Raw genomic sequence first — 56,342 nt, forward strand, 5'->3', positions numbered from 1 at the left:
GGGGGTGATGTCCGCCGGCCGCCCCGGCCGGCCGTCGGGCCAGTCGAGCGTGTCGTCCTGCGGATGCAGGACGAGCTCGTCGGCCAGGTCCTCGACGGCCGCCTCCTCGACCGCGGTGAGCAGGTGCTCCTTGCCGACGACGGCGACGGTGGTCTCGGTGTAGAGCGGGATCGCGTGCAGCCCGGTCCGGTCGATCGGCAGCCGGACGAGACCGGCGTCCACCGCGCCGGTCCGGACCAGCTCCACCGCCTCGCCGGTGGTCGCGGGGACCAGCTCCAGGGGGTCGTGGGGACGGCGCTCGCCCCAGATCCGCGCCCACTTCCCCGGCGTGACCCCGGGGACGTAGCTGAGCCGGAAGGAGGGCGCGTCGCTCGGCTCGGTCACGGGCCCAGGCTATCGGCCGGTCCCGCCCCGATACCCTGGGCACATGGCGCGGCAGAGGTCGATCCAGACGATGAAGCCGGCGACGGCGGCGAAGAAGCTCGGCGTGTACCTCGACGCGACGCCCGAGGAGTTCCGCGACGGCATGGTGTCGCGCGACGAGCTCGACGCGCTGCAGGCCGACCCGCCTGAGTGGCTGCGTGAGCTGCGGCGCGACGGCCCGCACCCCCGCCCGGTCGTCGCGGACCGGCTCGGGGTGTCGATCTCGGGTCTGGCCCGCGCCGGGATCACCGAGCCGCTGACCACGGCACAGATCACGGCGTTGAAGGAGGAGCAGCCGGAGTGGTTGCACCGGGAACGCGGCATCCGGGCCGAGGCCCAGCGTGAGCAGGCCCGGTTGAAGGCCGAGCGCTCGGGGCCGTCCGCGCGGTAGCCACGGTCCGGCACCACACGAGAACCCCACGTCAGGCCCGGTTGCGACCGGGCCTGTGCCATGTCTGCGCTCGACGCCTGGAGGAGCGTCGCACGTCCGCAGCGCACCCGTCTCGGTGCGCCGCGCCGGAATCCGGCTGTGCAATTGACATCCCATCTGGGATGTATGTAACTTTGGCCGTGCCCGGTGCCGAGGTGCCGGGTGATGAGGCCGACGGGCTGTGCCGGAGCGCCGTCACGCGGACGGACCCGCACGCCGGTCGAGGAGTTCCCCTGCTCGCACGCGAGAAGAGCGCTACGGGACCGGACCTGCGTCGTGCTGCCGTCGTGCACCACGCACCCGGTCCAGAATCGAGGCCCGTTCATGGCGATGGAGTTGACCGAGACCCCGGAACGTCTCGCGTTCGTGGAGGCGATCCGGGACTTCGCCCGGCGGGAGTGCGGCACCCGTGAGCAGCGTGCGGCGCTGACGGCGGGCGGGACCGAGTCCCACAGCCGGCTGATGAACGACAAGATCGCCTCGCTCGGCTGGAGCGGTGTGGCGCTGCCCGAGGAGTACGGCGGCGCGGGCGGCGGGGTCACCGACGCCTGCCTGCTGCTGGAGGAGCTCACCTACGGGCGCGTGCCGGTGTTCGGGCTCGGCATCTCCATGATCGTCGCCAAGACCGTCGAGCGGTTCGGGACCGAGGAGCAGCGCCACCGGATCATCGGTGGCTTCTGTCGCGGCGAGGTCTCCTCGGTCGCCATGTCGGAACCGGACTCCGGCTCCGACGTCGCGTCGCTGACCTGCCGCGCGCGGCGTACCGACGACGGCTACGTCATCGACGGGCAGAAGACCTGGATCTCGTGTGCGCACTATGCGGAGCGGATCCAGCTGGTCTGCCGTACCGACACCTCGGGACCGAAGCACAGCGGCCTCACCATGCTCGAGGTCCCGACCGACGCCGACGGGCTCACCATCCGTCCGATCGAGACACTCGGCGGGCGCGAGGTCAACGACGTCTACTTCACCGGCACCCGGGTGCGGGCGGCGAACGTGATCGGCACCGAGGGGCAGGCCTGGACGCAGCTCACCGCGGGCCTGAACTTCGAACGGCTGGTGTGCGCGGCGATCTTCCTCGGTCATGCGCGACGCGCGTTCGAGGACGCACTGGAGTACGTGAACGGGCGCGAGCAGTTCGGCCGCCCGATCGGGAGCTTCCAGGTGATCGCGCACCGCATCGCCGATCTGGCGACCGAGCTCGAGTGCTGTCGCGCGCTCGTCTACGACGTCGCGCGCCGGGTCGACGCGGACCCCGAGCGGCAGCTGCCCCGCGAGGCGTCGATGGCCAAGCTCAAGGTCACCGAGACCGCGAAACGGATCGCGATCGAGGGCATGCAGATGATGGGCGGCGCCGGCTACACCACGGAGTACGAGATGGAACGCCACCTGCGCACCACCATCATCTCCACGGTCTTCGCGGGTACCAGCGAGATCCAGCGCGAGATCATCGCGAAGGCGTACCGGCGGTGAACGGCATCGGGCGGCTCGGCAGCGCACCGACGGCGAGGTCCTGACCGAGCAGCGTGGTCCGAGGTCGACCTCGAACCACAGAACAACGAGAGGTGAATCAATGAAGATCCGCAGAGTTGTCATGGGTAACGATGCTCGAGGAAAGACCACGGTCCTCGACGACAGCAGTGTCGAACCGACCACGGTGACCCTGCTGCCGGGTGCGGAGATCCACCGGGTGTGGGAGCTGGATTCGGTGTCGGTCCCGGTCTCCAGCCCGTCCGCCGGGGATCCGACGACGACGTTCTTCCCGGAGCACGGCGGGGTGCGGTTCGGGTTCCTGACCGTTCCGCCGGGCATCACCTACATCCCGGACCCGGACGCCGACCTGGAGGCGGCGGCCGCCGAGATGGAGCAGAAGCTCCCCGGCGCAGCGGCGACGTTCTCGTTCCCGGACCAGCCCGGTGCGCACGTGACACAGACGGTCGACTACATCGTCGTGCTCTCCGGGGAGGCGCTGATGCGGGTCGACGACACCGAGGTGCGGCTCGTGCAAGGCGACTGCCTCATCCAGAACGGGACCCCGCACGCCTGGTTCAACGACGGCTCGGAACCCCTGGTGATGGCCTTCGCCCTGTGCGGAGCCGCGACCGCCTGACGACCCTCGCCGATCTCGTTCACTCTCGTCCGTTCCGGGGAAGGGCAGGACCACATGAAGGCACGACTCGCTGCGCTCCCGGTCGGCGCCCGCCGCCGGGACCCGGGACGGGCGGGGGAACGCGGCGCCACGGACGTCGCCGGGGCGCACACGTGACCGGCGCGGGGCCGCTGTGCGGTGTCAAGGTCGTGGAGCTCGGTGCGATCGGACCGGCACCGTTCGCCGCCATGCTCTTCGCCGACCTCGGTGCCCAGGTGATCCGCCTCGAACGACGGGACGGGACCGGCGTCGGTGTCGGCGCCTGGAACCACCTGCACCGGGGCCGGCCGTCCGTGGCCTGTGATCTCGGGACGGCCGCGGGCCGTGAGCTCGTGGCGCGGCTGGCCGAGACCGCCGACATCCTCGTGGAGGGGTTCCGCCCCGGGGTGATGGAACGGTTCGGACTCGGTCCCGACGAGCTCCTGGCGCGGAACCCGGCGCTGGTCTACACCCGCGTCACCGGGTACGGCCAGGACGGCCCGCTGGCACAGGTTCCCGGCCACGACATCAACTACATCTCGGTCGCCGGCGCTCTCGGCGCCCTCCGCCGCCCCGGCGAACGGCCGCTGTTCCCGCTGAGCCTGCTCGGCGACTTCGGCGGCGGCGGGATGCTCGCGGCGTTCGGGGCGCTGGCCGGTCTCGTGCAGGCGCGGGGGTCCGGGGCCGGGCAGGTCGTGGACGCGGCCATGGTCGACGGCACCGCCCTGCTGACCACCGCGTTCCACGCCCTGCGCAACGCCGGTGACTGGGCGGGCGAGCCCGGCACGAACACCATCGACGGTGGCGCGCACTTCTACGAGGTGTATGCCACGTCGGACGGCGGACACGTCGCCGTCGGCGCGCTGGAGCCGCAGTTCTACGCCGAGCTGCTGCGGTTACTGGAGCTCGACCCGGACGAGGTCCCGCAGTGGGACCGTGCGCGCTGGCCGGAACTGAAGGACCGCCTCGCCGGCATCTTCGGTACCCGGACCGCGGCGGAGTGGGCGGCGCTCTTCGAGCACGAGCAGGCCTGCGTCACCGCCGTGTACGGGCTGGGGACGGCACCCGGGCATCCGCACAACCGCGAGCGCGCCACGTTCCTCGACATCGCCGGGGCCCTGCAGCCTGCCCCGGCACCCCGGTTCAGCCGAACCCCGCCGGGGCACCCGGCTCCCGCGCCCGAGCCGGGCTCCGATGACGGCACCGCCCTGACCGACTGGGGTCTGAGCGTCACCGAGGCGGCCATGTTCGACACCACCACACCCGTTGATCGTTGAGAGGACCCACCATGCGCATGCCGAAGCTGTCCTGCGCGTTCTACACCGGGCCGGACACCCCCGACCACATCGCGCTCGCCGAACGTCTCGGCTACCACCGGGCCTGGGTCTACGACTCGCCGGCGCTGTGCCTGGACGCGTGGAGCGCCCTGGCACGGGCGGCCGATCGCACCGAGCGCATCGGGCTGGCCACCGGCGTGGCCGTGCCAGCGCTGCGCCACCTGGTCGTCACCGCGTCGGCGATCGCGACCATCGAATCGATCGCGCCCGGCCGGTTCACCCTCGGTGTCGGTACCGGTTTCACCGGCCTGCGCGCCCTCGGCCACAAGCCCATGAAGTGGGCGGAGATTCCCGCCTACGTCGACGCGCTCAAGGCACTCCTGCGCGGTGAGGCCGTCAGCTGGGAGGGCAGGACGATGCGGCTGATGCACGCGACCGGCTACCTGCCGGAACTGCCGATCGACTTCGAGGTGTTCATGGCGGCCGAGGGGCCGAAGGGCCTCGGTGTCGCACGTGAGCACGCCGACGGCGTGCTCACCGTCAACGTCGATCCGGGCACGGGCTGGGCCCAGTCGGCCCGCTGGGCCCTGGGCACGGTGCTCGACGACGGTGAGTCGCCGACCTCGGACCGGGTGTGGGCCGCGGCCGGGCACGCGGCGGTCGTGATCTACCACCTCTACTACGAGGCGGGCTACGACCTGAGCACGCTGCCGAACGGCGCCGCGTGGGGTGAGCTGATCAGCTCGCTGTCGGAGGAGGAACGGCACCTGTCACTGCACAAGGGGCATCTCATGGAGGTGTCCGAGCACGACGACGCGATGATCCCGCGGGAGACCGCCGAGGCGATGACGTTCACCGGGAGCGTCGAGACCCTGCGTGCCCGGTTGGAGGAACTGGCGGCCACCGGGGTCACCGAGGTGGTCTACCAGCCCGCGGGCCCGGACATCCCTCGCGAGCTGGAGGCCTTCTCCCGGCTCGCTCCGGCCGGTTCCCGGGTGGGCTGATGGCGGATTCGGAGGACAACGCGGCACCGATGATCCGGTACGAGCAGCCCGAACCCGGGATCGTCCGGATCGTGCTCGCCCGCCAGGACAAGCGCAACGCACAGAACCGCGAACTGTTGCACGCGTTGGACGACGCCTACACGCGTGCGGTGCGGGACGAGCGGACCCGGGTCATCATCCTCGCGGCCGACGGCCCGGACTTCTCCGCAGGCCACGACCTCGGGGCAGACTGGTGCATGCAGGACGTGCCGACCCGCACGCTCACCGGTGGGTTCGACGCACCCGGTGCGGAAGGATGGTTCGCCACCGAGGAGGAGCTGTTCACCGGTCTCTGCCTGCGCTGGCGCGACCTTCCGCGCCCGACCGTCGCCGAGGTGCGCGGACGCGTCATCGGTGGTGGCCTGATGCTGGTGTGGCCGTGCGATCTCGTGGTCGCCGCCGACAACGCGCTCTTCGTCGACCCGGTCACCGCCTTCGACATGAACGGTGCCGAGTACTTCACACATCTCTGGGAGCTGGGTGCCAGGCGGGCCAAGGAGATGCTCTACACCGGCGAGGCGATCACCGCGGCGGAGGCGGCCGCGCTGGGCATGGTCAACCGCGTGGTCGCCGACGACGAGCTCGAGGCGGAGACGCTCGAGCTGGCCCGCCGCATCGCGCGGCGGCCGCCGTTCGGGCTCCGGCTGGCCAAGCGGTCGGTCAACCTCGGCCTCGATCTGCAAGGACAACGCGCGGCCGTCGAGTCCGCCTTCGGCCTGCACCAACTCGGTCACAACCACAACCGACGACTGCACGGGGACCTGGTCGATCCGGCCGGGGCCGCGGTGATCAGAGCGGAGAACCGGGCCCACCGGCCGGCGGACCGGGAACGCTCGGGGACCGGAGGAGTCACGACATGAACCCGACGAACCTGCTGATCAAGGGCGCGCAGATCTACGGTGACCGCACCGCGTTCGCCTGTGACGGACGGCGCCAGACCTTCGCCGAGCTGTGCGAACGCGCTGCCCGGCTCGCGAACGCGCTGCGGGCCGGCGGGATCCGCCAGGGCGAGCGGGTGGCCGTTCTCAGCGACAACGCGTTCGAGGCCCTGGAACAGGTCGCCGGTCTCGCCGCCGGCGGTTACGTCCGGTGCGCGCTGTACGCGCACGAGCCGGCGGAGAAGAACCTCTACCTGCTGCAGCTCACGGGCGCCTCGGCGCTGATCGTCCAGGACACGCACTACGCCGCGATCGCGTCGGTGCTCGCGCAGGCATCCGACGTCCGCCTGGTGATCGTCGTCGGCGACACGCCGGACGGCAGGCAGGACTACGAGGAGACCCTCGCCGCGGCCTCCGCGGAACTGCCCGACGTGGGGGTGCAGCCCGACGACCCGCACCTGATCCGGTTCTCCTCGGGCACCACGGGCAAACCGAAGGGCATCCTGCACAGCGTCCGGGGCTGGACGGACATGGGGAACGAGTTCGCGCTCGTCTTCGGCGGTTTCCATGCCGACGACCGCTATCTCGCCGCGACACCGTTCAGTCACGCAGCGGGCCTGCTGGCGTGGCCGTTGGTGGCGGCGGGTGCCGCCAGCGTCGTGATGCCGTCGTTCGATCCGGAACGCTGGCTCGACCTCGTGGAACGGGAGCGGATCTCGTTCGCGATCCTTCCGCCCACGGTGATCCAGATGATCATCAACGTGCCCGCGGTCGAGGACCGCGACCTCTCCAGCCTGACCAAGGTCGTCTACGGCAGCGCGCCCATCTCGGAGGCCACATTGGTCGCTGCCCTGCAGCTGTGGGGCAACATCATGTACCAGACCTACGGGCAGAGCGAGGCCATGCCCATCTCGTGCCTCACCCCGCGGTACCACCACACCGAGGGCACCGACGAGCAGCGCTCGTGGTTGCGTTCGGCGGGCCGGCCGACGCCGAACTCGATGGTCCGGATCGTCGGTGACGACGGCGAGGACCTTCCGCTGGGCGAGGTCGGCGAGATCGTGGCGCAGTGTCCGGGGGTGATGCACAGTATCTGGGGTGACCCGGGCGCGACCGACGAGCGACTGCTGCCGGGCGGCTGGCTGCGTACCCGGGACATGGGCTACCTGTCCGGCGACGGCTTCCTCTTCCTCGCCGACCGCAAGGAAGACATGATCATCTCGGGTGGGTTCAACATCTGGCCGATGGAACTCGAGAACGCGCTGGCCGCGCATCCGGGCGTCCAGGAGGTCTCGGTCGTCGGCGTTCCGCATCCCAAGTGGGGCGAGACCCCGCACGCGGCCGTCGTGCTGCGTCCGGGGGCGGAGGCGACCGAGGAGGAGCTGATCCGGTGGACCCGCGACACGGTGGGGCCGATCAAGAAGATCACCGGGGTGTCGTTCGCCGAGGAGCTGCCGAAGAACCCGATCGGCAAGGTGCTCCGCCGCGTGGTGCGTGAGCAGTACGTCGGCGATTCCCCACGGATCACCGGAGCGTAGGGGCCGCGACGCCCCGACCGGAAACAGTGCACGACGAAGGAGTCGAGACGACATGGCCGATGCGAGTGTGACGGCGCAGGCACAGGACGGCGCCGAGTACCGCGCCGAGGACGCGTGTGCGGCCGAGCTGTTGTGCGACCGGCACCCCGGCTCGGCGATCGCCTTCCGGGTGGTCGAGCCCGATCTCACGGTGCGGGAGCTGACGTTCGGCGAGCTGGCGGCGTCGTCGCGGCGGGTCGCGGCGGTGCTGGCGGGCAGGGGTGTCGGCCGGGGTGACGCCGTGGGCGTGCTGATGGGCAAGTCGGCGGAGCTGCCCGCCGTCCTGCTGGGCATCTGGCGGCTGGGCGCCGTGCACGTGCCGCTGTTCACCGCCTTCGCCCCGCCCGCGGTGGAGCTGCGCCTGGACGGCAGCGGCGCGCGGGTGGTCGTGGCCGACGCCGACCAGGTCGCCAAGCTGCAGCCCGGGTCCGGGGCGGCCGCCGACCGGCAGGTGATCCAGGTCGGTGGGGAACGGCCGTCGCAGCCGGGACACGACCGGCTCGCGGACCTCCTGGCCACGGTGCCGGACGACCCGGCGGTCGAGCCCGCCCGGGTCGGCGCCGACGGTCGTCTGATCCTGCTGTTCACCAGCGGCACCACCGGCACGCCGAAGGCGGTACCGGTGCCGGTCCGGGCGCTCGCGTCGATGGAGCGCTACCTGCTCGACGCGCTCGACCTGCGCGCGGACGACGTGTACTGGAACGCCGCCGACCCGGGCTGGGCGTACGGGCTGTACTACGCGCTCGTCGGGCCGCTGGCGCTCGGGTACACCAGCCTGCTGCTGCACGCCGGGTTCTCCCCGGCCCTGACCTGGGAGGTGCTGCAGCGGTTCGCCGTCACGAACTACGCCGCCGCGCCCACGATCTACCGCGCCCTGCGCGGGGAACCGCCCCGGTCCGGTGCGGCCCTCCGGCTCCGGTGCGCGTCCTCGGCGGGCGAGCCGCTGACCCCGGAGGTGGTGAGCTGGTCCGGCGACGCCCTCGGGGTCCAGGTGCGCGACCACTACGGGCAGACCGAGCTGGGCATGGTGGCGGGCAACGCGTGGCGCTCCGAGCTGCGGGCCCCGGTGGAGCCCGGGTCGATGGGGCACGCGTTGCCGGGCTGGTCGTGTGCGGTGCTGGCCGACGACGCCGACGAGGTCGCGCCCGCCGGGACCGTCGGCAGGCTGGCGATCGACACCCACCACAGCCCGCTGATGTGGTTCCCGGGTTATGCGGACGCGCCGGAACGGACCGCGGAACGGTTCACCGCCGACGGGCGCTGGTACCTCACCGGCGACACCGCCAACCAGCAGGACGACGGGCGGCTGTTCTTCTCCTCCCGCGACGACGACGTCATCATCATGGCCGGGTACCGGATCGGGCCGTTCGACGTGGAGAGCGTGCTGACCAGCCACGAGGCCGTCGTGGAGGCGGCCGTGATCGGTGTCCCTGACGAGCTGCGCGGGGAGGTCCTGGAGGCCTTCGTGGTGCTCCGCCAGGACGCCGAACCGGCGGCCGGGCTGGAGCGGGAGCTCCAGCAGCTGGTCAAGGACCAGTTCGCCGCGCACGCCTACCCCCGCCGCGTGCACGTCGTGGCCGCACTGCCCAAGACGCCGAGTGGGAAGATCCAGAGGTTCAGGCTCCGCGAGGCCGGGGTGGACGCCGCGTCGCGGTGACACCGGGCCGGCCGGACGCACGGATCTCTCAGCGGGCCTCGAGCGTGTAGGCGACCCGGCTCGCCGCGCTCGGCCGCCCCGCCCAGCGGTCCAGCACGAAGCGGGTGGGTCCGAAGAGGACCTCGGGCAGCGCGTCGGGGTCGAACCAGGCCAGCTCGGTGAACTCGTGGGTGGCCAGCACCTGGGGCTCCCCGGTCACGTCGTGGGCCAGCGCGCCCGCGGTCCAGACCGTGCCGCCGCCCTCGACCGGTGTCAGCCCCAGCCCGAAGACGGTCGCCGCCGCGGCCTGCAGGCCGGTCTCCTCGGCCAGTTCCCGCACCGCGGCCTGCTCGAAGGACTCCCCGTCCTCGAGGGTGCCGCCGGGTACCGACCAGCTCACCGACTCGCCCGCCTTCTCGCGGCGGCCCAGCAGCACCTGCGCTCCGCGACGGACGATCACCCCGACACCCGGGTTCCGCGGCATTCCCGACCTCCCTGCGTCCTGCTGTCGTGATCCACCGCAGAGGGTGGCAGGGGCGGGCCCGGGCACGGAGTTCCGGTCCACCCGTCGGGGTGACGAACGCCGTCCGTGTTCACCGGACACGCCGAGAACGACGGTGTCACCCGTTCGACTACGGTGACGCAACCCGCGTTGCGACCGGTCTGACGCTGAGTAGGGTCCATTCCCGAAATGGGTACTCACAGACCTCCGCGCAGCCGGTTCCGTAGCCTGCTCGCCGCCGCGAAATGCAGGACGACGCTGGTCGTCGTCCTGACGGTTCTCGTCGTCGGTGGTCTGCATTCCCCGCAGGACGTGCGCCTGGTGCACAGCGGTTCCGACCACGAACTGGACCAGGAACCGCGTGCCACCATCTCGATCGACGGCGTCGACTATCCGAATCCGTTGCAGGCCGGGAACGGGAAATCCGTCGACAACGCGACGACATGGGAGAATTCCCGGCGTCCCGAACTGCTGGAGGCCTTTCGCCGGCACGTCTACGGCGAGAGCCTGCCGCTGCCGGTCGAGCAGCGCTTCGACGTCACCGCCGACGAGTCGTCCGGCGTCACGCGCAAGACCGTCACGATCGGGATCACCGGCCCGCACGGGACCGGCAGCTTCGACCTGAAGCTCTTCGTGCCGAACTCCGGCGCCCCGCCGCGCGGCACGTTCCTGATGATCGACCATCGTGGTTCGGTGGGGGAGGACCCGCAGCAGTCCTCGGACTACGCACCGGTGTCGACGATCACCGATGCCGGTTACGCCTTCGCCGCCATCGACGCCGAGGACATCGCTCCCGACGACAGCGGGACCTACCGCAGCAAGATGATCAACCTGTTCCACGACCCCGGCGCGGAGCTGCCCGAGGACGCCGGCCGGACCATCAGCGCCTGGGCGTGGGGAGCCAGCCGGGCGATGGACTATCTCGAGACCGACCCCGACATCGACCCCAGCCGGGTCGCGGTGATCGGACACTCGAGGAGTGGAAAGGCGTCGTTGTGGGCCGGGGCCCAGGACACGCGTTTCGCGGCGGCCGTGTCGAACAATTCCGGGTCGACCGGTGCCAAGCTCGCGCGCCGTGGTGACGGTGGTGTCGGGGCCGAGACCGTCGCCGATATCAACAGTTCTTTCCCGCACTGGTTCCCGCCGACGTACAAGGAGTACGACAACCGCGAGGAAGCGCTTCCGGTCGACCAGCACGAACTGCTCGCGCTGATGGCGCCGCGCCGGGTCGTGGTGGGGAGTGCGGCGAACGACACGAATGCCGATCCGGAGGGCGAGTTCCTCTCCTATGTGGCGGCCGCGCGGGTCTACGAATTGTACGGACTCGGCGACACCGGCCTGCCGTCGCCGAACTGGAAACCGCCCACCGACACGGATTTCCGCGGTCCGGCGATGAGCTATCACCTGCTGTCCGGTGGGCACGGCCTCTCGGCCCAGGGCTGGGACCTCTACCTGAACGGTGACCTGTTCGCGCGGTGAGGTGCGGTCAGGTGCGGTGAGGTCAGGCGGCCGCCGCGCCGAGGCGGCGGGCCTCGCCGGAGGACAGCGTCCGTGTCGTGCCGCAGTGCGGGCAGCGCGCCTCGAGCCGGCTCCGCAGTGGCAGGACCGGGACGAAGAACAGCGTGAACCGGGTCCGGCGGTGTACCAGCGACTGCGGGCCGGGGTGCCCGCAGGCGGTGCAGCCGAGTGCGACCAGGCCCAGCGGCCGCTCCTTGCGGGACAGGCCGAAGATGACCAGCACCGGGTGCCTCCTCGAAGTCGTCCACCGTCCAGCGTACGGACGTGCGGGCCCGTTCCCCGGCCGCGCGACCTCAGCCCCCCGTCGGGGCCGCCCCGTTCAGGGCCCGCAGCAGCACCGACGTGAGCTCCGCCGCGCCCACGGCGCGCGGGTTGGCGTACGGCGCGGTGGTCACCGCCTCGACCACGGTCGGGACGTCGCCCTCGGTCAGGCCCAGCTCGCCCAGCGAGGTGGGCGCGCCGAGCCGGCCGGTCAGCTCCCACAGCGTGGTGGCCGGCGTGCCGGAGCCGAGGACCCGCGACAGCGCCGCGGCCATGGCGGGCGCGGCGCCGGCGTTGACGGCGACGACGTGCGGCAGCACCACGGTGTGCACGGCCGCGTGCGGCAGGTCGAACGTCCCACCGAGCACGTGGCAGAGCTTGTGGTGCAGCGACATCGTCGTCGCACCGAGGACCGCGCCGCACAGCCAGGCGCCGTAGAGCGCCCGGGCGCGGGCCTCGTCGGCCCGGTCGCCGGCATCGCCGGCCAGGCCGGGCAGAGCCGCGACGATCGCCCGCGCGCCCTCCTCGGCCATGAGCGAGACGATCGGTGACGCGTCCGGGGCGTAGAGCGCCTCCACGGCGTGCGCGAGCGCGTTGACGCCGCTGGTCACCGCGACCTCCGGCGGCAGCGACCGGGTCAGGTCGGGGTCGTAGACGACGCTGCGGGGCAGCACCGCCGGGTCCCGGCCGGTGGTCTTCACGCCGTTCTCGGTCAGGCCCCACACCGGGGTCATCTCCGAGCCCGCGAACGTCGTCGGCACGGCGACGACCGGGATCGCGTGCCGCAGCGCGATCGCCTTGCCCAACCCGATCGTCGAGCCGCCGCCGACGGCGACGCACCCGTCGGCGGCGTGCGCCCGCGCCGCGGCGGCGGCGACGTCGGCGGTCTCCCGCGGCACGTGCATCCGGGCGTGGGCGTGCACCCCCACAGCGCGGGGGCCGAGCGTTGCCGCCACCCGCTCGGCCAGCGCCCGCTGCCCCGGGGTGGAGAGCACGAGCACCCGCTGCAGGCCCAGGTGCTCGAGCTCGGGGCCGAGCTCGGCGGAGCGCCCGGCGCCGAACACCACGCGCATCGGCTGGGCCTCGTAGGAGAACGCGGTCCAGGACCCGGGTGCCCCGGGTGACGTCACCTCAGGCTCCGGGGGTGGCGGCGTCGAGGACCACGTCGTAGCGGGCCAGCCGGAACGGCCCCTCGACGCCGTAGCGCGCGGCCACCTCCGGGGCCTCGACCCGTTCGAAGTCGACGACGAGGCTCTTCTTCACCGCGAACACCGCGTCCGAGTCGATGTAGCTGCTGCCCGCGACGAACAGATGGGTGGTCAGCTCCCGGTGCCCCTCGGCCCGGGCGATCACGTGCACGTGCGCGGGCCGGTAGGCGTGCCGGCCGAGCGCACCGAGCAGGCCACCCACCGGGCCGTCGGTGGGGACCGGGTAGTGGCTGGGGACCACCGTGCGGAAGCGGACGCGGCCGTCGTCGTCGCTGCGGAACAGCCCGCGACCGTTACCCGGCGGCTGCACGTCGGGCTGCTGGACGTCGTAGAACCCGTCGGCGGTGCACTGCCAGATGTCGACCTCGGCTCCCGGTAGCGGGGTGCCGGCGGCGTCGAGCACGCGCAGGTCCATCACGCAGTCCCCGCCGCCGTCGGACATCAGGTCGATGGTGTCGCCGATCTCGCGGCGCGGACTCTCGGTCATGTGGAACGGGCCCAGCACGGTGCTCTCGGTGCCGGTCTCCTGACCGTTGATCGTCTCCACCAGCATCGACACCCCGAGGACGTCGGAGAGCAGCACGAACTCCTGGCGGGTGTCGTCGCACTTCTGGCCGACCGCGGTCAGGAACCCGATCGCGGTGTTCCACTCCTCGACCGTCGGCCGGACCTCGCGCACGTAGGCGTGCAGGTGCTCGACCAGCCCGCCGACGAGCTCGGCGACCCGGGGGTCGGTCCCGGGCGCGATGCTGTCCTTCACGGCCGTGACGGCGGTGTCCTCGGTGAAGTCCATGTCGATCTCCCTTCGCGGTGACGGCGGGGCCCGGCCGGCGGTGTCGCGCACCGCACCGTGCCCCGCACGCGCGGGCGCCACGGTAGGGAGCCCCGACGCCGGCCACCATCCGCTTCGCGCGGCCGGCACTCCGGATCGCGCACCGGCACTAGACTGCGGCGCGTGCGGACAGCAGCTCGCCCCGAGCTCGCCGGGCACGTCCTGACCCGCGACGCCGACCTCGGACGGTTCCGGACCCACCTCAACGCGCTGTTCTACCCGGCCACCGTCCGGTCGCTGTCGCGGGACGCGACCGGACGCGGTGAGCTGCGCGGCGCCCGGACCGAGAACGTCACGGTCGGGATCATGCGGTTCGGGCAGGACACCTCGGTCGACCCCGGGCGGCACGCCGGCCACTACCACGTCAACGTCGTGCTGCACGGCACCGTGGTCGCCGCGGCGGGCGACCGGCAGTGCGTCGGTACCGCGGGCACGGCCGCGGTGTTCAGCCCGGGCCTGACGCACCGGCTGGTGCACTGCGCACGCGGCGCCGAGCAGATCGGGGTGAAGATCGGGCGCGACCTGGTCGACGACGAGCTGGAGGCGCTGCTGGGGCGGCCTGCCGAGCACCCGCTGCAGTTCGAGGTCGCGTTCCCGCTCACCGACCCGGCCGGCCGGAGCTGGCACAACACCCTGCGGCTGCTGATCGGCGAGCTCGACGACGACGGCCTGATCGGCACGCCGGTGATGCGGCGCCGCTACGAGCAGCTGCTCGCCGGCGGGCTCCTGCTCGGCCAGCGGCACAACCACACCGCGGCGCTGCGCGGCGACCAGGGCGGGGAACCCGCGCCGCGACCGGCCGCGGTGCGCGCCGTGATCGACCTGGTCCAGGCCCGGCCCGAGGAGCCCTACACGCTGGGCGACCTGGCCCGGGCCGGTGGTGTGAGCGCCCGCCGCCTGCAGGAGGGCTTCCGCCGGCACGTCGGTGTCCCGCCGATGGCCTACCTCGCCGGCGTCCGGCTCGACCGCGTCCGCCGCGACCTGCGCGCCGGGATCGCCCCGGTGACCGCGGTGGCCCACCACTGGGGGTTCACCCACCTCGGCCGGTTCTCGACGGCGTATCGGGAACGCTTCGGGGAGCGCCCGTCGCAGACCGCCGCCGGCGCTTGCACGCGGCGCTGACGAGGGGCCGCACGACCCCGGATCTGTGGCAGGATCGTCGCGTGACCAGCAGCGACGACCAGCGCCTGCGTGATCTCGCGCGGCTGCGCCGGGTGCGCGACCGGATCGACCGCGAGTACGCCCGGCCCCTCGACGTCACCGCGCTCGCCCGCGGCGAGCACATGTCCGCAGGCCACCTGTCCCGCGAGTTCCGCCGGGCCTACGGCGAGTCGCCCTACAGCTACCTCATGACCCGCCGGATCGAGCGCGCGATGGCGCTGCTGCGCCGCGGCGACCTGTCGGTGACCGAGGTGTGCTTCGCCGTCGGGTGCTCGTCGCTGGGCACGTTCAGCACTCGCTTCGCGGAGCTGGTCGGCATGCCGCCGAGCGTGTTCCGGCGCGAGTGCGCGCGCGGCACGGAGGGGATCCCGGCGTGCGTCGCCAAGCACGCCACCAGACCGGTCAGGAATCGAGAAGCCCGGGAACCGGCCACCTCCCTAGCGTGAACGCCATGACCACCGCAGACAACGGCACCGCACCCATCACCATCCACTCGAGCTTCCTGCCCCACTCCGACGCCGAGGCGTCGCTGGCGTTCTACCGGGACGCACTCGGCTTCGAGGTCCGCCTCGACGTGGGCTACGAGGACATGCGCTGGATCACCGTCGGGCCGCCCGGCCAGCCGTCTGTCTCGATCGTCCTCGCACCGCCCGCGGCGGACCCCGGCGTCACCGACGAGGAGCGCCGCGTGGTCACCGAGATGATGGCCAAGGGCACCCACTCGGCGATCCTGCTGGCCAGCACCGATCTCGACACCGCGTTCGACAAGGTCCAGGCCAGCGGGGCCGAGGTCGTGCAGGAACCGATGGACCAGCCCTACGGCGTGCGGGACTGCGCCTTCCGTGACCCCTCGGGCAACATGGTCCGGATCCAGGAGCGGGCGTGACGGTCGCCGCCGGCGCCGCCGTGGGGCGCGTAACGACCCACCCGGCCGCCGCCGACAGGACACCGGACACACCGGACGATCTCGGGGGAGACAGATGAGCACGGCCGCCCGGCACGCCGCCGACAGCCACGACCTGATCCGCGTGCACGGCGCGCGGGAGAACAACCTGCGCGACGTCGACGTCGAGCTGCCGAAGCGGCGGCTGACGGTGTTCACCGGCGTCTCCGGCTCGGGGAAGAGCTCGCTGGTGTTCGCGACGATCGCCGCCGAGTCCCAGCGGATGATCAACGAGACCTACAGCACGTTCGTCCAGGGCTTCATGCCGACCCTGGCCCGTCCGGACGTCGACGTCCTCGACGGGCTGACCACCGCGATCATCGTCGACCAGGAGCGGATGGGTGGCGACGTCCGCTCGACGGTCGGCACCGCGACCGACGTCGGCGCGCTGCTGCGGATCCTGTTCAGCCGGCTCGGCGAGCCGCACGTCGGGTCGGCGAAGGCGTTCTCGTTCAACGTCGCCTCGATCAGCGGATCCGGCGCCGTCACCGTCGAGAAGGGCGGCCGGAAGATCAAGGAGCGCCGCGATTTCGAGATCATCGGCGGCGCGTGCCCGCGCTGCGAGGGCAGGGGCACCGTCTCCGACTTCGACCTCACCGCCCTGTTCGACGACACGAAGTCGATCGCCGAGGGTGCGCTCACGATCCCGAACTACTCGGTCGACGGCTGGTACGGGCGGATCTTCTCCAACTCCGGCTTCTTCCCCGGCGACACGCCGATCCGGAACTTCACCAAGCCGCAGATGGACGCGCTGCTGTACAAGGAGCCGACCCGGATCAAGGTCGACGGCGTCAACGTCACCTTCGAGGGCCTGATCCCGCGGATCGAGAAGTCCTTCCTGTCCAAGGACCGCGAGGCGATGCAGCCGCACATCCGCGCGTTCGTGGACCGGGCGATCGTGTTCCGGACCTGCCCGGACTGCGACGGCACCCGGCTCTCGGAGCTCGCGCGGTCGTCGAAGATCACGGGCATCAGCATCGCCGACGCCTGCGCGATGCAGATCAACGATCTCGCGGAGTGGGTCCGGGGTCTGGACGCACCGTCGGTGGCCCCCCTGCTGACCTCGCTGCGCGAGACCCTCGACTCGTTCGTCGAGATCGGACTCGGCTACCTCAGCCTGGACCGCCCGTCCGGCACGCTGTCCGGCGGCGAGGCCCAGCGCACCAAGATGATCCGGCACCTCGGGTCCTCGCTGACCGACGTCACCTACGTGTTCGACGAGCCGACGATCGGGCTGCACCCGCACGACATCGCCCGGATGAACGACCTGCTGCTGCGCCTGCGGGACAAGGGCAACACCGTGCTGGTCGTCGAGCACAAGCCGGAGACGATCGTCATCGCCGACCACGTGGTCGACCTCGGGCCCGGCGCGGGTGCCGACGGCGGCCGGGTCGTCTTCGAGGGGACGGTCGAGGGGCTGCGCGCCGGCGGCACGATCACCGGCCGGCACCTCGACGACCGGGCGTCGCTGAAGGAGACCCTGCGCGAGCCGACCGGACGGCTGGAGGTGCGCGGCGCGGACAGCCACAACCTGCGCGACGTCGACGTCGACATCCCGCTCGGCGTGCTGACCGTGGTCACCGGGGTGGCCGGGTCGGGCAAGAGTTCCCTGATCCACGGCTCGGTCGCCGGGCGCGAGGGTGTCGTGGTGATCGACCAGGGCGCGATCAAGGGGTCGCGGCGCAGCAACCCGGCGACCTACACCGGGCTGCTCGAACCGATCCGCAAGGCCTTCGCCAAGGCCAACGGGGTGAAGCCGGCCCTGTTCAGCGCCAACTCCGAGGGCGCCTGCCCGAACTGCAACGGCGCGGGCGTCGTCTACACCGACCTGGCGATGATGGCCGGGGTCGCCACCCCCTGCGAGGTGTGCGAGGGGCGGCGGTTCGACGCGTCGGTGCTGGAGTACCGCCTCGGCAGCGGTGAGGACGCCCGCGACATCAGCGAGGTGCTCGCGATGTCGGTCGCCGAGGCGGAGAAGTTCTTCGGTGCGGGGGAGACCCGGGTCCCGGCCGCACACCGGATCATCGAGCGGCTCGCCGACGTCGGGCTCGGCTACCTCAAGCTCGGCCAGCCGCTCACCACGCTGTCCGGCGGCGAGCGGCAGCGGCTGAAGCTGGCCGTGCACCTGGGGGAGTCCGGGAGCGTGTACGTCCTCGACGAGCCGACCACCGGCCTGCACCTCGCCGACGTCGAACAGCTGCTCGCGCTGCTGGACCGGCTCGTCGACTCCGGCAAGTCGGTGATCGTCATCGAGCACCACCAGGCGGTGATGGCGCACGCGGACCGGATCATCGACCTCGGGCCGGGCGCAGGCCACGACGGCGGCCGGGTCGTGTTCGAGGGGACACCCGCCGAGCTGGTCGCGGACCGGTCCACGCTGACCGGCCGGCACCTGGCCGCGTACGTGGGGTCCTGAGCCCCGCCGCTCAGGTCTCCAGGTCGGCCAGCGTCTGGAGCAGGCCCTCCCAGGCGGTCCGGCTGTCGGCGTCGTCGGCGTGCGGGGCGCGGAACCAGCGCAGGAACTCGCCCAGGTCGGCCAGCCCCCACCGCAGCCGGTACAGCTCCAGCGCGTGCGGTTCCGGCTCTTGCCCGGTCGCGTCGGTGTAGGCGGCCAGGTCCCCGCCGACGACGGCGAGGTCGCGTTCCGGCACGCCGACCCCGACCGTGTCCCAGTCGATCAGCAGGCGCCCGCCGCCGGCGTCGAGCAGGTTGCCCGGGTGCGGCTCGCCGTGGGTGACCACCGGCCGGCGCCCGGCCTCGCCGAGCTGGTGGGCCAGCGCGTCGGCGTCGGCCAGCCGGGAGCGGATCATCGCCGCGTGCGTGACGACGGCCTGGCGGGCCGGCTCGGCGAACGGGCCACCGCTCCACGACGTCTCCTGCCCGGCGAGCGCGTCCTCGATCACCGCCCGGTCCGGGACGTCCGGGGTGTGCACCGGGGTGCCCTCCGGGACCGGCGCCGTGTGCAGCCGGGCCAGCATCCCGAGCACCTCGTCCCGGTCGGCCGGGGACAGCTCGGTGTAGAAGTCACGGTCGGCGACCGTCCCGACGTGGGCGAACACCGTCGAGGCCCACCGGCCGTCCAGGTCGGCGACGAGCTCCCCGCCCGGCGACGGCTCGGGCGCCACCACGAACTCCAGCCCGCCCGCGCGCAGCTCGGCCGTGGTGCGCATCGCCGCCCGGTAGCCGGTCAGCGCGGCCGCGGCCGTCGCGCCGCACTGCGGCTTGTCGGTCAGGTCGGAGACCTTCACGAACCAGCGCCGGCCGTCCGCGCCGGTCGCCTCCCAGTGGTAGTCGCCGAAGCCGACCGCCCGGTAGCGCAGCTCGCGGGCGTCGATCCCGTGGTGGCGGGACAGGGCGGAGCGCACGTCGCCGTCGTCGAATCCGCTCGGTCGCTGCTCCATGCGGGGGATGCTCTCGCGATCGGCGCCGCCCGGCCACAGCAGGGGCGGCCGTCACGCGACGGGCACCGGCGCCGAGATCCCTCCTACGACGACGGACGGAGGACGGTATGGCGACCGACGACGAGACGGTCACCGACGAGATCGTGGTGGTCGGGGCGGGGCCGGTGGGGCTCACCGCGGCCTGCCTGCTGGCCCGCGACGGCATCGCGGTGCGGGTGGTCGAGAAGCTCCAGCGGTGCACCACCGAGTCCCGCGCCGTCGGCGTGCACGCCCGCAGCCTGGAGATGCTCGCCGCCCTGGGAGTGCGGGCGGACCTGGAGGCACGTGGCCGGCGGATCACGGCCCTGGAGGTGGTCGACGGGCGGACCGGCCGCACCCGGGCGCGCGTGGGCCTCGGGCACGTGCGCAGCCGGCACCCCTACGTGCTCGACGTCGCCCAGCCGGACACGGAGGACGTGCTGGCCGGTCGCGCCGCCGCGCTCGGGGTGCGGATCGAGCGCGGCGTCGAGCTGACCGGGCTGACCCAGGACGCGGACGGCGTCACGCTCACCCTGCGCTCGGCCGCCGGCGAGCGGACCCTGCGGACCGGGTGGGTGGTGGGTGCCGACGGCGGCCACAGCACGGTCCGGGACCTCGTCGGTACCCGGCTGGAGGGCGGCTTCCACGGGCGGCACTTCGCGATGGCCGACGTCGACGCCGACACCGACCTCTCCCCGGACACCATCCGGATGTTCACCCACCCCGACGGCATGGGGATCCTGTTCCCGCTGGCCGGGGCCCGCGTACGGATCATGTTCCTGGTCGATCCGCCCGCGCCGGGCGAGGAGCTCACCCTGGCCCGGATCCAGGAGCTGGCCGACGCCCGGACCAGCGCCCGGATCACCGTGCGGGACCCGCGCTGGCTGACCTGGTTCGAGGTCCACCACGCCCAGGTGCCGCGCTACCGCCACGGCCGCGTCCTGCTCGCCGGCGACGCCGCCCACATCCACAGCCCGGCCGGGGCCCAGGGCATGAACACCGGGATGCAGGACGCGGCGAACCTGGCCTGGAAGCTCGCCCTCGTTGCGCGGGGCCGGGCCGGCGACGGGCTCCTCGACAGCTACGACGCCGAACGGCACCCGGTCGGGGCGGAGGTGGTCCGGGCGACGACGCTGCTCACCGCGGTCGGCGCCGGCTCCGGCCCGGAGGTCGTGCTCCGCGACGCCGCGCTGTTCGTCGCCGGGCACGTCCGCCGCGCGGCGGACGGTGCCGCCGAGCGGCTGGCGGAGCAGACCGTCCACTACCGGCACGGCCCGCTGTCGGTGCAGGACGGTGCGGACCACCGGCGGCACGGCGCGGCCCGGGCGGGTGACCACGCGCCGGACCCGGCCGGGCTGTGCCGCCCGGACGGCACCCCGGTCGCCGTCGAGGAACTCCTGGCCCGCCCGGGCCTGCTGCTGCTCGTGCGCGGCGCGGACGCGGTCCGGGCCGCCGAGCTCGCGGAGGTGCTGGGTGAGCTCGGCGTCGTGGTCCGGGTCGTGCCCGATGCCTCCTCGGCGGCCGGCGCCCGCGACGACGAGGTCCTCGTCGACACCGGCGACATGTTCGGGCCGGCGTACGGCACCGGCCCGGAGCGGATTGCGCTGATCCGCCCCGACGGGTATCTCGCGCTGGTGGCCGCCACGACGGACCCGGAGCCGCTGCGCCGCTACCTCGCCGACGTCCTGGCCGTCCGCCGGGCGGCTGCCGGGTGAACCGGAGATCACGACTTCGGTCGCACCGGACGGCGACCTTCGCCGGGTGCGGTACCGGCGCCGGGGGAGCACGCTCGGGTGACGGCGAGCGGGAGGAGCACGAGATGGACGACGGCAGGGGGGACCACGGCAGGGCGGCCACCCTGCCCGAGCTGCTGGCCGTGGTGCTGCTCGACCCGGTCACCGGACGGTTCGTCGTCGACCAGCAGCGCACCGAGCGGGCGCTGGCCGGCGCGGTGCTGCTCGACCTCGCGGGCCGTGGCCGGCTGGAGACCGACGGCTACCGGCATCCCCGGCTGCGCCTGGCCGCCGGGCCGGGTGCCGACGTCGTCGCCGATCGGGCGACCCGGCTGCCGACCGGCTGGTTCCGGGCCAAGCGGGGCGTGACCCGGCTCGTCCCAGGGCTGCGCGCCGCCGTGCTCGACGCGCTGGTGCGCGGCGGACGCGTCGACCGCGAACCCGGCGGGTTCCTGCGCTTCGCCCGCTGGTGGCCGGACACGGTGCTGCGTGACACGCTGCTGGCCGGGGTGGCCGCCGCGCTGCGCGACGGAGCGGCCACCGACGCCCGCATCGCGGGGCTGGTCTCGCTGCTGCACGCGGTACGGGCCGAGCACCGGGTGCTCGACGGGCGCCGCCGCGAGCTGCGCGAGCGCGCCCGGCTCGTCGCCGACGGCGACTGGGCCGGACCGGCGGTCACCGCCGCCGTGCGGGAGGTCCAGGCCGCCGCGGCCGCGGCGGCGTCGTCGGCCGCGATCGCCGGGAGCAGCTCGTGACCGGCCCGGGAGCAACCCGGCGGGGGGACGCGTGAGCTCGTGGGGAGGGCACACGCGGGGGACGGGATCGGGGGGATCCTGACCGCCCTGGCGGGACCGGTGGGCGGGCGCGGCGTTCGAGGGGGGCGCCGTGCCCGCCCGGTCCGGACAGAACATCCTGGACACTCACGGTGGGCCGAATATGGTCGACGCGTGCTCCCACCGGCCGTGCGCTCCGCGATCCTGATGATCGCGGTGGCTGCCGCCGGGCTGACCACGGGCGAGGTCCGGCCGTTCGACGGCGCCGGAGGGTTCGCGCTGTTGCTGCTCGGCCTGGCGGCGATCGCGGGCATCCCGTGGCGCTACCGGTACCCGTGGCCGTTCGCGCTCGGCGCGATCGTCGTCGGCCTGGTCTCCGCCGTCGCGACGTACCTGCCGCTGGTGGGTGTGTTCGTCATCGCGACCCGGCGCCGGACGACCGAGACCGTGCTCGTGCTCGTGCTGTCGGTCGCGGCCGCGGTCGGCAACATCGTCGTCGGCGTCCCCGACGTCGAGGAGATGCTGTTCCTGCTCGGCGGTGCCGTGGCGTTCCTGACCACCTCGGCGGTCGGCGGCCTGCTCGCGGGCAACCGCCGCGCCATGGTCGAGGACCTGCGGGAACGACTGGCCCGTGCCGAGGCCGACCGGGCGGTGCGCGACGAGCAGGCCCGGGCGGCCGAGCGGCGCCGGATCGCGGGGGAGATGCACGACCGGCTCGGGCATCGGCTCTCGCTGCTGTCGGTGCACGCCGGGGCGCTGGCCCTGCGCACCGACCTGTCGGCCCGGACCGTCCGGGAGAGCGCGGAGGTGCTGCGCGACACCACGCACCGCGCGATGGAGGACCTGCGCACGATCGTGCAGGTGCTCAACGAGCCGCCCTGCCCCGAGGAGGACGACCCGCCCGGCGCGGAGGACCTCACCGCGGTCGAGGAGCTGGTGGCCGAGGCACGCGCGGCCGGTGCCGACGTCTCGCTGCGGTCGACCGCGCTGCTCATGGTCTCCCCGCCCGGGCGGCCGCTGGCCGGCGTCGCCTACCGGGTGGTGCGCGAGGGCCTGACCAACGCCGCGCGACACTCGCCGGGCGCGGCGGTGGAGGTGGTCCTCGACGGCCGCCCCGGCCGCGACCTCACCGTCACCGTGCACTCCGGGTGCACCGGTGACCGGCCCGCGCCGGAGGGCGCAGGCACCGGTCTGGTGGGGTTGCGCGAGCGGGTGGAGACGCTGACCGGCGGGACGCTCGCGCACGGACCGCTGCCCGACGGGTACCGCCTGCGGGCGGTGCTGCCGTGGACGAAGGAGAGACACGCGTGAGCCCCACCGACCACCCTGCCGAGATCCGGGTGCTGCTGGTCGACGACGATCCGCTGGTGCGCGCCGGGCTGAAGGTGATGCTCGACGGGCACACGATCGACGCGACCGAGTCCGCCCCGCCGCGCCGGATCCGGATCGTCGCCGACGTCGGCGACGGGGACGAGGTGCCGGACGCGGTCCGGGCCGGGCGCCCGCACGTGGTGCTGATGGACCTGCGGATGCGACGGGTCAACGGCGTCGTGGCCACCCAGCGGCTGACCGCGGAGCCGGACCCGCCGACCGTCGTCGTGCTGACCACGTTCGACGCCGACGAGCACGTCGTACGGGCGCTGCGGGCCGGCGCGAGCGGGTTCCTGCTCAAGGACGCCGCACCGGAGGGGATCGTCGAGGCCGTCCGCGCCGCCGCCGACGGCGACGCCGTGCTGTCCCCGGCGATCACCCGCCGGTTGATCGGCATCGTCAAGGGCGGCTCCGGGCCGGTGGACCGGCGGCGGTCGGCCCGGACCCGGCTCGACCGGCTGGCCGAGCGGGAACGCGACGTCGCCGACGCCGTGGCCCGCGGCGGCTCCAACGCCGACATCGCCGAGGAGCTGCACATGTCGGTGGCGACGGTGAAGTCCTACGTGTCGAAGCTGCTGCGGGAGCTGGGGCTGGACAACCGGGTGCAGATCGCGTTGCTGGTGCGGGACGCGACCGATTAGTCCACCCGCCCCGCGCGGTCGGAAGAGCATGAAGCTCACAGCGACGACGTTCGTCTCGGTCGACGGCGTCTACCAGGGTCCGGGAGCGCCCGACGAGGACACCTCCGGCGGGTTCACCCGGGGCGGCTGGCTCGTGCCGCACTTCGACGAGCAGCTCGGCGCCTGCATGGAGGAGATCTTCGCCCGGGCCGACGCGTTCCTGCTCGGCCGGCGCACCTACGAGATCTTCGCGGGCTCCTGGGGCGCGATGGCCGACCCCGGCGACGACCCGATCGCCGTCGGGTTCGCGACGCTGCCGAAGTACGTGGCGTCGACGACGCTGACCGACCCGCAGTGGGCGGGCACCACGGTGCTCTCCGGCGACGTGGTCACGGCCGTGCGGGAGCTCGCGGCGCGGCCCGGCCGGGAGCTGCAGGTGCACGGCAGCGGCGAGCTGGTGCAGTGGCTGCTGGCGCACGACCTCCTCGACGAGCTGAACCTGGTGATCGGCCCGGTCGTCGTCGGTGCGGGGCGGCGGCTGTTCCCGGCCGCGGGCGCGGACACCGCGCTCGAGCTCACCGCGTCCCGGACCACACCGAGCGGGGTCTCGGTCCTGACCTACCGCACCACCGGGCGTCCGGAGTACGGGACGATCGAGGTGGAGTGACCCGGGCGCCCAGCCGCTCTCAGCGGGGCCGGGAGTTCAGCGGGGCCAGGAGTTCGGGGTGCAGCCCTCGAGCCCGAGCGTCTGCTGCTGCATCACCGGCGCCGGGCGCTGCGGGCCCGGACAGGTCTCGTGGTGGTGGCCGAGCCAGTGCCCCACCTCGTGGTTGACCAGGTAGCGGCGGTAGGCGGTCAGGTCGTGGGCGTACTCCGGGGTGCCGTGGGCCCAGCGTGCCAGGTTGAGCACGACCCGGTCGCCGTTGCGGCAGGACAGCCTGCCGACGGTGTCGAGCGGTTGGCAGAGCTGGTCGGCCAGCTCCGGCGTGGCGAGCAGGACGCGCAGCGGGGCCGCGCCGTCGGTGCGGGCGAAACCGACCGAGCCGTCGCCGCCCCAGGAGCGGGCGTCGTTGAGCACGGCGGCGACGAACGAGGCGAAGGCCGGTCCGTCGACGGCGAGCCCGCGCTCCACCTCGACCCGCATCGGCACGGTGCGGGTCCGCCCGGCCGGGGGCGGGGTGCTGCCCGGGACGACCACCGTGTCCCCGGCCGCCGATGCCGGGACCGCGCGCCCGCGCAGGCCGGCACGCCGGTCGGCCTCGGACACCATGGGCCCGGTCGTCGGGTCGGGCCGCGCGGGCGCCGCGCCCGCCTCACCGGCCGGTGGGCCCGGTGCCGGGATGGGGTCCGGGCCCCCGCCGGGGGCGGGGGCGCACGCGGACAGGGCGAGTACGGCGAGTACCGCGACGGCGGCACGGGTGGCGAAGCGGGCGGGCGCAGTGACACAGCCGGCGAAGCGGGCGGGCGCGGGGACACGGCCGGCGACGCGGGTGGGCGTAGTGACACGGCCGGCGCCGCGGGTGGGCGCGGTGCCGCGGGGGCGCCGGCCCGGCCGGGCGTGCCCGCCCGTGCCGCCCGGCTGTGCCCGGCAGCGGTGGTCCGGCCGGCGGGCCGGGGTCGGGTGCGGCACGGGCGCCAGGGTCGCAGACCCGGTGTCCCCGCACGAGCCCACGCGCCCGGTTCGCCCGGAGCGGTCCCGTCCCGGGTGACACTCCGGCAGCCGGCGCACAGCGGACCCCGCCGATTCCCGCACCCAACGTCCCCGATGAGGCACTAACGTCCGGCCCGTGACGACCGGGGAGCAGGACGCGGCCGCGGCGATGGCCCGGGCCGCGACCGCGTGGCTGGACTCGCTGGACGGCCCGCAGCGCACGGACGGGACCGGGGACGGCCCGTCCGGCGCGGACACCGAGCGCCGCCGCTGGTTCTACACGCCCACCGACCACGGCGGGCTGACCCTGCACGCCCAGCGCCCGCTGCAGCAGCAGCTCGCGATGCGGCTGGTCGCGTCGGGGCTGTCCGAGGCCGGCTTCGCCACGGTGGCGGCGGTGATGGGCCTGGAGAACGTCCTCGACCGGGCCGAGGGCTGGCCGGAGCGGCCGTACCGGGAACGCTTCCGCGACCCGGGCCTGTACTACCTGCGGGTCTTCGGCGACCCCGCGGACGGGACCTGGGGCTGGCGCTTCGGCGGGCACCACGTGTCGCTGAACAACCTCGTCGTCGACGGGCGGGTGGTCGCGACGACCCCGTGCTTCCTCGGCGCGAACCCGGCTGCGACCCCGCTGCTCGGCGGCGGCACGTACCGGCCGCTCGGGCCGGCCGAGGACCTGTGCCGCGAGATCGTCCGCGGACTCCCGCCGGAGCTGCTGGAGCGGGCGGTGCTGCACGAGACCGCACCGCCGGACCTGGTCACCGCGAACCGCGCCGTCGTCGCACCCGGCGACCGGCCGCTGCCGGCCCGGGCGATCCGCCGGGAGAGCCCGCCCGGCCCGGCCGGCCCGGTCGAGGACACCGAGGCGGTCGCGCTCACCGCGGCGCCGGGGGTACCGGCCAGCGCGCTCGACGACCGGGGCCGGGAGCTGCTGCGCCGCCTGCTGTCGGCCTACCTGGACCGGGTCCCGGCCGGGGTCGCCCCGACAGCGCGCTACGAGGACGACGCCGCCCTCGACGAGGTGCACCTGGCGTGGGCGGGCCCGGTGGAGCCCGGCGCGCCGCACTACTACCGGTTGCAGGGGCCGCGGCTGCTGCTCGAGTGGGACAACACCCAGAACGACGCGAACCACGGGCACTCGGTGTGGCGCGACCCGGAGTCGGACTTCGGGCTGGACGTGCTGGCGCAGCACCACGCGTCGTTCGCCCACCGGTGACCGCACTCACCTGTGCGTCCGGCTGCACTCTGCTGAGCCGCCCCGGCGCCCGGGAGGAGGATCGGGGCCGTGACATTCGCTCCGCCGCCCGAACTCGCCGCCTCCGCCAACGTGTCCGCGAGCGCCTACACCGAGGCCGCCGCCGACCCCGAGGCGTTCTGGTGTGCACAGGCCCGCCGCCTGGAGTGGGAGCGGGTGCCGGGGCAGGGCTACGACGGCAGCCGGTGGCCGGAGGTCACCTGGTTCGCCGACGGCACGCTGAACGTCGCCCGCAACTGCGTCGACCGGCACGTCGAGGCCGGTGACGGCGCCCGGGTCGCGCTGCACTGGGAGGGCGAGCCGGGGGACCGGCGCACCGTCACCTACGCCGACCTGCAGCGCGAGGTCGCCCGCTGCGCGCACGCGCTCACCGAGCTCGGCGTCGGCCGCGGCGACGTGGTGGTCGTCTACCTGCCGGTGCTGGTCGAGACGATCGTGGTGATGCTGGCCTGCGCCCGGATCGGTGCGATCCACTCGCTGGTCTTCGGCGGGTTCTCGGCGTCCGCGCTGCGCTTCCGCCTCACCGACGGCCGCGCGAAGCTGCTGGTCACCACGGACGGCCAGTACCGGCGCGGGAAGGCCGTCCCGGTGAAGGCGAACGCCGACGAGGCCGCCACCGGACTGGACTCCCTGGAGCACGTGCTGGTCGTGCGGCGGACCGGGTCGGAGATCGACTGGACCGAGGGCCGGGACGTGTGGTGGCACGACGTCGTCGACCGGCAGCCGGACGCCCACGACGCCGAGGCGTTCGGCGCGGAGAGCCCGTTGATGCTCGTCTACACCTCGGGCACCACCGGCAAGCCCAAGGGGCTGCTGCACACGATGGGCGGCTACCTGACGCAGACGTCGTGGACGTCGTGGGCGTGCTTCGACCACAAGCCCGACGACGTCTTCTGGTGCACCGCCGACCTGGCCTGGGTCACCGCGCACACCTACGAGGTCTACGGCCCGCTGTCCAACGGCGTCACGCAGGTGATCTACGAGGGCACCCCGGACACCCCGGAGCCCGGACGGCACTTCGAGATCATCGAGCGGTACGGCGTCACCGTCTACTACACCGCCCCGACGCTGGTCCGGACCTACATGAAGTGGGGCGAACAGGTGCCCGCCCGGCATGACCTGTCCTCGCTGCGGCTGCTCGGCACCGTCGGTGAGGCGATCAACCCGGAGGCCTGGCGCTGGTTCCACCGGGTCATCGGCGCCGGGCGGTGCCCGATCGTCGACACCTGGTGGCAGTCCGAGACCGGCGCGGCGATCTGCGCGCCGCTGCCCGGGGTCACCGAGCTCGAGCCGGGGTCGGCGACGCTCCCGCTGCCGGGGCTGTCGGTGCGCGTGGTCGACGAGTCCGGCCGGACCTGCGAGGCCGGCGAGGGCGGGCTGCTGGTCGTCGACCGGCCGTGGCCGTCGATGGCCCGCACGGTGTGGGGCGACCCGGAGCGGTTCCGGGCGTCCTACTTCGCCGACTTCGCCGAGCAGGGCTGGTACCGGGCCGGCGACGGCGCGGTGATCGACGAGCGCGGCTACGTGACGATCCAGGGCCGGGTCGACGACGTCATGAACGTCTCCGGGCACCGGCTCGGCTCGATCGAGATCGAGTCGGCGCTGGTCTCGCACCCGCGGGTGGCCGAGGCGGGCGTCGTCGGTGCCCCGGACCCGACGACCGGGCAGGCGGTGGTCGCGTTCGTGACCGTCACCGACGGCCCGCGCGACGGGCTCACCGAGGAGCTGCGCCGCCACGTCGCCGCGGAGCTGGGCCCGGTGGCCCGCCCCCGCGAGGTCGTGATCGTCTCCGAGCTGCCGAAGACCCGCTCCGGCAAGATCATGCGCCGGCTGCTGCAGGACGTGACCGCCGGGCGCGAGCCCGGGGACACGACCTCGCTGGTCGACCCGGGGGCGTTGACGGTGACCGCTCGTGAGTGGAATGCGCGGTCAGGACCGCGATAACCACTCACGGGCGATATGCCGGAGCCCGGCTCGGACCCTCCCGACGGCCCTGCTCCAGCAGCGGCCGCCAGCGCGGCGCGACCAGCGTGGACAGCACGACCACGCTGGTCGAGCGCGCCACCAGCGGTGAGCGGCCCAGCGCGAGCAGGGTCGCCTGCAGGTCCTCGTGCGACGACGCGGCCAGCCGGCACACCACGTCCGACGACCCGGTCGTGGCGTAGGCCTCGGTGACCGCGGGGAGCGCGGCCAGCTCGGCCGCGACGTCGTCGAGCTCGCCCTGTGCGATCTCCAGCGTCACGAACGCCTGCACCCCGTAGCCGGCTGCCGGGAGATCGACGTCGGGTCCGTACCCGACGATGACGCCGGCCTGCTCCATCCGGTCCAGGCGGGCCTGCACGGTGCCGCGGGCGACCGTCAGCGTGCGGGAGAGCTCCAGCACCCCGGCCCGCGGACGGTCCTGCAGCGCGGCGAGCAGGTCGACGTCGAGGGCGTCCAGCGAGAGCACGGGCGCATCCTAGGCACGCCCGCCGCACACCTCGACGCTCAGCCGCGCACCCGCAGCAACAGGTGTGCAGCGCAGGGAACAGGTGTGAGCCGGGCCCGAGGCCGGCGAGTCCCGGCAAACTCACGGCAAGCGTTGACAAGTTTGCGCAAAGGAAGGCACGCTCTGCCGGTCCCACTGCCGGGACATGCGAGGAGGAGAGCAGTGCCGCCCACCCTGACCGACGTCGCGCGGACCGCCGGCGTCGCCCTGTCGACCGCGTCGCGGGCGTTCTCCGACCCCGACCGGCTCGGCGCCGCGACCCGCCGCCGGATCCTCGCTGCCGCGCAGGAGCTGGGCTACGTGCCGCGTTCGGCGGAACCGGCCCCGCAGGCGTCCGGCACGGCGACCGTCGCCGCCGTCGTCCCGGACATCGCCAACCCGGTGTTCTCCCGGTTCGTCAAGGCCGCCCAGGCCCGCGGGCGGGAGTCACACACCACCGTCGTCGTCGCCGACACCGACTACGACCAGGACCGTGAGCGCGAGACGATCCGCGGGCTGCGTGCGCGGGTCGACGGGATCGTCGTGCACTCCTCGCGGCTCGACGGCGCCGAGGTCCTCGACCTCTGCGGGTCCACCCCCTCGGTGCTGATCAATCGCGAGGTGGCGGGCGGTGACTGCGTGATCGCCGACGCCGGTGAGGGCCTGCGGCAGACGATCGACCACCTCGACGCGCTCGGTCACCGCCGCATCGCCTACGTCCAGGGCCGCTCGGACTCCTGGTCCAACCAGCACCGGGTCGGCCTGGTCCGCCGGCTGGCCGACGAGTACGGCCTGGAGCTGGACCTGCTCGGCTGGCACACCGAGACCGTCGACGGCGGTACCGCCGCCGCGGCCCGGGTGCTCGCCACCGGCGCGACGGCCGCCGTGGCGCACAACGACCTGGTCGCGCTCGGCCTGCTGGCCGGTGTGCGCACGCTCGGGGTGCGGGTGCCCGACGACCTGTCGGTCGTCGGTAGCGACGACATCCCGTTCGCCGCCCTGTCCGACCCGGGCCTGTCCAGCATCGCCACCCCGATGGACCGGGCCGGGACGCTCGCCTGCGAGATCCTGCGCCGCGCCACCGCCGAGCGGGCGGCGCCGCGCGTGGTCCGCCTGCCCACCCACCTCGTCGTGCGGGGCACCACCGGCCCGGCGCCGGTGCGTGCCGGCGACGGCGCCCTGGAGGTCACCCCGTGAAGATCGTCGTCGCCGACCAGAACCTGGTCGGCCTGCGTGCCGAGCTGGAGGCCGCGCTGCCGGCGGGCAGCGAGGTCGTGTGGTCGCCGACCCGCGACGCCGCCGACGTCGCGGTGCTGGTGCCGGGCGCCGAGGTGCTGATCTCCGGGCGCTGCCCGAAGGAGGTCGCGGTGGCAGGCGCGGACCTGCGGCTGGTGCACGCCGCCGGGGCCGGCACCGACGGTATCGACGTCGACGCGCTCCCGGCGGGCTGCACGGTCGCGAACACGTTCCACCACGAGGACTCCATCGCCGAGTACGTCGTGGCAGCCACGATCATGCTGCGGCGCGGCTTCCTGACCGAGGACGCCGCGCTGCGCGGCGGCGACTGGCCCACCCCCGCCTACGACGCCGCCGCGCCCTGGCGGCACTCGCTGGCCGGGGCCACGGCCGGTTTCGTCGGTTTCGGCCACATCGGCGCCCGCGCCTGGGAGCGGCTGCGTGCCTTCGGCGCGCGCGGTGTCGCGGTGAGCCGGCGCGGGGAGATCGACACCGCGGCGACCGGGCTGGACCGGGCGGGCACCACCGCCGACGGGCTCGCCGACCTGCTCGCGGAGTCCGACGTCGTCGTCCTCAGCGCACCGCTGACCCCGGAGACCGAGGGCCTGATCGGGGCCGACGAGCTGGCGGCCATGAAGGACACCGCGGTGCTGGTCAACGTCGGCCGCGGCCCGCTGGTCGCCGAGCGCCCGCTCTACGCGGCACTGCGCGACGGCGTGATCGGCGGCGCGGCGATCGACGTCTGGTACGGCTACCCGGCGCCCGGGTCCTCGCACGCGGAGCCGTCGTCGCTGCCGTTCCGGGAGCTGGGCAACGTGCTGATGACACCGCACTCGTCCGGGCTGACCCACCAGACCTTCGCCGGTCGCGCCGCCGGCATCGGTGCCAACGTGCACCGGCTGGCCGCGGGCGAGGAGCTGCGCAACGTCGTCGCGGTGTCCCGATGACGGCGGTGGCGGGCGACCCGGGCATCGTCCACCTGGGACTGAGCAACTTCCACCGGGCCCATCAGGCGGTGCACACCGCGGCGGCCCTGGCCGCCGAGGACGGCCCGTGGGGGATCCTCGGGGTCGCGCCCCGCTCGGTCGCCGTCGCCGACGCGATGGCGGCCCAGCACCACCGCTACACCGTCGTCGAGATCTCGCCGGCGGGGGAGCGGGCCGTGGTCCCCGGGGTGCACACCGGCACCGCGGTCGCGGCCCGGGAGCCGCAGCGGGTGCTCGACGCGCTGGCCGCGCCGGCCACCCGGATCGTCTCGCTGACCGTCACCGAGCACGGCTACACGATCGACCCGCGTACCGGTGGGCTCGACCTCGACCACCCGGGGATCCGGGCCGACCTGGCCGGGTCGGCGTCCACCGCGGTCGGGCTGCTGGCCCACGGGCTGCTGCGCCGCGCCCGCACCCACGGCGCCCCGGTCACGGTGCTGAGCTGCGACAACCTGCTCGGCAACGGCGCGGTCACCGCCCGGCTGGTCCGCGCGTTCGCCGCCGCACTGCCGCCGGGCCCGGCACGCGACCTGACGTCCTACCTGGACACCGTCACGTTCCCGAACTCCATGGTGGACCGGATCGTGCCGGCCACCACGGACGCGACCCGGGCTGCCGCACACCGGTTGCTCGGGACCCGCGATGCGGTGCCGGTGCCCGCCGAGCCGTTCAGCATGTGGGCCCTCGAGGACCGGTTCGCCGCCGGGCGACCGGCCTGGGAGCACGCCGGCGCCGGGGTCCCCGGTGCGGTGTTCACCGACGACGTCGCCGGCTACGAGCTGCTCAAGCTGCGGCTGCTCAACGGCACCCACTCGCTGCTCGCCTACCTGGGCGCGCTCGCCGGGGAGGACCTGATCGCCGGATCGGCCGCCCGGCCGGGCATCCGCGGTGCGGCCGGGCGGGTGCTGCACGACGACTACCGCCCGACGGTGCCGGTGCCCGCGGGGGTCGACGTCGACGACTACGCCCGGCAGCTGTTCACCCGCTGGTCGAACACCGCGCTCGGGCACCGCACCCGCCAGGTCGGGTCGGACGGCTCGTCGAAGCTCGTCCAGCGCATCCCCGGCCCGGCCGCCGAGCACCTCGGCGCCGGCCGGATGCCGCACCACCTGGCGCTGACCGTCGCGGCCTGGCTGGCCTGCATCGCCCCGCCGCCCGGGTTCGACCCGGGCCCGCACGCCGCCGCCATGACCGACCCCGCCCGCGAACGGCTGCGAGCGACGGCCCCCGGGCCTGCGTCCGCGCACGTCCGGGCGGGCCTGGACCTGCTCGGGGACCCGCTGCCGGCGGTCTTCGCCGAGCGGGTGACCGAACTGTTCGACCTGCTGGTCCGGCACGGCGTCGACGCCGCCGTGAGCGAGGCCGCGGGGGAGCGCACGGTCGCCTGAGCGCGGCCGGCGCCCGTCGTCCGGCCGGCCGACCCCGGCCGGACCCGTCCGAGAACCGCCCCGCAGGGGCCCGATCCATCCGAGGACGCATGGACACCAGCAGAGGCAGCACCGAACGCTCCGCAGTGGACCAGGACCGGCCCGCCGACCCCCGGGCCGTCCGCAAGGCCGCCTGGGCCGGCCTGGTCGGGACGACGCTCGAGCAGTACGACTTCGTCATCTACGGCACCGCGTCCGCGCTGGTGTTCTCGACGCTGTTCTTCCCGAACGTCTCGCCGGCCGTCGGCATCCTGGCGAGCTTCTCCGCCTACGCCGTCGGCTTCCTCGCCCGGCCACTGGGCGGGCTGTTCTTCTCCCGCTACGGCGACCGGCTCGGCCGCAAGTGGGTCCTGGTGGCGACGCTGCTGCTGATGGGCGGCTCGACGCTGCTCATCGGGCTGCTGCCGACCTACGAGTCGATCGGCCTGCTGGCCCCGGCGCTGCTGGTGCTGTGCCGGTTCTTCCAGGGCTTCGGTGCCGGCGCCGAGCAGGCCGGTGCGGCGACCCTGCTCACCGAGACGGTCGGGCGCGGACGCCGTGGCCGGTACGCCTCGCTGGTCATGGTCGGTGCCGCCCTGGGCACCGCGCTCGGTGCGGTCATCTGGATCCTGGTCCAGCTGATGCCCGAGGAGCAGCTGATGGACTGGGGCTGGCGGCTGGTGTTCCTGTCCAGCATCGTCGTCACCGTCGTGGCGATGCTCGTGCGGCGCCGCCTCGACGAGAGCCCGGTGTTCGCCGAGCTCAAGGACGCCCACGTCGCGCCGCGCAAGCCGGCCGGTGAGGTGTGGCGGCACGGCCGGCGCCCGCTGCTGCTGGCGTTCGGGATGAACGTCGGCGGGAACGCGCAGTCCTACACCTTCCAGGTGTTCATGGCGACCTACCTGATCACGATCGTCGGGGTCGACGAGAACTTCGTGCCGAAGGTGCTGCTGGTCGGTGCGCTGGCCGGTGGCGTGGCCGCCGTCGCGTTCGGGGCGCTGTCCGACCGGCTGGGCCGGCGCCCGGTCTACTCGGCGATCATGCTCGCCCTGGTGCTGCTGCCCGCGCCGTCGTTCGTCGCGCTGGGCACCGGTGACCCGGCGGCGATCGTGGCCGTGCTGATCCTGGGCTTCGTCCTGGCCGTCAACGGTTCGGTCGGCGTGCAGATGAGCTACTTCCCGGAGCTGTTCGGCAACCGGTACCGCTACGCCGGGGTCACCCTCGGGCGCGAGTTCTCCGCCGCGCTCGGCGGCGGCATCGCGCCGCTGATCTGCGCGGGGCTGCTCACGCTGTTCGCCGACTCGTGGATCCCGGTCGCGGTGTACATGTCGGTGATGGCCGCGATCAGCCTGTACGCGGCCCGCAAGGCGCCCGAGACCCTGGACCGCGACCTGTCGGTACCCGAGGACGCCGGTCGCGAACCGGCGACGGCCCGCTGAGCGGTTTGGCCCGGCCCACCCGCGCCGAGATGCGGCTCAGCGCGAATCGTGGATCTCTGCGGAGCGCTGATCTGCATCTCGGCGGGCGCCGGGGCGTCGCGCGGTGCGTCGTGCCGGCCGGGCAGTGGCGCGGTCAGCCGGCCGAGACCGGGGTGCGGCGCGCCCAGGCGGGGGCCCGCTCCGGGCGGAACCCGACGCCGACCAGGAAGGCCGGGACGATCTGCAGCGCCGGCACCCGGCGCATGAGCCGGATCAGCGGGGCCGGGGGCCCGTCGAGGTCCCCGGCCAGTGCCGGGCCGGCGAGGTTCGCGTGCATGATCCGCTGCAGGCCCTGGACCAGCACCGTCGGTACCAGCCGGCGGTTGCGGACCCGGGCCAGATCGCGCGGGGCCACGGTGCCGCGCCGCAGCGGTGCGGCGAGCACGGCGGCGGTGGCGACGGCGTCCTGGATCGCCAGGTTGATGCCGACGCCGCCGACCGGCGACATCGCGTGTGCGGCGTCGCCGATGCACAGCAGCCCGTCGACGGCCCAGCGGCGCAGCCGGTTGAGCCGGACGTCGAGGTGCTTGACCTCGTCCATCGATTCGAGCTCGCCGACCCGGTCGGCGAACTCCGGGATCAGCTCGGCCACGTCGGCCCGGAACGCCTCGATCCCGCGCGACCGCAGACTCGCGTCGGTGCCCTTGCGGGCGAGGTATCCGATCTGGAAGTAGCCCTCCCGCGGGATGGTCACGGCGAACCGGCCCCGCCCGACCTTCGGCAGCAGGGCCGCCTGCGTCTCGTCGGCCCGGCGCGGCAGCCGGAACCACCACGTGTCGAACGGGACGTCGAACTCGGTCACCGGCAGCCCGGACTCGGCGCGCAGCACCGAGTGCCGTCCGTCGCAGCCCACGGTCAGGTCGGCCCGGAGCTCGCCGTCGGTGTGCTCGCCGTCGCCGGTGGTGGTCCGGTAGCGGACACCGACGACCCGGCCGTGCTCGCGGACCACCGAGGTGGCCCGGGTGTCCATGCGCAGGTGGAACGTGGGCTCGGCGCGGCCGGCGTCGGCCAGCAGGTCGAGCAGGTCCCACTGGGGGACGAGCGCGATGTAGGGGTGGCGCACGCCGACCCGCTCCAGCAGGCGGAGGTTGCCGATCCGCTGGAGCCCCCCGTGCTCGTCGGGCAGGGCGACCTCGTCGACCCGGCTCTGCGGCAGCTGTGCGAACCGTTCGCCGAGACCCAGGTCGTCGAGCAGCTGCAGGGTGGTCGGATGCACGGTGTCGCCGCGGAAGTCGCGCAGGAAGTCGCCGTGCTTCTCCAGCACGGTCACCTCGACACCGGCCCGGGCCAGCAGCAGCCCGAGCATCATCCCCGCCGGGCCGCCCCCGACCACACAGCACGTCGTCCGTTCCATGGCGCCCACCTCATTTCAACCGTTGTTGAATTAAGGCGAGTATGCGCCGGTGGCGGCCCTCGCGCAATGCCGTAAACCACCACGAACGGTCGGTCCGGCCGGTCAGGAGTGCGCCGCGGTGCGGAACGCGCCGAGCAGCTCGGGTCCCTCGGGCCCGGTCCAGAGCACCTGGGTGAGCAGCACGTCGACGGTGCCGGTGGCAGGGTCGGAGCGCCAGCCGGTGCCGAGCCCGCCGTCCCAGCCGTAGCGACCGCCCGGTTCGACGCACAGGCCGGCGCCCCAGCCGGCGCCGTCGAGGAACATCGCAGCGCCGGCCCGCTGGTCGGGGGTCAGCCGGTCGGTGGTCAGCTCGGCGACCGAGCCGGGGGACAGGACCGGGCCACCGCCCGAGCGCAGTGCCCGGGCGAACGCCAGCAGGTCGTCCATAGTGGACACGAGACCGGCGGCTCCGGAGGGGAAGGCCGGTGGAGTCGCCCAGGCGCCGTCCACCGGGTCGAACACCGTGAACCCGCCGCCGGGGTCCGGCGCGAGTTGCGGGACGAAGCGGTGCCGCTCTGCGGCGGGAACGTGGAACCCGGTGTCGCGCATGCCGAGCGGGGTGAACACCCGCTCCCGGAGCACGCTGCCCAGGTCCGTCCCGCACACCCGGGCCAGCAGGACACCGAGCAGGTCACCCGAGGTCTGGTAGAGCCACCGCCGGCCCGGCTGCGCGATCAGCGGGAGCGCCGCGAGGCGGGCGAGCCAGTCGTCGGGACAGGGGAGCGGGTAGCTGCCGGGCGGGCCATCGCTGCCCAGCCCGGCGTAGGCCTGCTGGGTCGGCAGGTCGGACGACGGCCGGGGGAGCATCCCGGCACCGCAGCGGTAGGACAGGACGTCGGCGACGGTGATCGCGCGCTCGGCGGGGACGGTGTCGTCGAGCCCGCCGGCCTCGTGAGCGAGCACCCGGGGCCGGGCCAGCTCGGGCAGCCACCGCGCGACCGGTTCGTCGAGGTCGAACGCACCGTCCTCGGCGAGGCTCAGCGCGGCGACCGCGGTGATCGGTTTGGTGATCGAGGCGATGCGGACGATCGTGTCGCGGCGGAGGGCGCGGCCGGCATCGTCGTCGCCGAGGACGTGCACCACCGGTTCCGTCCCCGGCCGGTCGACGGCGGCGATCAGCCCCGGGACCTGCCCGGAGTCGACGGCGCGGCGCAGCACGCCCGTGGTGCGGTCGGGTGCTGTGGGCACGGAGGCCTCCCGGGGTCGGTGCGTCTCACCGGTTCCGACCCCGCGGGCCCCGCGACCTCATCGGTTCACGTCACCGCTTGACGCCGACGCCACCCGCGATGCAGCGCTGCACGTCGTCCTCGGTCTTGAGCTGCGGGCCGTCCGGCCACCACTGGTAGCACGGCACGATGCCCGGGTCGACCATCTCCAGGCCCGGGAACAGGCCCTCGAGCTCGCTCATCGTGCGGAACCGGCCGCTGCCCATCGGGCTGTGCACGAAGACCTGCTCCATCCGGCGGGCCAGCTCGCTGTCGGCGTTCTCCGGGTCGAAGAAGTGCGCGACGGCGACCACGCTGCCCGGCGCCAGCCGGTCGACGAACTCCTGCATGATCTTCTGCGGACGGTCGGAGTCCTCGAAGTGGTGGATCGTGCCGATGTGGAACAGCGCCACCGGCTGCTCGAGGTCGAGGAAGCCCTGCACCGCCGGGTCGGAGACGACGGCCTCCGCGTCGCGGATGTCGGCGGGGGAGAACCGGGTGAACTCGTTGTCCTCCAGCAGCGCCCGGCCGTGCGCGATGACCGTCGGGTCGTTGTCGACGTAGACGACCCGGGCCTCGGGCTGCAGGCGCTGGACGATCTGGTGGGTGTTCTCCGCGGTCGGCAGGCCGGATCCGCAGTCGAGGTACTGCGTGATCGAGGTCTGGGTCGCGATGAAGCGGGCCGCACGGATCAGGAAGGCGCGGTTGTCCACGGCGAGCTGGTTGACCTCGGGCGCGACCTGGCGGACCCGCTCGATGGTCTCCCGGTCGACCTCGTAGTTGTCCTTGCCACCGAGGGCGTAGTCGTAGACCCGGGCGATGCTGGCCTTCGTCGTGTCGATGTACGCGGGAGCGCGACCTTCGGTCGGCTGGGCCATCAGAGCTGTCCTCACTCGAGTCGTCGGCGGTCGGTGGCGGTCGTCACTGCTCGCGCGTCACCGTAGCGGACGCGCTCCGCCGACACGCACGGTGATCGCGACGAGCGGTGCCGTGATCGGAAGACCTGCCGACCTGCGTCTCGGATGTGTAAGGTGAACCACCCGATCGCGCGTTCGACGCACCCCCATCGGGGTGGGCGGCAGCGACCGGCCCAGAACGAGTGACCGGCCCGGAACGCCAGCCGGTCAGCGAGCAGAGAGCCGACCCGCAGGAGCCCGTCCCGGTGGTCCCGAGCCCGAACAGCCCCACGCCCCCCGGCGCCGACCGCGGCCCCACCGCACGGCGGATCGTGCTCGGCTCGCACCTGCGGCGGCTGCGCGAGCGGGCGGGGATCAAGCGGGCCGACGCGGCGTACGCGATCCGCGGCTCCGACTCGAAGATGAGCCGCCTCGAGTCCGGCAAGGTCGGGTTCAAGCAGCGCGACGTCGCCGACCTGCTCACCATGTACGGCTACACCGACGGGCCCGAACGCGACCAGGTGCTCGCGATGGCCGAGGAGAGCAACGAGAGCGGCTGGTGGGCCCGCTACAACGACGTCGTCCCCGGCTGGTTCGAGGACTTCGTGGGGCTGGAGGCGTCGGCGTCGCGGATCTCGTCCTACGAGCTGCTGTTCGTGCCGGGCCTGCTGCAGACCGAGGCGTACGCCCGGGCGGTCGCCGCCGGCGGGCACCCCGCCCTGCCGCCGGCCGAGCGGGCCGACGTGGAGAAGCGGGTCGAGGTCCGGCTGCGCCGGCAGCGGGTGCTGCACCGCAAGGACGCGCCGACGTTCTGGGTGGTGCTCGACGAGGCGGTGCTGCACCGGCCGGTCGGCGGCCGCGCGGTGCACCGGGCACAGGTCGAGCACCTGCTGGAGCAGTCGGCGCTGCCCAACGTGATCATCCAGCTGCTGCCGTGGGACCTGTCCGGCTACGGCGCCGAGCACGCGTTCACCATGCTGCGGTTCGCCGAGCCGGAGCTGCCCGACCTGGTCTATCTCGAGGAGATGACCGGGGCGTCCTACCTGGACAAGCGGGTGGACGTCGAGCGGTACGGCCGGTCGATGGACCGGCTGACGGTCGACGCGTTGTCCCCGGAGCGGACCAAGCAGGCGTTGTCGAAGCTGCTCACCGAACTCTGAGGCCGGGCGCTCCGAGGCCGAGCCGGCCGCGGGTCAGCACCAGCGTCAGCACTCCCGCGCCGACGGCCGTCACCTGCACCACCGCGTCGAAGAACGCCGGGGCGAACGAGAAGACGTCCTGGTAGAGCAGCCCGGTCCAGGTGTTCTGCCCGGCGTGCATCATCGCCACCAGCAGCACGCTGCCGCCGCTGCGGGCGAACAGCCACGCGTAGACCAGCGAGATGCCGACCGTCCCGGCCGTGAACCAGAGCAGCGTCGTCGTCACGCCGCCCTGCTCGACCACGATCAGCGGGGCGTGCCACACCGCGAACAGCACGCCGACCAGCAGTGCCGCCCGCGCGGGCCCACCGGGCCCCGGGTGGCGCGCCTGCAAGCGGACCTGCAGGAACCCGCGCCAGCCGAACTCCTCGCCCAGGCCGGCGAGCACGAAGATCGCCACCAGGTTGATCGGTGCGGAGACGAGCACGGCGGTCGACGGGGCGGCGAGCTGTTGGTCCGGGAACGCGACCGCGGTGGCGGCGTAGGCCACCGCGAGCGTGCCCGCGCCGAGCCCGGTCAGTGCGAACACGTGATAGCGCAGCGGAACCCGCCATCGCAGCACCCGGCCCCACAGCTCCCGCACACCGGAGCGACCCTCCGCGAGCGCGACCACCACGAACGCGCACACGCTCGGCCCGACCGGCGCGAGCAGCACGCTGCGGCCGATGACGAGCTGTACCGGCCAGCTCGCCGCGGCGAGGAGCAGGCAGAACGCGAGCACCGGCCACCGCCGGACGACCGCGCGCAGGCCGCGTGGGCGGTCCGTCGGACCGTCTCCCGGCGTCCTGCGGCCCACGTCTCCTCCGGCTCATCGGTGGCACCGTGTGTCTCGTCGGCACCGTGCGTCCGGTTCCGGTCGTACCAGACCGGCGACCGCTGGGACCGCCTGTCCTGCAACCGGGCGCGGCTCACCGACCGCCGGGCGCGGACGGACCGGTTCGGCGTTCTCGCCCCTTGTGTCCGGTGCTAACTTTTGTCGCAACGGAAAATGCACGTGCAGATGAGATGAGCGTTCGCATGGCACAGATGCACCTGAGCGACCCGGCGTCGATCGACTCCCTGGCCTGGCGCAAGAGCGTCCGCAGCGGCTACCAGGGCAACTGCGTGGAGCTCGCGGTGGCCGGCGAGAACGTCGCGGTCCGCAACTCCCGCGACCCGCACGGCACGGTCCTGGCCTTCCCGGCCGCGGGCGTGGCCGCGTTCCTGGCCTCCATCAAGAACGGCGAGCTGGACGACCTCGCCTGAGACCTCCCGCGGGCGGCCGTCCCGACCACGGCCGCCCGCGGTGAGCCGGCGGCACGGCACGCGAGACCGGCCACAGGAGATCACCTACCCCGCGCGAGCGGGGTAGGAAGGACCCGTGAGTCGATCCGATCAGGCGCCCGCACCGTTCCGGCCGGGCGCACCGTCCTACCGGGGAGCGAGCGCCCACTACCTGTCACCGTCCCGCCGGGACCCGGTGAAGGTCCTCTCCGAGGAGCCGGTCACCCGGCGGGTCATCACCGAGGCCCTGGCGGCACTCGGGAAGGACGCCGGCGCGGGCTACCGCGTCCTGGACGTGGGCTCCGGCACCGCCGACGGTTTCGCGTTGCTCACCCGGGCCGAGCCGGGCGACGTGCCGGTCCTCGCCGAGGAGCGGCTCGACTACGTCGGGCTGGACGTCGACCCCGAGATGGTCGAGACCGCCCGGGCACGGTGACCTCGCCGTCGGCGTCGTTCGTGCTCGGGGACGTGCGCACCGATCTGCCGGACGGTGCCTTCGACCTCTACCTCTCCTGCGGAGTCCCGTACTCGCACCTCACCCCCGACGAGCTGGTGGCCGCGCTGCACTCGGTGCTGTCGGCCGTGGCCGCCCGCGGCCGGCGGGCGGCCGTCGTCGTCGACGTGCTCGGCCGCTACTCGGTCGAGTGGCGGCCCCGCTGGGACGCCGAGCGGTGGGACTACGCGATGAGCTTCTTCGCCGGGGGCGGCGAGACGATCTCCGAGCCGATGACGTTCTACTCCCGGCCCGCCCTCGACGCCGTGGTCGACGCCGCCGTGGCCGGCAGCGCGGCGCGGATCGTGCGCCGGACCGCCGTCGACCGCTCGGTCCTGGTGGGCCGGCACACCGCGACCGGCTCGTTCCACCCGGACGTCCCGCGGTTCCGGACGCTGGTGAACGACCTGCTCCGCGAGCCGTCCCGGGTGCGGCCCGGTGACCTGCGCTTCACGCCGGCGACCACCGGCGCCCCGGCGGACGTCCTGGCCTGGCTGCGCGACTTCGCCGACCGCTGGAACGGACTGCTGGAGCCCTACGCCGACGCCGGTCCGCCGGCCGACGCCGAGGCGGCGCGGCTCGCGCACGCGTTGCTCGAGCTGGAACGCGCGGGCGGGCCGGGCCTGGGCGTGGGCCACTCGCTGACCATGACGCTGGTGGTCGAGCCGGCCGGCTGAGGAGCGGGAAACCTGCTCGCCCCGGTGCGGCCACGCCGCCAGGATGGCGCTCGATGATCGAGGACTTCGTGCGCGACGGCTACGCCCGCATCCCGGGGGCGTTCGGGCCGGACCTGGCGGCCCGGTGCCGCGCGCAGATCGCCGGGGAGCTGCGCGGCCGTGGCATCGATCTCGACGAGCCGGCGACCTGGACCGAACCCGTCGTCCGGGTCGAGTCGATGACCACGCCCGAGTTCACCGCTTCCGCAGACACCCCGGCCCTGCGCGCCGCGTTCGACGAGCTCGTCGGCCCCGGACGCTGGGCGCCGCGACTCGGGATGGGCACCTTCCCGATCCGCTTCCCGCACCCGGGCGACCCCGGTGACGACGGCCCGCACGTCGAGGCGTCCTTCGCCGGCGCGGACGGTGCGCCGCGGCTGTCGATCCGCTCCCGCGGGCGGGCCCTGCTGATGCTGTTCCTCTACACCGACGTCGGTCCGGACGACGCGCCGACGCTGCTGCGGGCCGGGTCGCACCACGACGTCGCGCCGCTGCTCGCCCCGTACGGCGACGACGGCGCCGGATGGCTGCCGTTCTGTGGGGAGGCGGTCCCGGCGACCGCGCACCGGCCGGAGGTGGCGGCGACGGGGGCCGCCGGTGACGTCTACCTGGTGCACCCGTTCGTCGTGCACCGGGCACAGCGGACGGGGCCGGGTGCGCGGGGGCCGCGGATCATCGCGCAGCCACCGCTGGAACCGGCCCGTGAGCCCGCGTTCGACCTGGAGCACCCGAGGGCCCCGGTCGAACGGGTCGTCAGAGCTGCACTCCGCGGCTGAGCGCGCCGTCGGCGACGAGGTTGGTCCCGCTGATCCGGCTCGCCCGCGGGCTGACCAGCGAGATCACCGCGTAGGCGGTCTCCTCGGGGGTTCCCATCCGGCCGGTCGGGTTGAGCCCCATCGCGTGCGCGAACAGCTGCGGGTCGTTCTGCTCGACGTTCTCCCAGACCCCGCCCGGGAAGTAGACGTTGCCGGGCGAGACCGCGTTGGCCCGGATCCCCTGGGGCGCCAGGTCGAACGCCAGCCCGGAGACGTAGTGGACCAGCGCGGCCTTCATGACGCCGTACGACCCGTCCGCGAAGTCGATCTCGCGTCCGGAGACCGAGGAGACCGCGGTGATCGACGCGGCGTCGCTGCGCTGCAGGTGGGGCAGTGCCGCGTCCACCATCCGTACCGTGTGCATGAGGTCGACGTCGAAGCTCGAGCGCCAGTTCTCCTCGCCGGGGCCGATCGCCAGCGCGCTGACGTTCGCGACCACGGCGTCGATCCCGCCGTAGTGCTCCGCGCTCGCCGCGACCCAGGCGGCGATCGCGTCACCGTCGGCGACGTCGACCGCGGTCCCGGTCACCTCGGCCCCGGTACCGCGCAGTTCGGTCTCGCAGGCGCGCACGCCGTCCTCGCCGCGCGCGCAGAACGCGACCCGCGCGCCCTCCGCGGCCAGGCCGGCGACGATGGCACGGCCGATGCCGCGCGAGCCGCCGGTCACCAGCACGACGCGGCCGTCCAGCAACAAGTCCACGGGGGAGTCCTTCCTCGTTCCTCGACGGCCGTCAGCGCGCCGAGCGGGCCTGCTCGCGCAGGTGGCGGTGCACGCCGTCGTAGGCGGCGGCGTCCGGGAGCAGCGCCTTCGCGATCTTGGTGACGGCGCTGTAGTTGGTGTCGACGACGTTGGCCAGCGGCGACTCGGCGGCCTGGGTGAGCAGCTGGTAGGCGTCGAGCCGGTCCAGGCCGTACAGCTCACCCAGCCAGGCGATCATCCCGATCTGGCTGGCCCGCCAGGCGTCCTCCAGCGGCCGCGACGACCCGACGACGACGTAGTGCGTGTCGGTCTCGATCCGCGGCCAGGCCGGGGCCGGGGCGGTGGGCGAGCCCTTGATCAGGTCGACGATCAGCACCACGTCCATCGCGCCCTCGACGGCCGTCCCGCAGCTCTCGCCCTCGCCCTGCCGGTAGTGCCCGTCGCCGACGGAGAACAGCGCACCCTCCACATTGACCTGCAGGTAGCAGGTGGAACCGGCGCGCATCTCCGGGGTGTCCATGTTGCCGCCGAAGACGTCGGGCACCAGCGAGCTGCGGACCTCGCGCCCGGGCGGGGCCACGCCGACCGTGCCCAGCATCGGGTTGCACGGCAGCTCGAGACGCAGGTCCGCGCTGGTCGCCTCGAACAGCACGGTGCCCGCGGCGCGGTCGAGCTGGTAGATCCAGGTGCGCTCGGGCAGCGGCTCGTGCAGCAACGCCGTCCGCTCCGTGACCGACAGCGCCCCGAACAGCGGGATCGTCGTCGACGCGCCCCAGTCCCGGGCCGGGGTGAGCTCCACGATGTGGATCGCGAGGGTGTCCCCGGGCTCGGCTCCCTCGACGAAGAACGGCCCGGTCTGCGGGTTCACCTCGCTCATGTCGAGGACGTCGGTCGCCCGGTCCGATGTGGACGTGATCCGGCCGGAGAAGGCGTCCTCGGTCCACAGTCGCAGGCAGGTGCCGGGTCGTACGCGGCGGGCCGGGGCGGCGCCGCCGAAGGTCCAGGCGAACTCGTGACGCTCGGGGCGGTACTCGACGACCTGCATCGGGTGATCGTCGCGGGGCCGCCGGAGGAAGGCAAGGGGCTACGGTCCGGGGGTGCCCGTCGCGCACGCGCTGCTCGCCCACCTGCGGCGGGCCCACGACGAGATCGACCGCCGCTACGCGGAGCCGCTCGACCTGGACGAGCTGGCGGCCGTCGCCGGGGTGTCGAAGTACCACTTCCTGCGCTGCTTCACCGCGGTCTACGGCCACACCCCGGCCGCGATGCTGACCCGCCGCCGGATCGAGCGGGCGCAGGACCTGCTGCGGTCGACCAACCTCACCGTCACCGAGGTCTGCACCGTCGTCGGCTACTCCTCGCTCGGCTCGTTCAGCTCGCGGTTCCGCCGGCTGGTCGGCGTGAGCCCGTCGGCCTACCAGGCCCGCTGGTCGGAGCGCGGCGCGCCGCGGATCCCCGGCTGCTGGGTGTTCATGCGCGGCCTGTCGGACACCGCACTCCCGGACACCGCACTCCCGGACACCGCAATTCCGGAGAAGCCCGCGGACACCGACCGGCGCTAGCGTCCGGGCATGCTCACCAACATCTCGCTGGTCACGCTCTACGTCACCGACCAGGACGCGAGCAAGCGCTTCTACTGCGACGTCCTCGGCTTCGTCGAGGGCACCGACGTCAGCATGGGCGACGGGTTCCGCTGGGTCACCGTGCACCATCCCGACCACCCGGAGCTGGAGGTCGCCCTCATGACGCCCGGACCGCCGCTGGACGAGCAGATGGCGCAGGCCGTCTCGCGCTCGCTCGCGGCCGGACGGATGGGCGGGTTCGGGCTGACCACCGACGACTGTCACGGCGACCACGCGAAGCTCTCGGCACAGGGCGTCGAGTTCCCGCAGCCGCCGTCGGACCGGCCCTACGGCATCGAGGCCGTCATGCGGGACAACTCGGGCAACTGGCTGGTGCTGGTCGAGCCGCGCCCCTACGACGGCTCGGACTTCCCGCACGCCACGTGACCCGGCGCCGCACACGTTCCCTCGGCGCCGCACGAGGCGGGAGTTGTGCGGGGCCCTCGGGTCCTGTGCGGCGCGGTCGCGGTCGTCAGGTTGCGGGCGTGTCGCCGGTGCGGCGGGCGCGACTGGCCTCGGCCGCGGCCTGGGTGGCGTCCTTGCTGGTCGCCGCGCGGCTCGCGAGCTCCTTGTAGGTCAGCGGCTTGCGTTCGAACCGGCCCTCGTGCGCGGCGATCGCGTCCCGGTGCTCGTGGTGCTCGGGGTGGCGGGACTCGAACTCCTGGCGGGCCTCCACGGTGCGGCGCCAGTGCGTGATCGTGTCCCGGTCGCCGCTGTTGAGCCCCTCCCAGGACTGCGGCGCCGACGACATCGACGGCGGCGGTGCCGCGCGGCCGTGCACCGCGGGCGACGGCGGGCGCCGCCGGGTCTCGGCCCCGCAGTCCGGGCACGCGGGCGCGGGGGACGACCAGGACGGCACCATCAGCTCGAAGCGGGTGCCGCAGGAGCAGGTGTAGTCGTAGACCGGCACGCGGTCTCCTTCCGGGATGAGCGGGACGGCACCGGCCCGGCCGCGGAACGCCGCGGCCGGGCCGGGACGCGGCTCAGGTGTAGTAGTTGCCCGGCCCCGTGCGGAGCTCCTTGATCTGGTTCGCGTCGTGGCCGAAGACGACGGTCGCGTCGGTCCGCTCCTGGATCCCGCGGATCTTGTCGACCGAGTTGAACCAGGCCACGGTGTCGTAGACGATGCCGGCCGCGATCGGCGGCGGGCCGTAGGACTCCTTGAGGTACAGCGAGTCCGAGGCGAAGATCATCGTGCCGGCGTCGGCGAGGTCGACCTGCAGGCTCATCGTGCCCCAGGTGTGGCCGGGCGTCCGCAGCAACGTGACCCCGGGCAGGAGCTCGGTGTCCTCGCCGATCGTGTCGAGCTGCAGCGTGTCGTAGTCCGACTTGATGTGCGCACCCTTGTTGTGGCCGTCGAAGGAGAACGCGCCCTCCTTCTCCGCCTCGTCCACGATGATCTTCGTGTCGGCCTTCTCCCAGAACTTGGCGTTGGCCGCGTGATCCAGGTGCAGGTGCGAGAGCACCAGGTAGTCGATGTCGTTGGGCTCGAGGTTCAGCTGCTTGAGCCGGGAGTCCAGCCAGTCCTCCTCGGCGGCGGCGTCGACCGGGAAGAACTGGCCCAGCCCGGACGGGGCCCAGCGGGTCTCCCAGTCGCGGGGGACACCGGCGTCCCACATCAGCTTCTGCCCGTTCGGGTGCTCGATGTAGACGACGTGGGTGGGCACCTCCACCCAGTCCCGCGACTTGTCCGGCTGCTGCTGCGTCGCCATCCGGGACGGGTCGATCAGCAGCCAAGTGAGGTCGGCATGCATGGTGCCGGTCGGGAGGATCGTGACCTTGATCTTGTCGTTGTCGGACATCGCTCTCCTCGTCGAGTGCGTGCGTCCCGGAGGACCCGGTCGCGGTGCCGATGGTCTCGTGCCGGTGTTCGCCGAGCGGACAGGTGCACCCTGCCGCATGCGTCGTGCGGGCGACAAGCCGAGATCATCGTGGCAGGCTGCGGGAATGGCGAGGTACTACGACGTGCACCCGCAGAACCCCCAGCCCCGCAGCATCGGTCAGGTCGTCGGACTCGTCCGCGAGGGCGGCCTGATCGCCTACCCGACCGACTCGTGTTTCGCGCTCGGCTGCTCGCTGGGCAACCGGGACGGGCTGGAGCGGATCCGCCGGATCCGCAAGCTCGACGACAAGCACCACTTCACCCTGGTCTGCGCCGAGTTCGCCCAGCTGGGCCAGTTCGTGCACATCTCCAACTCGGTGTTCCGCGCGGTCAAGGCCTCGACCCCGGGCAGCTTCACGTTCATCCTCCCGGCCACCAAGGAGGTGCCGCGCCAGCTGCTGCACCCGAAGAAGAAGACCGTCGGCGTGCGCATCCCGCAGCACGCCACCACCCAGGCGCTGCTGGCGGAGCTGGGCGAGCCGCTGCTGTCGTCGACGCTGCTGCTGCCCGGCCACGACGAGCCGCTGACCCAGGGCTGGGAGATCAAGGAGGAGCTGGAGAACCAGGTGGACGCCGTGATCGACTCCGGGGACTGCGGGACGGAGCCGACGACCGTGGTGGACCTCTCCGGGGACGAGCCGGAGATCATCCGCACCGGGGCGGGCGACCCCTCCCGGTTCGAGTGAATCCCGACGTCGCGCCGCTGGTGGGACGCCTGTGCCGGGCGCGCCCCGGTGGCGGCCCGTCGCGGTGGGACGGCCGCCGGTCGTCCTCTCGCCGACCGGCGGCCGAGCCGCCCGGGGGTCCGGGGCCGCCCGGCCCCACGTGGTCCACCGCCCACCGCACGAGGGCCGGTGGAAGGCCCGCCGCCGCGTAGGCTCCGTGAGCGACCCTGCCCGGCCCGGTCCCCGCACGGGCCGGGCGAACGGCGCCCGCGCCCGGGCGCCCTACCTGCCGTTCGGAGGACGATCGCGTGGCGCGTGACGACCCGCCGTACAGCCCGTCCGGTCCCTCGGGTTCCCGGGAGGACGCACCGGGCCGGCCGGGCGAGGGCGCCGGCGGCGACGCCGTGCTCGCCGCCATCGCCTACCGGCTGCGTGCCCGTTCCGAGCGCCAGCAGCTGCTCACCGAGCGCCTGCGCAGCGGTGAGCTGCGTCCCGGCGCGCTCGCCGACCTCGCCGAGCTCGCCGGGGCCGCCCGTCGCGGGGTCCGGGACGGCGACCACATCCTCGTCCTGGCCGGCGCGGCGCAGGGGCACCGTCCGGTCACCCCGCCGACCCCGCTCGGGCAGGCGCTGAACACCGTCGTGGCGGCGAGCGAGGCCGCCTCGCGCACCGTCGTCCTCCCGACCCCGAGCGTCTCGCTCGACGCGACGGCCGAACCGGTCCTCGGCCAGATCCTCGCCGAGCTGCTCGCCCACGCCGCCGGCGCGACGCCGCCGGGGGAGCGGCTCGAGCTGCACACCCGCTGGGGGCCCGACGGCGGTGTCGTCCTGGAGCTGCAGTGCGCGTCGGCGCCGCACTACCGGACCCCGATCGACGAGCTCGACCGTGCCCTGAACACGGCCACGCCGGCCGGACCGGTCGCACCGCAGGAGATCGGGCTGCACGTCGCCGCGCGGCTGGCCCGCGCGATCGGCGGCCGGCTCGGGGTCCGTGGCCCGGCCGGGAACACCGCGCTCACGCCGGTCGCCGTGCTGCAGCTGCCGTCGTCGGTGATCGGGGGCGGGCAGGCGCCCGCGCCGGCCGCCGAGACCGAGCCCGACCAGCAGCTGCCGCCGACCGCGGCGATGCCGCGCCCGCCCGCACCCGCGCCCGGTCCACCGGCCGAGGCGCCGTGGCCGCCCCCGCAGCACGAGCGGGCGGTCCCGGCGGAGGACCCGGTGCCGGACCGCGCGCCCCCGGCCCCCACCGCGGGCTCGGACGGGGACGCCGCTGCGGGCGGTCTGCCGCGGCGCTCGGCGCGCGCCCGCCCGTCGGGAATCGCCGGCGCGACCCCGTTCGGGGCGCCGGAGGGCCGCAACGGCTCCGCCCGGGCGGACGGTGCCGCGCCCGAGGGGCAGGCCGCTGTGGACCCGTTCGCGCCGAGCGGGCCACCCCCCACCGCGCCGCCGCCCGCCGCGCCGCCGCTGTCCCCGGACTCCACCGGCCAGCCGGGCTCGCCGGGACAGCCGGGCTCGGCCGGTCATCAGGGCCATGCCGGGCAGCAGAGCCGTGCCGGACAGCCGGGCCACGCCGGGCAGCAGGGGGTCCCAGGACAGCAGGGGATTCCGGGACAGCAGGGGCATCCCGGGCAGCCGGGTCCCGCAGCGCAGCCCGGTTTCCCGGGGCAGCACGGTACGGAGCGCCCGCCGAACGGGGCGCCGTGGCCCGGGGCCGCCGACGGACCGGCCCGCGACGACGCCCAGCCGGCCACCGAGGCACTGCCCGTCTCCGGTGCGCCCCGCTCGACCCCGCCGGACGAGCTCTTCGGTCCCTTCGACTCGGAGGTGCCGGTCCCGGTGGACGACACCGACGATCCGCCGATCTTCGCGGCGGTCGCGTCGGCCTGGTTCCGGGAATCGGCGTCGCCCGAGACGGCCGGGCTGCCGGTCCACGGTGGCCCCTCGGCGCGTGCGGAGAACTGGCGCACGCCCGGTGACGCGGAGTTCGATGCGGCCCGGATCCGCGCCGACCGCGTCGTCGACCTGCCGACCACGGCGCAGGGCCTGCCCCAGCGGCTGCCCGGGCAGGCGATGGTGCCCCCGTCCTGGCGGGAGACGCCGAACGCCCAGCCGAGCGGGTCCCGGGAACGGCAGCCCGACCGGGTCCGCAACCGGCTGGCCAGCTACCAGCGCGGCCTGAAGGAGGGCAGGCACCGGGCGGCCGAGGAGCACCCCGAACCGGTCCCGCAGCCGGTCAACGGGCAGCCGGCCAACGGGCACACCGCCAACGGCCACGGCGGCCACGGGCTGAACGGCGAGGGCGGCCGCAACGCGGGCTGAGCGTTGCCCGTGCTCGCTCGTACCGGACCCGAGTACCGGACCGCTCGTACCGAGCGGGCCGCGGGCCGGGCCCAGCCGGCCGCGTGGGCCGTGCGCCGGCGCGGCCGATCAGCCGAACGCCGCCCCGGCCCACCCGGTCGAGTGGGCTGTGCTCCGGACGGTGTGGGCGATCAGCCGGACGTGCCCCCGGCCCACCCGGCCGGGTCGTCCCAGGCCTGCAGCGTGCGGTCGCTGTCGAACCGGCGGCGCAGGCCGGTCACCGGGTCGTCGAACTCCAGTGACCGCGAGAGCAGCTGCAACGGGCGGGTGAAGTCGCCGTCCGCGCGCCGGCGCAGCTCGGGGTAGACGTCGTCGCCGAGGATCGGCACGCCCAGCTCGGACAGGTGCACCCGCAGCTGGTGGGTGCGCCCGGTGCGCGGATGCAGCCGGTACCGGGCCAGGCCGTCGCGGTGCGTGTCGAGCTCGATCCGGGTCTCGGCGTTCGGCACGCCGGGTTCGGTCCGGGCTGCGAACACCCCCGTCCGTTTCACGATCCGCGACGTCACGGTGCGCGGCAGCTCCAGCGCCGGGTCGTGCGGGGCGAGGGCCTCGTAGGTCTTGCGCACCCGGCCGTCGGCGAACAGCGTCTGGTACGCCCCGCGCAGCTCCGGACGCTTCACCAGCAGCAGCACCCCCGCGGTGGCCCGGTCGAGCCGGTGCGCCGGGCTCAGCTCGGGCAGTCCCAGCTCGTGCCGGAGCCGGACGAGCACCGTCTGCCGGACGTGGCTGCCGCGCGGGATGGTGGCCAGGAAGTGCGGCTTGTCGACGACCACGACGTCGTCGTCGGCGTGCAGGATCTCGATCGGGAACGGGACCTCGGCCTCGTCGGGCGCCTCGCGGTGCAGCCACAGCGTCGTCGACGGGGTGAACACCGTGGCCGCGTCCAGCGGGCCCGCCGCGGTCGCGATCTCCCCGGCGGCGATCATCGCGTCGATCCGGGCCGGACCGACGTGCGGGAACCGGTCGGCGAGGTGCTCGCGCATCGTGGTCCACGGCCCGTCCGGCGGGGTGCGCAGCCGGGCCGGGGCGAGGCCGTCGCGCGGCGGCAGCGGGGACGTCTCGCGGGCGGCGGCCCGGCGGCGGGCGGCGCGGCCGCGTCCGGGGCGGGGGCTCACGGATGTCCACGGTAGGGCGCCCGGGCTCACGGGGGCCCGGGCGGGCGGTGCCGTCGGTGCGTCGGTGCGGCACCTCACGCGCGGGACGGCCGCCGGGATCCGTAGCATCGCGCACCGTGACCTGGGCGTCCTACGGTGCGTACCTGCTGATCGTCGTCGGGCTGGTGCTGATGCCCGGCCCCGACACCTTCGTGCTGCTGCGGTCCTCCGTGGCCGGGGGCCGCCGGGCCGGGCTGCTGACGGCGGCCGGCGTGTTCGCCGGGAACGTGCTGCAGGGCTCGGCCGCGGCGTTCGGTCTGGGTGTGCTGATCGCGCAGTCGCACACGGCGTTCACCGTCATCCGCTGGGCCGGGGTCGGCTACCTGTGCGTGCTCGGTGTGCAGGCGCTGCGGGCCGCCCGCCGCGGCGACTACCCGGACCTCACCACCGGCGGGGCACGGGTGCGCGCCCACCGTTCCCTGCTGCTGGGGTTCGGCTCGAACGTCACCAACCCGAAGGTCCTGGTCATGTACCTGTCGGTGCTGCCGCAGTTCCTGGTGCCCGGGGTGACGACGACCGTGGACGCGCTGTTGCTCGCCGTCACCGTCGCGGTGCTGGGCGGGATCTACCAGTCCGGCCTCGTGCTGGCGGTGCACCGGGCGCGCGGCTGGTTCTCCCGGCGCCGGGTGCGCCGGGCCGGCGACGTCGTCGCCGGTGTGGCGCTGCTCGGCTTCGGTGGGGCACTGGCCGCGGGCTGACCCCGTCCTCCACCGGCTCCGCGCCGGCCGGGGCGCGACGCGCTTGCCCGCATGGTGGGTATATGTTCATCATGTGAGGCGACACCGGCGTCGAAACGGGGGACCATGTCGGAGACCGTGATGGTGGCGAACACGGTGGTGGCCGTGCTCGCCACCGTCGTACTGATCGTCCGGTTCCGGCTGAACCCGGTGATCTCGCTGGTGATCGGCGCGGTGTACCTCGGGCTCACCGCGGGGCTGGGCGTGGAGGGCACCGTCGACGCCGTCACCGGCGGCTTCGGCGAGATCCTGGCCGACGTCGGCCTGCTCATCGCCTTCGGTGTGCTCACCGGCGCGATGCTGCACCGCGCCGGCGCCATCGAACGGCTGGTGGCGACGTTGCTGCGGGTGTGCGGTCCGCGCGGGATGCCCTACGCCACCACCGCGACCGTCTCGACCGTCCTGCAGTCGATCTTCGTGGACGTCCTGCTGGTCATCTCGGCACCGCTGGCGCGTCGGATCGCGCCGCGGATCGGGGACCGCGGGCTGCCGCGCATGGCCACCGCGCTCGCCATCGGGCTGGAGTGCGGGATCGTCTTCATGGTCCCCGGCGTCGGTGCGGTGGCCCTGGCCGGCGTGCTCGGCGTGCCGATGGGGCAGATGCTGATCGCGGGCCTGGTCGTGGTCGTCCCGACCGTGCTGATCGCGACGGCGATCATGACGTTCCTGTTCCGGCGCGGCTGGTGGGACCCGGAGAAGGACGAACAGGAGCCGACCTGGGCCGGGATGCCGGCCGGCCCCGACCCGGCCGGCCCCGACCAGGCCGACCCTGACCCGGCCGGCTCAGCCCAGGTCGACTCCAGCCCGGCCGGCTCCGGCCCCGCCGAGGACGGCGGTCCGGCCGGTGACCCCGGTACCCGGGCCGAGCCCACCGGGGCGGGCACCGCCGTCGCGGAGACCCCCCGGCGTCGTCGGGAGCTGCCGCTGCTCGTGCTGTTCGGCCCGCTGCTGATCGGGCTGATCCTCATCGCCGCCGGCGCGGTGCTCGACGCCGCCGGGATCGAGCACCCCGTGCTGGTGTTCCTCGGCGAGCCGGTGATCGCACTGCTCATCGGCCTGGTGGGCACGACGGCGGTGGTCGGGCTGACGCACGGCCGCGAGGTCGTCGAGGGCGCGGTCGGCGACGGCTTCCGGGAGAGCGGGCAGATCCTGATCCTCACCGGCGTCGGCGGCTCGCTCGCGACGACGATCTCGAACGCGGGCCTCGGCGAGATCCTCGGCAGGTACTTCTCCGCGAACACGGCCGCGCCGCTGCTGATGGTGTGGCTGATCGCGGCCGTGCTGCACGTCGCGATCGGCTCGGTGACGATCTCGGCGATCACCGCCGCCGGTGTCCTGGCGCCGGTCGCCCCGGTCATCGGGCTGGCCCCGGTGCTGATCGCCCTGGCCGCCGGGGCGGGCGCGCTGTTCGCCGTGCACGTCACCAGCAACACGTTCTGGCTGCTGCAGTCGCTGCTCGGCCAGTCCGTGCGGGGCACGCTCAAGACCTGCTCGGTAGGGGTGTCGGTCGCCTCGGTCGTGGCGATCCTGGTGATCCTGCCGCTCTCACTCGTCTTCTAACTGGGGAAAGGGCCACCGTCGTGACCGATCTGCCGCTGTCCGGCGTCCGGGTGCTGGAACTGGGGAACTACATCGCGGCCCCGACCGCGGGTCGCCTGCTCGCCGACTTCGGCGCCGAGGTGATCAAGGTCGAGCGCCCGCGCACCGGGGACGAGCTGCGCAACTGGCGGCTCTACGCGGGGGACACCTCGATGCTCTACCGCACGCTCAACCGCAACAAGCGCTCGATCACCCTCGACATGCGCTCCGACGCCGGCCGGCAGGCCGTGCTCGACCTGGCCGCGCTGTCGGACGTCGTGCTGGAGAACTTCCGCCCCGGCACGCTCGAGAAGTGGGGTCTCGGCCCGGCCGAGCTCGACGCCGCGCACCCGGGCGTGGTGCTGGTCCGGATCTCCGCGTTCGGCCAGACCGGCCCGCTCTCGGCGCGGCCCGGTTTCGCCGCCGTCGCCGAGGCGATGGGCGGGCTGCGGGCCCTGGTGGGGGAGGAGGACCGGCCGCCGTCGCGGACCGGGGTGTCGATCGGCGACTCGATCGCCGGGCTCTACGGCGCCTTCTCCGCGGTGATGGGCCTGTTCCAGCGCGAGTCGTCCCCCGAGCGGCCGCCGCTGAACCGGCGCTCGATGGACATCGCGCTGAACGAGGCGGTGTTCTCGGTGATGGAGTCGCTGGTGCCCGACCACCTCGCCTACGGCGTCGAGCGGCGCCGGGTCGGCGGGCGGATGGAGGGCATCGCGCCGTCCAACGCCTACGTGTGCGGCGACGGCGGCAGCGTGGTCATCGCGGGTAACGGCGACTCCATCTACGGCCGGTTCATGCAGGTCATCGGGCGTCCGGAGCTGGCCGAGGAGCCCGACCTCGCGTCGAACGCCGGCCGCTGGCAGCGCCGTGACGAGCTGGACGGGGCGATCGAGGCCTGGACGCGGTCGCTGCCCCGCGCCGACGTGCTGGCCCGCCTGGAAGAGGCGGGGGTGCCGGCCGGGCCGATCCACTCCGCCGCCGACATCGTCGCCGACGAGCAGTTCCGGGCGCGGAACATGGTCCAATACTTCGACGTCGACACCGGCGGTGACGAGCCCGCCCGGGTCGGCTTCCCCGGCATCGTCCCGGTGCTCGACGGCGCCTCGGTGCCGGTCCGCCACGTCGGACCCGACCTCGGCGCCGATACCCACGACGTGCTGGGCGGCCTGCTCGGGTACCCGGACGACCGGATCCGCGCCGCGGCCGGAGAGGAGTCCTGAATGGACGTGGTGCTGCGTGACGTGACGCTGCGGGACGGCCTGCAGCTGACCGGCAAGCCGTTGCCGACCGACCGGAAGGTCGCGCTGGTGCGGTCGTTGCTGGCCGCGGGGGTGCCGGAGCTGGAGATCGGCTCGCTGGCCCGCGGTGACCTGGTGCCGCCACTGGCCGACACGCTCGACGTGGTCGCCGCGCTCACGCCCGAGGAGCTCGAGCGCTGCTGGGTCTGGGTGGCGACGCCCCGGCACGTGCAGAAGGCCGTCGCCGCCGGGGCGCGCAACGTCCAGTACTGCTTCTCGGTCTCCGACGCCCACAACAACGCCAACATCGGCCGCGACACCGCGGTGTCGCTGGACGCCATGCCGGATGCCGTCGCGACCGCACGGGAGGCGGGCGGCCGGATCCAGCTCTGCCTGGCCACCGCGTTCACCTGCCCGTTCGACGGGCCGGTGGACCCCGGCCGGGTCGTCGAGATCGTCGCCGACCCGCGCACCGCCGGTTCGTGCGACGTCGTCGTGTGCGACACGCTCGGGCAGGCGGTCCCGTCCGAGGTCGGGGCGCTGGTCGCGCGGGTGGCCGAGGTCGCGGGGGAGCGCCGGATCGCCTTCCACGGGCACGACACCTGGGGCCAGGGCGTGGCGAACGGGCTCGCCGCCGCCGCGTCCGGTGCGACGCTGCTCGACGGGGCGCTCGGCGGGCTGGGCGGCTGCCCGTTCGCCCCGGGGGCCAGTGGCAACACCGCCAGCGAGGACCTGATGTTCGCGCTGCGTCCGGACTGGCTGACCCCGACGGTGCTGGCCGGGCTCGTCGCGGAGTCCGAGGACCTGCTCGCGGAGCTGGGGGAGCCGAACCGCTCCCGCGCCGCGCAGGGCGTGCGCTCCACAGCCGCGGCGTTCCCGTGGACGGCCGGGCCGCGCGAGGCCGGGCAGCAGGGCACCGGGTAGGGCGGCAGCGTCGGACTCGTTGCGCCACAAGGGTGTGCGTGCGTTCATAACGCCTGTGGCGATTAGTCCGTCCGGCAGAGAGGTAGCCCTCCGTCAGCGGGTCGACATCCCGCACCCGGCCCACGCCGGGGACTGCAGTGGACGAGAGGACACGCCCTGCATGACGGAACTGTTCGTCGGTGAGTTCGAGGACCAGCAGGTGGAGCTCCTGCCCGCCCGCACCGTGATGACCACGCTGCCCGGCGGTCTCCTCGGCGGCGACGGCGGTGACGGCGTCGCCGGGAGCGGTGACGGCGGTGCCGGCGGCGAGGGTGGCTCCGGCGGGAACGGCGCCAACCTGCTGAACATCAACGCCCTCGGTGAGCAGACCAACGACGCCGGTGGTGACGGCGGCGACGGTGGTGACGGTGGCGACAGCGGTGACGCGGCCGCCAAGGGCGGTGACGGGGGCGGCGCCGAGAAGTAGTGATCTCGCCGCACCCGTGACGTGGGGGCGGGTCGCCACGGGCGGCCCGCCCCCGTCCACGTCCGGACCCGTCGAGCACCAACCACCACCCGCCAGGGAGCAGCGTGGCCGGCACCGCCACTGACACGATCGACGCCGAGGGCACGACCTCCGGCACTACAGCCACCGCGGGCACGACCGCTGCCGGGCAGGACGCGGGCGCCCCCGTCCCGGCCCCGGGCATCGAGTTCCTCGGGCCCTATCAGGGGTCCGGGTTCCGGACCCCGCGGTACCTGCTGCGCCGCGAGGACGGGCAGGTCGCCCAGCTGCCGTGGCTGCTCTACCGCACGGCCTTCCACCTCGACGGCCGGCGCGGCCCGGACGAGGTGGCCGAGCTGCTGCACGCCGACACCGGCCGGGACATCACCGGCGACCAGGTCCGCTACCTGATCGCCGACCGGCTCCGGCCGGCCGGACTCGCCGGGGCGGTGCCGGACGCCGGTGTCGCCGACCGGCCCGGTGGCGACCGACCCGACGGCGACCGACCGGACGCCGTCCGCGCCCGGCCCGACCCGACGGAGACCGACCGTGCCCGTCCCGACCGGTCCGGAGCCGACCGTGCCGATGCCGACCGGTCCGACCCCGACCGGGCCCGAACCCCGCCGCCCGGCGGCCGGGGCACACCGGCCCGCGGCGACCACCTGCTGATGCTGCGACTGCGCACGGCGCTGGTCCCGGCCCGCGTCGTGTGGCGGATCGCCGGTCCGCTGCGCCCGCTGTTCCGGGCGCCGGTCGTGGTGCTGGTCCTGCTCGCGTTCGTGACCGTCGACGTCGCGGTCGCCGCC

Annotated in this window: 56 protein-coding genes (2 of these 56 cut by a window edge); 39 read left to right on the forward strand and 17 right to left on the reverse strand. The window is 74.0% G+C overall.

Features of this window, described 5'->3' with window-relative positions; translation table 11 throughout:
- Positions 1-384, reverse strand: the 5' portion of a protein-coding gene (locus tag BM093_RS15945) for a LysR family substrate-binding domain-containing protein (protein WP_093343773.1). It extends 324 nt beyond the left edge of the window; 384 of the gene's 708 nt are visible here — the first part of the coding sequence; it begins with the start codon at positions 382-384; the stop codon falls past the left edge of the window.
- 43 nt (positions 385-427) lie between these two features.
- Here BM093_RS15945 and BM093_RS15950 point away from each other — a divergent pair, with 43 nt between their 5' ends.
- From BM093_RS15950 to BM093_RS15985, 8 genes are all read left to right on the forward strand, one after another.
- Positions 428-814 (forward strand): DUF5997 family protein, encoded by a 387-nt coding sequence (locus BM093_RS15950; RefSeq protein WP_093343777.1) that lies wholly within the window; start codon positions 428-430, stop codon positions 812-814.
- A 363-nt stretch (positions 815-1,177) separates the two neighbouring features.
- Positions 1,178-2,326: an acyl-CoA dehydrogenase family protein gene (locus BM093_RS15955; protein ID WP_093343780.1), complete on the forward strand. Its 1,149-nt coding sequence runs from the start codon at positions 1,178-1,180 to the stop codon at positions 2,324-2,326.
- 121 nt (positions 2,327-2,447) lie between these two features.
- Positions 2,448-2,963, forward strand: a complete 516-nt coding sequence (locus tag BM093_RS15960) for a cupin domain-containing protein (RefSeq protein ID WP_177238510.1) — start codon at positions 2,448-2,450, stop codon at positions 2,961-2,963.
- A gap of 152 nt (positions 2,964-3,115) precedes the next feature.
- On the forward strand, positions 3,116-4,258 hold the full coding sequence (locus tag BM093_RS15965; protein ID WP_093343786.1) for a CaiB/BaiF CoA transferase family protein: 1,143 nt from the start codon (positions 3,116-3,118) through the stop codon (positions 4,256-4,258).
- An 11-nt stretch (positions 4,259-4,269) separates the two neighbouring features.
- Complete coding sequence (locus BM093_RS15970) at positions 4,270-5,262, forward strand: LLM class flavin-dependent oxidoreductase (RefSeq protein WP_218162792.1); 993 nt, start codon at positions 4,270-4,272, stop codon at positions 5,260-5,262.
- Positions 5,262-6,161, forward strand: coding sequence for an enoyl-CoA hydratase (locus BM093_RS15975; RefSeq protein WP_245773553.1), 900 nt, complete (start codon positions 5,262-5,264; stop codon positions 6,159-6,161). Before BM093_RS15970 ends, BM093_RS15975 begins: the two co-directional genes overlap by 1 nt.
- Positions 6,158-7,717 carry an AMP-binding protein gene (locus BM093_RS15980; RefSeq protein WP_093343791.1) on the forward strand — a complete coding sequence of 520 codons (1,560 nt, stop codon included), beginning with the start codon at positions 6,158-6,160 and terminating at the stop codon, positions 7,715-7,717. The genes BM093_RS15975 and BM093_RS15980 overlap by 4 nt, the downstream gene beginning before the upstream one ends.
- 52 nt (positions 7,718-7,769) lie before the next feature.
- Positions 7,770-9,413, forward strand: a complete 1,644-nt coding sequence (locus tag BM093_RS15985) for an AMP-binding protein (RefSeq protein WP_093343793.1) — start codon at positions 7,770-7,772, stop codon at positions 9,411-9,413.
- 28 nt (positions 9,414-9,441) lie between these two features.
- Here the strand turns inward: BM093_RS15985 and BM093_RS15990 are convergent, their stop codons facing one another.
- On the reverse strand, positions 9,442-9,876 hold the full coding sequence (locus BM093_RS15990; protein WP_093343796.1) for a nucleotide triphosphate diphosphatase NUDT15: 435 nt from the start codon (positions 9,874-9,876) through the stop codon (positions 9,442-9,444).
- A gap of 207 nt (positions 9,877-10,083) precedes the next feature.
- Between BM093_RS15990 and BM093_RS15995 the strand changes: the two genes are divergently transcribed.
- Positions 10,084-11,373 carry a glucuronyl esterase domain-containing protein gene (locus tag BM093_RS15995; RefSeq protein ID WP_245773554.1) on the forward strand — a complete coding sequence of 430 codons (1,290 nt, stop codon included), beginning with the start codon at positions 10,084-10,086 and terminating at the stop codon, positions 11,371-11,373.
- A gap of 22 nt (positions 11,374-11,395) precedes the next feature.
- On the opposite strand, the gene BM093_RS16000 is transcribed toward BM093_RS15995, so the two are convergent.
- The 3 genes from BM093_RS16000 to BM093_RS16010 all read right to left on the reverse strand — a co-directional run bounded on the left by BM093_RS16000 (position 11,396) and on the right by BM093_RS16010 (position 13,674).
- Positions 11,396-11,635: a zinc ribbon domain-containing protein gene (locus BM093_RS16000; RefSeq protein ID WP_093343798.1), complete on the reverse strand. Its 240-nt coding sequence runs from the start codon at positions 11,633-11,635 to the stop codon at positions 11,396-11,398.
- Positions 11,636-11,705: 70 nt separating this feature from the next.
- Positions 11,706-12,803 (reverse strand): maleylacetate reductase, encoded by a 1,098-nt coding sequence (locus tag BM093_RS16005; protein ID WP_245773555.1) that lies wholly within the window; start codon positions 12,801-12,803, stop codon positions 11,706-11,708.
- A 1-nt stretch (position 12,804) separates the two neighbouring features.
- Positions 12,805-13,674 carry a dioxygenase family protein gene (locus tag BM093_RS16010; RefSeq protein ID WP_093343801.1) on the reverse strand — a complete coding sequence of 290 codons (870 nt, stop codon included), beginning with the start codon at positions 13,672-13,674 and terminating at the stop codon, positions 12,805-12,807.
- Between the two features lie 162 nt (positions 13,675-13,836).
- On the opposite strand from BM093_RS16010, the gene BM093_RS16015 reads away from it, so the two are divergent.
- The 4 genes from BM093_RS16015 to BM093_RS16030 all read left to right on the forward strand — a co-directional run bounded on the left by BM093_RS16015 (position 13,837) and on the right by BM093_RS16030 (position 18,233).
- Positions 13,837-14,835, forward strand: coding sequence for an AraC family transcriptional regulator (locus BM093_RS16015; RefSeq protein WP_177238511.1), 999 nt, complete (start codon positions 13,837-13,839; stop codon positions 14,833-14,835).
- Between the two features lie 41 nt (positions 14,836-14,876).
- Positions 14,877-15,320 carry a helix-turn-helix transcriptional regulator gene (locus BM093_RS16020; protein WP_093343809.1) on the forward strand — a complete coding sequence of 148 codons (444 nt, stop codon included), beginning with the start codon at positions 14,877-14,879 and terminating at the stop codon, positions 15,318-15,320.
- A gap of 5 nt (positions 15,321-15,325) precedes the next feature.
- Entirely contained in the window at positions 15,326-15,760 is a 435-nt protein-coding gene (locus tag BM093_RS16025; RefSeq protein ID WP_093343996.1) for a VOC family protein, read from the forward strand.
- Between the two features lie 94 nt (positions 15,761-15,854).
- Positions 15,855-18,233, forward strand: coding sequence for an ATP-binding cassette domain-containing protein (locus BM093_RS16030; protein ID WP_093343811.1), 2,379 nt, complete (start codon positions 15,855-15,857; stop codon positions 18,231-18,233).
- Positions 18,234-18,243: 10 nt separating this feature from the next.
- Here BM093_RS16030 and BM093_RS16035 read toward each other — a convergent pair whose 3' ends face one another.
- A complete protein-coding gene (locus tag BM093_RS16035; protein ID WP_093343814.1) occupies positions 18,244-19,218 on the reverse strand; it encodes a phosphotransferase in 975 nt (324 codons plus the stop codon).
- 107 nt (positions 19,219-19,325) lie between these two features.
- Between BM093_RS16035 and BM093_RS16040 the strand changes: the two genes are divergently transcribed.
- The 5 genes from BM093_RS16040 (at position 19,326) to BM093_RS16060 (ending at position 24,400) form a co-directional block, all read left to right on the forward strand.
- Positions 19,326-20,951 carry an FAD-dependent monooxygenase gene (locus BM093_RS16040; RefSeq protein WP_093343817.1) on the forward strand — a complete coding sequence of 542 codons (1,626 nt, stop codon included), beginning with the start codon at positions 19,326-19,328 and terminating at the stop codon, positions 20,949-20,951.
- A 104-nt stretch (positions 20,952-21,055) separates the two neighbouring features.
- Positions 21,056-21,724 carry a GOLPH3/VPS74 family protein gene (locus BM093_RS16045; RefSeq protein WP_093343820.1) on the forward strand — a complete coding sequence of 223 codons (669 nt, stop codon included), beginning with the start codon at positions 21,056-21,058 and terminating at the stop codon, positions 21,722-21,724.
- Positions 21,725-21,916: 192 nt separating this feature from the next.
- Positions 21,917-23,053 carry a sensor histidine kinase gene (locus tag BM093_RS16050; protein WP_093343822.1) on the forward strand — a complete coding sequence of 379 codons (1,137 nt, stop codon included), beginning with the start codon at positions 21,917-21,919 and terminating at the stop codon, positions 23,051-23,053.
- Entirely contained in the window at positions 23,050-23,754 is a 705-nt protein-coding gene (locus BM093_RS16055) for a response regulator (protein ID WP_245773556.1), read from the forward strand. Before BM093_RS16050 ends, BM093_RS16055 begins: the two co-directional genes overlap by 4 nt.
- A 28-nt stretch (positions 23,755-23,782) precedes the next feature.
- Entirely contained in the window at positions 23,783-24,400 is a 618-nt protein-coding gene (locus BM093_RS16060; protein WP_093343827.1) for a dihydrofolate reductase family protein, read from the forward strand.
- 36 nt (positions 24,401-24,436) lie between these two features.
- Here the strand turns inward: BM093_RS16060 and BM093_RS37335 are convergent, their stop codons facing one another.
- Positions 24,437-25,363, reverse strand: a complete 927-nt coding sequence (locus tag BM093_RS37335; protein WP_245773557.1) for a DUF3152 domain-containing protein — start codon at positions 25,361-25,363, stop codon at positions 24,437-24,439.
- A gap of 157 nt (positions 25,364-25,520) precedes the next feature.
- Here BM093_RS37335 and BM093_RS16070 point away from each other — a divergent pair, with 157 nt between their 5' ends.
- Entirely contained in the window at positions 25,521-26,600 is a 1,080-nt protein-coding gene (locus BM093_RS16070) for a DUF3500 domain-containing protein (RefSeq protein WP_245773558.1), read from the forward strand.
- Positions 26,601-26,669: 69 nt separating this feature from the next.
- Complete coding sequence (gene acs, locus BM093_RS16075; protein ID WP_093343830.1) at positions 26,670-28,583, forward strand: acetate--CoA ligase; 1,914 nt, start codon at positions 26,670-26,672, stop codon at positions 28,581-28,583.
- Between the two features lie 4 nt (positions 28,584-28,587).
- Here the strand turns inward: acs and BM093_RS16080 are convergent, their stop codons facing one another.
- A complete protein-coding gene (locus BM093_RS16080; RefSeq protein WP_093343833.1) occupies positions 28,588-29,088 on the reverse strand; it encodes an Lrp/AsnC family transcriptional regulator in 501 nt (166 codons plus the stop codon).
- 201 nt (positions 29,089-29,289) lie between these two features.
- On the opposite strand from BM093_RS16080, the gene BM093_RS16085 reads away from it, so the two are divergent.
- From BM093_RS16085 to BM093_RS16100, 4 genes are all read left to right on the forward strand, one after another.
- Positions 29,290-30,303, forward strand: a complete 1,014-nt coding sequence (locus BM093_RS16085; RefSeq protein ID WP_093343835.1) for a LacI family DNA-binding transcriptional regulator — start codon at positions 29,290-29,292, stop codon at positions 30,301-30,303.
- The gene (locus BM093_RS16090; RefSeq protein ID WP_093343838.1) at positions 30,300-31,289 is read left to right on the forward strand and encodes a 2-hydroxyacid dehydrogenase; all 990 of its coding nucleotides are present in this window, start codon (positions 30,300-30,302) and stop codon (positions 31,287-31,289) included. Before BM093_RS16085 ends, BM093_RS16090 begins: the two co-directional genes overlap by 4 nt.
- Positions 31,286-32,719 carry a mannitol dehydrogenase family protein gene (locus BM093_RS16095; RefSeq protein ID WP_093343840.1) on the forward strand — a complete coding sequence of 478 codons (1,434 nt, stop codon included), beginning with the start codon at positions 31,286-31,288 and terminating at the stop codon, positions 32,717-32,719. The genes BM093_RS16090 and BM093_RS16095 overlap by 4 nt, the downstream gene beginning before the upstream one ends.
- A gap of 89 nt (positions 32,720-32,808) precedes the next feature.
- Positions 32,809-34,176 carry an MFS transporter gene (locus tag BM093_RS16100; RefSeq protein ID WP_093343843.1) on the forward strand — a complete coding sequence of 456 codons (1,368 nt, stop codon included), beginning with the start codon at positions 32,809-32,811 and terminating at the stop codon, positions 34,174-34,176.
- A 133-nt stretch (positions 34,177-34,309) separates the two neighbouring features.
- On the opposite strand, the gene BM093_RS16105 is transcribed toward BM093_RS16100, so the two are convergent.
- The 3 genes from BM093_RS16105 to BM093_RS16115 form a co-directional block, all read right to left on the reverse strand.
- Positions 34,310-35,569: an FAD-dependent oxidoreductase gene (locus BM093_RS16105; RefSeq protein WP_093343845.1), complete on the reverse strand. Its 1,260-nt coding sequence runs from the start codon at positions 35,567-35,569 to the stop codon at positions 34,310-34,312.
- 102 nt (positions 35,570-35,671) lie between these two features.
- Complete coding sequence (locus BM093_RS16110) at positions 35,672-36,796, reverse strand: serine hydrolase domain-containing protein (protein WP_245773559.1); 1,125 nt, start codon at positions 36,794-36,796, stop codon at positions 35,672-35,674.
- Positions 36,797-36,866: 70 nt separating this feature from the next.
- Complete coding sequence (locus BM093_RS16115) at positions 36,867-37,691, reverse strand: SAM-dependent methyltransferase (RefSeq protein WP_093343848.1); 825 nt, start codon at positions 37,689-37,691, stop codon at positions 36,867-36,869.
- Between the two features lie 284 nt (positions 37,692-37,975).
- On the opposite strand from BM093_RS16115, the gene BM093_RS16120 reads away from it, so the two are divergent.
- Entirely contained in the window at positions 37,976-38,869 is an 894-nt protein-coding gene (locus BM093_RS16120; protein WP_093344004.1) for a helix-turn-helix domain-containing protein, read from the forward strand.
- On the opposite strand, the gene BM093_RS16125 is transcribed toward BM093_RS16120, so the two are convergent.
- Positions 38,856-39,704 (reverse strand): CPBP family intramembrane glutamic endopeptidase, encoded by an 849-nt coding sequence (locus BM093_RS16125; protein ID WP_093343850.1) that lies wholly within the window; start codon positions 39,702-39,704, stop codon positions 38,856-38,858. The genes BM093_RS16120 and BM093_RS16125 overlap by 14 nt on opposite strands.
- A 221-nt stretch (positions 39,705-39,925) precedes the next feature.
- Between BM093_RS16125 and BM093_RS16130 the strand changes: the two genes are divergently transcribed.
- The 4 genes from BM093_RS16130 to BM093_RS16145 all read left to right on the forward strand — a co-directional run bounded on the left by BM093_RS16130 (position 39,926) and on the right by BM093_RS16145 (position 42,156).
- Positions 39,926-40,153, forward strand: coding sequence for a DUF397 domain-containing protein (locus tag BM093_RS16130; protein WP_093343852.1), 228 nt, complete (start codon positions 39,926-39,928; stop codon positions 40,151-40,153).
- A gap of 115 nt (positions 40,154-40,268) precedes the next feature.
- Positions 40,269-40,607, forward strand: a complete 339-nt coding sequence (locus BM093_RS16135) for a class I SAM-dependent methyltransferase (protein WP_093343855.1) — start codon at positions 40,269-40,271, stop codon at positions 40,605-40,607.
- 32 nt (positions 40,608-40,639) lie between these two features.
- Positions 40,640-41,341 (forward strand): hypothetical protein, encoded by a 702-nt coding sequence (locus tag BM093_RS16140; RefSeq protein WP_177238512.1) that lies wholly within the window; start codon positions 40,640-40,642, stop codon positions 41,339-41,341.
- Positions 41,342-41,394: 53 nt separating this feature from the next.
- Positions 41,395-42,156 carry a phytanoyl-CoA dioxygenase family protein gene (locus tag BM093_RS16145; RefSeq protein ID WP_093343859.1) on the forward strand — a complete coding sequence of 254 codons (762 nt, stop codon included), beginning with the start codon at positions 41,395-41,397 and terminating at the stop codon, positions 42,154-42,156.
- Here the strand turns inward: BM093_RS16145 and BM093_RS16150 are convergent.
- Both BM093_RS16150 and BM093_RS16155 read right to left on the reverse strand, forming a co-directional pair.
- The gene (locus BM093_RS16150; RefSeq protein WP_093343862.1) at positions 42,134-42,895 is read right to left on the reverse strand and encodes an SDR family NAD(P)-dependent oxidoreductase; all 762 of its coding nucleotides are present in this window, start codon (positions 42,893-42,895) and stop codon (positions 42,134-42,136) included. The genes BM093_RS16145 and BM093_RS16150 overlap by 23 nt on opposite strands.
- A gap of 31 nt (positions 42,896-42,926) precedes the next feature.
- Positions 42,927-43,940: an acetamidase/formamidase family protein gene (locus BM093_RS16155; RefSeq protein ID WP_093343864.1), complete on the reverse strand. Its 1,014-nt coding sequence runs from the start codon at positions 43,938-43,940 to the stop codon at positions 42,927-42,929.
- 52 nt (positions 43,941-43,992) lie between these two features.
- Here BM093_RS16155 and BM093_RS16160 point away from each other — a divergent pair, with 52 nt between their 5' ends.
- Both BM093_RS16160 and BM093_RS16165 read left to right on the forward strand, forming a co-directional pair.
- Entirely contained in the window at positions 43,993-44,457 is a 465-nt protein-coding gene (locus BM093_RS16160) for a helix-turn-helix transcriptional regulator (protein ID WP_093343866.1), read from the forward strand.
- Between the two features lie 9 nt (positions 44,458-44,466).
- Positions 44,467-44,904: a VOC family protein gene (locus BM093_RS16165; RefSeq protein WP_093343868.1), complete on the forward strand. Its 438-nt coding sequence runs from the start codon at positions 44,467-44,469 to the stop codon at positions 44,902-44,904.
- Positions 44,905-44,989: 85 nt separating this feature from the next.
- On the opposite strand, the gene BM093_RS16170 is transcribed toward BM093_RS16165, so the two are convergent.
- Positions 44,990-45,427, reverse strand: coding sequence for an FmdB family zinc ribbon protein (locus BM093_RS16170; protein WP_093343870.1), 438 nt, complete (start codon positions 45,425-45,427; stop codon positions 44,990-44,992).
- 73 nt (positions 45,428-45,500) lie between these two features.
- A complete protein-coding gene (locus BM093_RS16175; RefSeq protein ID WP_093343872.1) occupies positions 45,501-46,319 on the reverse strand; it encodes an N-acyl homoserine lactonase family protein in 819 nt (272 codons plus the stop codon).
- Positions 46,320-46,464: 145 nt separating this feature from the next.
- On the opposite strand from BM093_RS16175, the gene BM093_RS16180 reads away from it, so the two are divergent.
- Positions 46,465-47,085 (forward strand): L-threonylcarbamoyladenylate synthase, encoded by a 621-nt coding sequence (locus tag BM093_RS16180; RefSeq protein ID WP_093343875.1) that lies wholly within the window; start codon positions 46,465-46,467, stop codon positions 47,083-47,085.
- A 287-nt stretch (positions 47,086-47,372) separates the two neighbouring features.
- Positions 47,373-49,382, forward strand: coding sequence for a hypothetical protein (locus BM093_RS16185; RefSeq protein WP_093343878.1), 2,010 nt, complete (start codon positions 47,373-47,375; stop codon positions 49,380-49,382).
- Positions 49,383-49,552: 170 nt separating this feature from the next.
- Here BM093_RS16185 and BM093_RS16190 read toward each other — a convergent pair whose 3' ends face one another.
- Entirely contained in the window at positions 49,553-50,470 is a 918-nt protein-coding gene (locus tag BM093_RS16190) for a pseudouridine synthase (RefSeq protein WP_245773566.1), read from the reverse strand.
- Positions 50,471-50,652: 182 nt separating this feature from the next.
- Between BM093_RS16190 and BM093_RS16195 the strand changes: the two genes are divergently transcribed.
- The 6 genes from BM093_RS16195 to BM093_RS16220 form a co-directional block, all read left to right on the forward strand.
- Positions 50,653-51,273, forward strand: coding sequence for a LysE family translocator (locus BM093_RS16195; RefSeq protein ID WP_093343885.1), 621 nt, complete (start codon positions 50,653-50,655; stop codon positions 51,271-51,273).
- A 105-nt stretch (positions 51,274-51,378) separates the two neighbouring features.
- The gene (locus BM093_RS16200) at positions 51,379-52,872 is read left to right on the forward strand and encodes a GntT/GntP/DsdX family permease (RefSeq protein WP_093343888.1); all 1,494 of its coding nucleotides are present in this window, start codon (positions 51,379-51,381) and stop codon (positions 52,870-52,872) included.
- A 20-nt stretch (positions 52,873-52,892) separates the two neighbouring features.
- Positions 52,893-54,110 (forward strand): CaiB/BaiF CoA transferase family protein, encoded by a 1,218-nt coding sequence (locus BM093_RS16205; protein ID WP_093343891.1) that lies wholly within the window; start codon positions 52,893-52,895, stop codon positions 54,108-54,110.
- Complete coding sequence (locus tag BM093_RS16210; RefSeq protein WP_093343893.1) at positions 54,111-55,052, forward strand: beta/alpha barrel domain-containing protein; 942 nt, start codon at positions 54,111-54,113, stop codon at positions 55,050-55,052.
- Between the two features lie 160 nt (positions 55,053-55,212).
- Positions 55,213-55,518, forward strand: coding sequence for a hypothetical protein (locus BM093_RS16215; protein WP_093343896.1), 306 nt, complete (start codon positions 55,213-55,215; stop codon positions 55,516-55,518).
- A 104-nt stretch (positions 55,519-55,622) separates the two neighbouring features.
- A protein-coding gene (locus tag BM093_RS16220; RefSeq protein ID WP_093343898.1) for a hypothetical protein crosses the window boundary here: on the forward strand, positions 55,623-56,342 show its 5' end (the start). It continues 927 nt past the right edge of the window; only the first 720 of its 1,647 coding nucleotides appear in the window; it begins with the start codon at positions 55,623-55,625; its stop codon lies off the right edge, out of view.

The sequence above is a fragment of the Pseudonocardia ammonioxydans genome (genome assembly GCF_900115005.1).
In the GTDB taxonomy this organism is placed as follows: Bacteria; Actinomycetota; Actinomycetes; order Mycobacteriales; family Pseudonocardiaceae; genus Pseudonocardia; species Pseudonocardia ammonioxydans.

What these genes read in the sequence shown, in the direction of transcription:
- BM093_RS15950 (WP_093343777.1), top strand. Translation starts at nt 428, where the DNA reads ATGGCGCGGCAGAGGTCGATCCAGACGATGAAGCCGGCGACGGCGGCG.
- BM093_RS15955 (WP_093343780.1), top strand. Translation starts at nt 1,178, where the DNA reads ATGGCGATGGAGTTGACCGAGACCCCGGAACGTCTCGCGTTCGTGGAG.
- BM093_RS15960 (WP_177238510.1), top strand. Translation starts at nt 2,448, where the DNA reads ATGGGTAACGATGCTCGAGGAAAGACCACGGTCCTCGACGACAGCAGT.
- BM093_RS15970 (WP_218162792.1), top strand. Translation starts at nt 4,270, where the DNA reads ATGCGCATGCCGAAGCTGTCCTGCGCGTTCTACACCGGGCCGGACACC.
- BM093_RS15975 (WP_245773553.1), top strand. Translation starts at nt 5,262, where the DNA reads ATGGCGGATTCGGAGGACAACGCGGCACCGATGATCCGGTACGAGCAG.
- BM093_RS15980 (WP_093343791.1), top strand. Translation starts at nt 6,158, where the DNA reads ATGAACCCGACGAACCTGCTGATCAAGGGCGCGCAGATCTACGGTGAC.
- BM093_RS15985 (WP_093343793.1), top strand. Translation starts at nt 7,770, where the DNA reads ATGGCCGATGCGAGTGTGACGGCGCAGGCACAGGACGGCGCCGAGTAC.
- BM093_RS15990 (WP_093343796.1), bottom strand. Translation starts at nt 9,876, where the DNA reads ATGCCGCGGAACCCGGGTGTCGGGGTGATCGTCCGTCGCGGAGCGCAG.
- BM093_RS15995 (WP_245773554.1), top strand. Translation starts at nt 10,084, where the DNA reads ATGGGTACTCACAGACCTCCGCGCAGCCGGTTCCGTAGCCTGCTCGCC.
- BM093_RS16010 (WP_093343801.1), bottom strand. Translation starts at nt 13,674, where the DNA reads ATGGACTTCACCGAGGACACCGCCGTCACGGCCGTGAAGGACAGCATC.
- BM093_RS16025 (WP_093343996.1), top strand. Translation starts at nt 15,326, where the DNA reads ATGACCACCGCAGACAACGGCACCGCACCCATCACCATCCACTCGAGC.
- BM093_RS16030 (WP_093343811.1), top strand. Translation starts at nt 15,855, where the DNA reads ATGAGCACGGCCGCCCGGCACGCCGCCGACAGCCACGACCTGATCCGC.
- BM093_RS16035 (WP_093343814.1), bottom strand. Translation starts at nt 19,218, where the DNA reads ATGGAGCAGCGACCGAGCGGATTCGACGACGGCGACGTGCGCTCCGCC.
- BM093_RS16040 (WP_093343817.1), top strand. Translation starts at nt 19,326, where the DNA reads ATGGCGACCGACGACGAGACGGTCACCGACGAGATCGTGGTGGTCGGG.
- BM093_RS16045 (WP_093343820.1), top strand. Translation starts at nt 21,056, where the DNA reads ATGGACGACGGCAGGGGGGACCACGGCAGGGCGGCCACCCTGCCCGAG.
- BM093_RS16060 (WP_093343827.1), top strand. Translation starts at nt 23,783, where the DNA reads ATGAAGCTCACAGCGACGACGTTCGTCTCGGTCGACGGCGTCTACCAG.
- BM093_RS16095 (WP_093343840.1), top strand. Translation starts at nt 31,286, where the DNA reads ATGACGGCGGTGGCGGGCGACCCGGGCATCGTCCACCTGGGACTGAGC.
- BM093_RS16100 (WP_093343843.1), top strand. Translation starts at nt 32,809, where the DNA reads ATGGACACCAGCAGAGGCAGCACCGAACGCTCCGCAGTGGACCAGGAC.
- BM093_RS16105 (WP_093343845.1), bottom strand. Translation starts at nt 35,569, where the DNA reads ATGGAACGGACGACGTGCTGTGTGGTCGGGGGCGGCCCGGCGGGGATG.
- BM093_RS16115 (WP_093343848.1), bottom strand. Translation starts at nt 37,691, where the DNA reads ATGGCCCAGCCGACCGAAGGTCGCGCTCCCGCGTACATCGACACGACG.
- BM093_RS16130 (WP_093343852.1), top strand. Translation starts at nt 39,926, where the DNA reads ATGGCACAGATGCACCTGAGCGACCCGGCGTCGATCGACTCCCTGGCC.
- BM093_RS16145 (WP_093343859.1), top strand. Translation starts at nt 41,395, where the DNA reads ATGATCGAGGACTTCGTGCGCGACGGCTACGCCCGCATCCCGGGGGCG.
- BM093_RS16155 (WP_093343864.1), bottom strand. Translation starts at nt 43,940, where the DNA reads ATGCAGGTCGTCGAGTACCGCCCCGAGCGTCACGAGTTCGCCTGGACC.
- BM093_RS16165 (WP_093343868.1), top strand. Translation starts at nt 44,467, where the DNA reads ATGCTCACCAACATCTCGCTGGTCACGCTCTACGTCACCGACCAGGAC.
- BM093_RS16175 (WP_093343872.1), bottom strand. Translation starts at nt 46,319, where the DNA reads ATGTCCGACAACGACAAGATCAAGGTCACGATCCTCCCGACCGGCACC.
- BM093_RS16180 (WP_093343875.1), top strand. Translation starts at nt 46,465, where the DNA reads ATGGCGAGGTACTACGACGTGCACCCGCAGAACCCCCAGCCCCGCAGC.
- BM093_RS16200 (WP_093343888.1), top strand. Translation starts at nt 51,379, where the DNA reads ATGTCGGAGACCGTGATGGTGGCGAACACGGTGGTGGCCGTGCTCGCC.
- BM093_RS16210 (WP_093343893.1), top strand. Translation starts at nt 54,111, where the DNA reads ATGGACGTGGTGCTGCGTGACGTGACGCTGCGGGACGGCCTGCAGCTG.
- BM093_RS16215 (WP_093343896.1), top strand. Translation starts at nt 55,213, where the DNA reads ATGACGGAACTGTTCGTCGGTGAGTTCGAGGACCAGCAGGTGGAGCTC.